Raw genomic sequence first — 57,671 nt, 5'->3', positions numbered from 1 at the left:
GCCCGGCAGGCGATCCGGGAGCAAGATGAAGTGATCATCATGGAAGGATATATGGATGTGATGGCCGCCGTTCAGCATGGGATCCAAAATGTCGTTGCCACGTTGGGGACGACGCTGACTCCCGAGCATGCGCGCATCTTGCGGCGCCATGCAGAAAAGGTGATCCTCTGCTATGATGCGGACCGTGCTGGGCAGGAAGCCTCCTTGCGCGGGATTGATGTGTTGCGGGAGGCCGGTTGCATCGTCAGGGTCGCTGAAATCCCGCAAGGCAAGGATCCGGATCAGTATATCCGGGAAAACGGACGGGAAGCGTTTCTTTACAACGTGCTCGGCAATGCGTTGCCTGTGGTGCAGTACCGCCTGAAGCAGCTCCGTCGCCGATTTGACCTCTCCGATGAAGAGTCGCGCCTGCGTTACGTGCAGGCGGCGTTAGAGGTGATCACCGAACTGCCTTTTGCGATTGAACGCGATCACTATTTGCGGGAGCTCGCGGCCGAATTCCATCTTTCGTTGGATGCGTTGAAGATGGAACAGCGGCGGATATACCATCGGCGGAAGAGGGAAGCAGCCAAACGGGACATTTGGGATAAAGTGGATGGCGCAGGAAATACTAGTACAAAAACTGGCACAAAACATCTGATCGCATCCGCGAAACGGGTTCCTGCCTACTATGCGGCAGAACGAAAATTGCTGGCCTGGATGATGAGGGACGAACAGGTCGTCCAGTTCGCCCAACAGGAGATCGGAAGCCAGTTCAACGAAGAGGAACATGCTGTGCTGGCGGCATATTTGTATGCCTATTATGAACGTACCCGGGAGATGGATGTCAGCCGGTTTATCCATACGCTAACCGATGTGCGGCTGGTGGAGCTGGCCAGTGAATTGGCCATGATGGAAATGGAAGGGGACGCCTCGCCCCAAGAGCTTATCGATTATGTAAAAGAGATCAAAAGCTATCCGAAATGGATCGAATTTGAAGAGAAGAGAGAAGAGATCCAGAAAGCAGAGCGATTGGGTGACACGAAGCGGGCGCTGGAATTGGCTCAACAGTTGATCCAACTGAAAAAAGAATTGAGCGGTCAACGCCCCGCAGTCCGCCATACGACCATGTGAACGATCGAATGATGCGAGTGGCCGAGTAGATGGAAGGAGGGTTTTACGTGGAGAAGACGAAAGAACAGACAAAAGATGAGCAAAATCAAGAAATGACCCTTGAACAGGCGAAAGCGCAACTGCTGGAAACCGCCAAGAAGCGCGGGATGATCACCTATCAGGAAATCATGGAGCGCCTGTCCCCCTTTGACCAAGAGCCGGAACAGATTGATGAGTTTTTTGAGCAGCTCAGTGAACAGGGGATTGAGGTGCTCAACGAATCAGACGAAGATTTGGACGTGCCGGAATTGGATCCGGATCTTGACGCGGATGTGGATCATCATGAAGACTACATGGTTGACGATGACTTGCTCATTCCGCCTGGCGTGAAAATCAATGACCCTGTCCGGATGTACTTGAAAGAGATTGGCCGCGTGCCGCTGTTGTCCGCCGAAGAAGAGATCGAACTGGCCAAACGGATTGAGCAAGGCGATCAAGAAGCCAAAAAGCGGCTGGCAGAGGCGAACCTCAGATTGGTTGTCAGCATCGCCAAAAGATATGTGGGTCGCGGGATGTTGTTTCTCGACCTGATTCAAGAAGGAAACATGGGGCTGCTGAAAGCGGTCGAGAAATTTGATTACCGGAAAGGCTACAAATTCAGCACCTACGCAACCTGGTGGATCCGTCAAGCGATTACGCGGGCCATCGCCGATCAGGCACGGACCATCCGCATCCCGGTCCACATGGTGGAGACCATCAACAAGCTGATTCGCGTGTCCCGGCAGCTGTTGCAGGAACTGGGACGTGAACCGACGGCCGAAGAGATCGCCAAGGAAATGGATCTGACCCCGGAAAAGGTGCGGGAAATCATCAAAATTGCTCAGGAACCTGTTTCCCTCGAGACGCCGATTGGCGAAGAGGACGATTCCCACCTTGGCGATTTTATTGAGGATCAGGATGCCTTGGCGCCATCCGATGCTGCCGCTTATGAGCTGCTCAAGGAGCAGCTGAAGGATGTTCTGGATACGTTGACGGAACGAGAAGAAAATGTCTTGCGCTTGCGTTTTGGTCTGGATGACGGCCGGACCAGAACCTTGGAGGAGGTTGGCCAGGTTTTCGGCGTGACGCGTGAGCGGATCCGCCAGATTGAAGCCAAGGCATTGCGCAAGCTGCGTCACCCAAGCCGGAGCAAGCGGTTAAAAGACTTTTTGGAGTAAGGAGAACTCACGGTCAGTGAGTTCTTTTCTTTGCTATCATTTTACATGCTCCTGAAACCAAATGCAAACACATTTCAGGACGTGTATGCGAACATTTGAAAAAATTCAGGTGAAAGCGCCTGTTTTCACCTGAATTTCACCTGAATTCTTCAATGGAATGGTGAAAATGAAAATCAAAATCCATCAGGAGCGAAAACACCCGCTGCTCTCCCGCCGCCTGTGCCGGATTGCCACCCAGATTCCGACGGGTGTGCCTTTTGCCGATGTGGGTACCGATCATGCTTACTTGCCCATTTCCTTGGTGCAAAGCGGACATTGTCCTCAAGCCGTCGCGGTCGAAGTGAGAGAAGGTCCGTATCAACGTGCCCTTCAGGCTGTACAGGAAGCCGGCCTGTCGGATCGCATCGCGGTGCGGCTGGGAGACGGTCTTGAGCCGCTGGCTGCCGGCGAGGTGCACAGCGTCGTTCTTGCCGGGATGGGCGGGGATCTGATCCGGCGCCTCCTGACCGCCGATCCGGAGAAGACCGTTTCCTTTCAGCGGCTCATTCTGCAGCCGAACATGGCCTCGCATCTCGTGCGAAAGGCGCTCCTTGATCAAGGTTGGAAACTCTGCGAGGAGCAGCTCGTCTTGGATGGGGATCATCTCTATGAGATCCTCACATACGAACAGGGAACGGAAGACAGCTATCAGGCCGCTGTGCAATCTTTGTGCCACATGCGCGATTTGGCTTTTTTGAAGGAGGATTGGTTCCTCCTGTATCTTCTCGGGCCCAGGCTGTTGATGAAGGAATGTCTGCAGGAGACGCGCAAGCTACAGCGAGGGTCACTCGTCTTTCGCCGGATTGCGTATGAGACCGACAAGCGGCGGCGGATTCTCCAAGGATTGAGTCAAGCCCGCACGTTCCAGCAGGAAAAGGTGAGCCGGGTGAAGGAAGAACTCAGACAATTGGAGGTGCTGTCCAGGTGTATGCACATGCTCAGACAGTGATCCAGCTGGTGGAAAAGCTGGCGCCCAAATCCTTGGCGATGGAAGGGGACGAAAAGCGCATAGGATTGCAGGTCGGGACGCTTCAGAAAGAAGCCAGGCGGGTCATGGTGGCGCTGGATGTGCTGGAATCTGTCGTTGATGAGGCGATTGCGAAGAAGGTGGACCTGATCATCGCTCATCATGCGGTGATCTTCCGGCCGTTGCGCCACCTGAGGACAGACCTGCCGCAAGGGCGGCTGCTTGAAAAGTGCCTCAAACACGACATCAGCATCTACGTAGCGCACACCAATCTGGATCTGGCGGACGGCGGTCTGAACGACTGGCTGGCTTCCTCGTTGGAATTACAGGATACGGAAGTTCTCATCCCCTTGGCAAGTGAACGGCTGAAGAAGATTGTGGTATTCATTCCGGAAGATCATGTCGAGCCGGTCATGCAGGCGATGTCTGAAGCCGGGGCCGGATGGATCGGCAATTACAGCCACTGCACGTTCCAAATCCCGGGTACGGGAACCTTTATGCCGCGTGAAGGGACCAATCCTTTTATCGGACAGCAAGGGACGTTGGAACGGGTCGCTGAGGTGCGCCTCGAGACGATTGTGCCGGAATCGATTCAGTCTTCGGTCATCCGGGCGATGCTTGACGCTCACCCTTATGAGGAAGTGGCCTACGATGTGTATCCGCTGGAACAACCAGGAAAAACGCGGGGACTTGGGCGCAAGGGACGGCTGGCGGCGCCGATGTCCCTGCGGGATTTTGCCCGTTTTGTGAAAGAAAAGTGGTCTCTGCCCGGCCTGCGCTATGTCGGACCGCCTGATTGCCTGATTGAAAAGGTCGGGGTGATTGGGGGAGACGGCAATTCCTTTGTTTCCCAGGCAGCCGGCCGGGGGATTGATGTCCTGGTTACCGGCGACATTTATTATCATACGGCGCATGATGCCCTTGCGATGGGCCTGTGTCTGGTGGATCCGGGGCATCATGTGGAACAGGTCATGAAGGGCCGTCTGGCCGAGTATTTGAAAAATCAGTTGTCCGGGAAATATCCGGATACCGAAATCCTGGTTTCAGAAATCAACACCGATCCGTTTGCTTATCTTTAGTCCCTTTTTCGTCTCTTGTTATGTCTGACACAATTCCTGTCAAGCGCCGGTGAGAATGCCATTTGAAAATGTCAAGCCACATTCGTCAAAGCATCGTTGGCGCTCATGGATGATGGGAGGCGGGCTTGTAAGGTATTCTTACAACGCCCGCCTTTTTGCTATGCACGATACCTGCCTAAATCCTTTCCTGGTCACTGAGCAATCAAATCAAGAATAAATGTTTGCTGACATCAAGTTGTCATATTGTCATTATTAAAATAAATACCAGAAAAAATCCGTTTGTCTTCGATAGGATACAAATATTGAGGAGCGAAAGTGATGAAGTCATCGGTTTTTGTTGCAGTGACAGGGACCAAGTATTATTTTGGAACGGAATTTATCAGGCCTGGCCAGCTCATACGTTTTCGGAAAGAACCTGATAATCCCCATGATCAGGAGGCAATCAAGGCGGAGATGATGCCTGTCGGAAAGATCGGATATGTTGCGAATAGTCCGCAAACCGTTCCTAAAGGATGCCGAAGTGCCGGGCGTATTTACGACACATTCGATGAGCATGTGTTCGGCGTTGTTCGTTTTGTTGTCAAAGATACGGTCATCGTGGAACTGGTTCATCATATCGAAGCGATCTGCGTAGTGAACATGGGTTTGAATGATCAATTCACATTTGGTTCCATGTCGCAAGAGATTTCTTGACCCACGCCAAGGATGACGTTTGTTTGATCAGTGGTTAGCAATATGTTATAATATTATGCGTCGTTTTGACAGGGGCAAGTGGTCCGGGCAACCGCCGGCTTAGGCAGGTCTGACAGACTGGCCGATGCCGGAGGAAAGTCCGAGCTCCACAGGGCAGGGTGCTGGTTAACAGCCAGTCGGCGCGAGCCGAAGGAAAGTGCCACAGAAATGGACCGCCGATGGGTACCTTCTGGTACCACAGGCAAGGGTGGAACCGTGAGGTAAGAGCTCACGAGAGAATATGGCGACATATTCTCTGGTAAACCCCACCCGGAGCAAGACCAGATAGGGGATCGAGACGCCTGTCGCGTCTAACCGTGGCCCGCGGTGATCCCGGGTTGGTCGCTTGAGGTGTGCAGCAATGCACATCCCAGATAGATGGTTGCCGCTCCAGACGTGCGAGGGATGATCGCTCATCCCGCTTGCAGCACTAGGAGTACAGAACTCGGCTTACAGGACCACTTGTCCAATACACATAGCGGCTTGACCAATACGTACTTCGATTCGATCAAAAGCGATCCGTCGTCCGGTATTGCGTGATCGTGAAAGGGAAGAAAAGCGCGCCGGCGGCGGATTTTTATTTCCAATCACTACATAGACATAAATGCAAACGACACAAAAATCACTACATAAATCGGTATTGTCCTCTTCGCGTTCAGAAAATATAATCAGGTACAAATTGATGCGCAGGATGTTTACCATGGCCATGGCGTTTGAAAAGAGAGGTGTGAGGTGAGAGCGATGGAAACCCTCGCGGCGATCAACCCCGCAACAGGCGAGACCCTGGATGAAATTCCCGTGACGCCGATTCAAGCCTGTGCCGGAATGGTGCAAGATGGCCGAAAGGCATTTGAAGCATGGCGCCAAGAACCGCTTTCCTCGCGAATTGAAGCGCTTCGGCGGTTGAGAGCGTATATAGTAGATCACCTGGACGAATTGGCGGATGTGATTGCCCGGGACACCGGCAAACCAAAAGTGGAAGCGCTGACAGCGGACATTCTGGTGGTGGCGGATGCGATTCATTATGTGGAAAAGCATGCCGCATCCATTCTCGCGCCGAAAAAGGTAAAGACCCCTCTGACCTTGATAGGTAAACGGTCCTATATTTCCTATCATCCGCGTGGGGTGGTGCTGGTCATCTCGCCGTGGAACTACCCGTTTCAGCTTGCGATGGTGCCGGTGATCAGCGCCTTGGCGGCCGGCAACAGTGTGATCCTCAAGCCGTCCGAAGTGACGCCGTTGGTGGGAAAAATGATCGAGGATCTGTTTCAAAAGGTGGATTTTCCGGATAAGGTGGTCCAGGTGGCCCACGGCGACGGACGGGTGGGGGCGGCGCTCGTCGCGACTGCGCCGGACTACATCTTTTTCACCGGCTCCGTGCGGACGGGAAAAATCATCCAGCAGGAGGCGGCCAAACGGCTGATTCCCACCACCTTGGAATTGGGCGGCAAGGACCCGATGATTGTGTTTGCCGATGCGCATTTGGAACGGGCCGCCAAGGGGGCGGTCTGGGGCGCCTTGACCAACAGCGGACAGGTGTGCATGTCGGTGGAGCGAATATACGTCGAAAAGCCGGTGTATGAGCGGTTCATTCATCTCTTGCGGCAGGAAGTGGAAGCCTTAAGCCAGGAGATGGACGCTGAGACGACCGATCTGGGTTCGATGACCTTTCCCAGACAGCTGGACATCGTCCGGGACCAGGTGGCGGAGGCGTTGTCCGGCGGCGCCCGGCTGGTCTGCGGACTGCCGCCCGAGCAGTGGAAGAAAGGCAAGGGGCTTCACGTCCAGCCAATGATCTTGACCGATCTTTCGCCTGAGATGAAGATCATGCGGGAGGAAACGTTCGGTCCCGTTCTCTGCGTCCTGCCCTTTGAGCGGGAAGAAGAGGTGATTCACTTGGCCAATGATTCCCCTTATGGACTGAATGCCAGCGTCTGGAGCGGCGACCTGGACAAAGCGCGGCGTGTGGCGGACGCCCTCGTATCCGGGGCCGTCGTCATCAACGATGTGATCGTCTCGGTTTCCAATCCCCATCTGCCCTTCGGAGGGGTCAAGGAAAGCGGAATCGGACGTTACCATGCCGAGATCGGGCTGCAGACGTTTTGCCATCAGAAGTCTATTGTTTTGGACAAGGGGAAAAGGAGATCAGAGGTTCATTGGTTTCCCTATCGCGGAAAGTGGGAGCCATTCCGTCAGTTGATCAAAAACCATTATGGAAGAAGAAAGAACTTGGCAGGGTTTGTCCGGGCATATCTTGATTTGCTCAAGCTGTCGAAATGAAACTGTATGCATCAAAGGTCATTCTTGGCAAGGAATGACCTTTTTCCCGTTCAACGATCGGCATAAAATGGAAGAAATCCACGGCCTATGATCTGATTCATGCGCGACAAGGAACGCTTGCTCAGCTTTGAGGAGCCGACCCGGTTCATTTTTTCCCATTCTGCCTTAAAGGAAGGCTGGGACAACCCGAACGTGTTCCAAATTTGTACCTTAAAACACAGCGATTCCACGATCAAGAAGCGGCAGGAGGTGGGAAGGGGATTACGGCTGTGCGTTAACCAACATGGTGAACGGATGGATGCGAGCGTGCCTGGTATCGATGTGCATGAGATCAACGTCCTGACCGTGATCGCCAGCGAGTCGTATGAACAGTTTGCCAGGCAACTGCAGAGTGAAATCGCCGAAACGCTGTCCGAACGTCCGCGGAAAGCCGACGTGGATTTCTTCTTGGATAAAGTTCTCACCAATGCCCGCGGGGAATCATTGCGCATTGACGAGAATTTGGCCAAAAAGCTCCACCGAACCTTTATCCGGCAGGGCTATGTGGATGACAATGACCAACTGACGGAGCAGTACTTTACGGCGGTGGAACAGCAACAAGTGGTGCTTCCCGAGGAATTGGACGTTATCAAGAGGCGTTGATCGAATTGGTGAAGACGATTTACGTCGCCGGAAAGGCCGGTTTGACAGAGGATGAACGGAGCAAAAATATTGAACAACTGAAGCCGAATCAAAACTTTTACAAGAAAGAGTTTCAGGATCTGTGGAACCAGATCAACAAAAAGACGGTGTACACGGTTCAGTTTGATTCGGAAGAACTCATCCGAAAATGCATTGATGCTTTGGATCAAAACTTGCACGTGCCATCCGTGCGTTACGCCATCAAGCATGGAGAATTGCATAAAATCGAGTCCAAGGAACAACTGGAACAGGGTGAAGCGTTTGTTACCCGGGAGACGCAGACGGAGTATGTTCACCAGGCCGCAACCTCGAAGATCAAGTACGAGCTGGTCGGCAAGCTGATGGACGAGACGCGATTGACACGAAAAACCATCGTAAAAATCCTAACCGGCATCAAATCGTCTACTTTTCACTTATTTCGGATTAACCCTGAAGAGTTTATCATTCGGGCCAAATTGCCACGCGGCTTCTTTATTCCCACACCGTTGGGAAATTACAACCCCGATTGGGCTATCGTGTTCAAAGAAGGGGAGGTCAAGACCATCTTTTTCATCGCCGAGACGAAAGGTTCGATGGAGTCATTGGAATTGCGTGAGGTAGAAAAGGCGAAGATCGAATGTGCCCGCAGGCATTTTGCAAAACTGAACACAGGCCGACTAAAATACGACGTTGTGAACAGCTACGAGAAGTTAATGGAGATTGTAAAATCCTCAATTCTTTAAACCATATTAAAAACAGGCGAGAATATGAAAGCGGATGATGTATAATAACCAATGAGGTGATTCGTGTGGCAAGAACATTTCCTGTTATCGTCGAACAGGATGAAAGTGGATATTTTACTGTAACATGCCCTGTCCTGTCAGGTTGTTACTCACAAGGAAAAACGCTTAAAGAAGCGATGGAAAATATAAAAGAGGCTATTGAGTTATGCCTGGAAGAACTCACTGAAGATGAGATTCCGGATACAAGCAACATACTTGTAAGCCAAGTGGTGGTATCTTGAGCCCGAGATTCCCTTTAGTTTCTGGTGCTAAGGATGATATCGAACTTCTGAAATCGTGATTGTGATACACTGGGAGAAAGAATGAACCATGGAGTGGGAACATGGCCGATCTGAAGCGTCCAATTACCGAGGCAAGCTATCTCACCGCCGAGAATGTGGAACGATACCGGGCGGTGATGCGCTTTTTTTACGAACAACACCAGCGCATGCGCTACCGGCTCACCCCGGAAGAGGTCGTTGAAGGGGTGAAGGCCAGCGGATACCTCACCGACTACACGCTTGAGCAGTGCCAGCAGGATTTGGAACAGTTGGAGGCGTGGAAAAACCTCACCGCCCAGCATGACGGGAGGCGCGTCAATACCATTGAAGAGTATCGCCGGAAGTCTTTTCGGTATCAGATGACCAAGTATGCGGTGGAAATTGAACGCATGGTGTCAGGCTTGGAGAACATTCGCGGCTTCGGCGGGTCGCTCGAGCCGACGCGACTGGAAAAGATCGCGGCGCTGCTCACCGAACTGAAAGAGGCGGCTGGGACTTTTCCACAGGGCAAGGCGCTGCCCCACTGGGAAGAGCTGTTGACGACATTTCGCCTGATGACGGAAAGTGCCGCTGACTACATCGCTCACTTGGAGAGCAGCCGCGTGGAAGAGTTGATGGCGACGGAATCGTTTCTCATTTACAAAGACTCGCTCACTCACTACTTGCGCAACTTTATGCAAGGACTGCAGCGGTATAGCCTTACCATTGAAGCGCTGCTCAAAGGCATGGATGCCACCGTCGTGGAGCGGTACATCCGGCAGGTCAGCCAGGAAGAGGCGGCCAAGCCCCAACTGGATGAACAAGAGTCGGCAGAGGAACGTCTTGAACGCTTGCGCGAGACGTGGGAATCGTTTGCCGGCTGGTTTTTGGGCAGGGGCAATCAGGAAAGTGAAGTGCGTGGCTTTGAACGGGCGACCAAAAATACGATTGCCAAAATCGTCCGGAGTGCGCTCCGCATCCAGGAGAGCAGGCGCTCCGGTGTCAGCCGCCAGCGGGAATTGGAGCATCTCGGGCGCTGGTTTTTTTCGCTCAAGGATATCGAGGAGGCGCACCAGTTGGCGGCGTATGCCTTCGGCTTGTACAAGACGCGCCACTTTCAAGGGAGCGACCCAGGCGAGACGGAATCACCCGACGCTTCGATGTGGGACGAGCCTCCGCAAGTGCGCGCGTTGACCTCGAAAAGCCGGCGCCGTCTGCGGGAAAATGCGACGTCCGCCGTCAGGAGCAGGCGGGGTGAGCAAGCGCAAAAACGGCTCGAGTGGTTGGAGCGGCGCCGTGAGGAAGAGCAGTTGATGAAGCAGTTTTTGGAACGGGGTGAAGTGGTGATGGAAGCATTGCCGCACCTTTCCCGCGTGGTATTTTCCCAGCTGCTCGTCTGGCTCGGACAATGTCTGGCCAGTCCAAGCCGGAGCATCCTGACCTCTGAAGGGATTCGCATTCAGCTTACCGTTCCGCCAGACAATGAACGGACTGTTGTCGTGACGGATGACGGCCAACTGGAGATGCCCAATTACCGGCTCCGTTTTTCACGTGGAATTGATGCTGACGAGCCAACTGCCGATAACGCAACAGAGAAGGTGGTCCTCCTTTGAACCGCAGCAAGCATGAAGAACGCATTCGGGAAGAACGCCGCACGTGCGCGCAAGCCCTTTTAAACCGGCCGTGGATTTCCAAACAACAGGATCCCGAATTGTTCCAACTGGTGAAAGCCCACTACGATTGGCTGCGCGATTGGTTTCAGGAATATGCGGGTTTTCCCCTTCTGTTGACGCGGACGTTTGTGAAGTTGGAAAAGGTGCCGGGGAAGGCGTACAACTGGATGGGGTTTGACACCTTTTCCCACCCGCGCGACTATGGCTTGTTCGTATATACGTTGTGGTACTTGGAGGGAAAGGGAGAGCACGAGCAGTTTCTGTTGAGTGAACTGGCCGAAACGTTGCGCGAAACCTTGCTGATGCAACAGGTTGAATTGGACTGGCGCATTTACCATCACCGCCTTTCGATGGCGCGGGCGTTGAAAAAACTGCGGGACTTGCAGGTGCTCATCGTCTTGGAAGGGGAGGAGAATGCGTGGGCCCAAAGCAGTGAACAAAACGTATTGTACGAATGTTCACCGCTTGCGCGGTATGTCGTGCGACGGTTTACGAATGACATCACGGCGCTGGAACGCCGGCCGGAAGCGCTGGGACAGGCGCAATATCCTGAAACAGAGGCCGGACGACGGGAACAACTGCGGCATCGCGTGTACCGCCGCCTGTTGCAGGAGCCGGTCGTGCTGGACAGAGAGTGGACTGAGGAAGAACGGGGTTACGTGTTGACACAACGGCGTTCGATCATGGACCATTTGCGCCAGATCGGATTGGAGGCGGTGCGGTACCGGGAAGGTCTGTATGTGACGTATCCAGAGGCGAGCGGTGATCTGACGCTTTTCCCGACGCCGCAAGGCATCTCCGATGTTTGCCTGTTGCTGGCCAGGGAAGTGCAGCGCCGACTTGTCGAGCCGGGCGATCCGCTGACGGTCCGCGAAGGGGGACGGGTGCCGCTCAGCTGGGCTGCGCTGGAACAGTTGCTGTACGATCTCAAAGAGCGCTTTGCTCCCTTTTGGAGCAAACAGCTGCGGGAGCAGACATCGAGCCAACTGGCCCGCCAAGTGGCTGAGCACTTGATCGAGTGGAAGCTGGCTGCCCCGCAGGAAGGTGGACTATGGCTTGAACCGGTGTTCGGACGTCTGTGCGGCGAGTATCCAGACGAAGCGAATGTTTCGGACGACAAGGATGATCGGGAGGGAACAGGATGACCCATCGCTGGCACCTTCATCGGGCAGGGGTCTTGAACTTTTGGTACTACGATGAAGCGGAGTTCTATTTTGCCGACGGACGCCTTATCTTGCGGGGCAGTAACGGTTCGGGCAAGTCTGTGACGATGCAAAGTTTTCTTCCACTCGTGCTGGACGGAGACAAGCGGCCGTGGCGGTTGGATCCGTTCGGGTCGCGCGACCGGAAAATCGAATATTACTTGCTGCTAGACGGTGAGCATCAGGAGCGGACCGCGTATTTGTGGCTGGAGTTTCGGTTGCCGGAGCCGGAACGCTTTCTCACTATCGGCATCGGGCTGAGGGCGCGCCAGACAGCGCACGCCGCGAGTTTTTGGGGATTTTCCGTGGAAGATAACCGGCGTATCGGTGTCGACTTGTTCCTCTATCGGCGCGACTACAGTGGCAGTGAAGAGGTGAAAGTGCCGCTGTCGCGATCTCAACTGGAGGAGGCGATCGGCGACGGCGGCCGTGTCGTGACGAGCACCGGAGAGTACAAGCGCTTGGTCAACCAATTGTTGTTTGGTTTTGAAGACGAGGCCGCTTATCAGGAACTGCTCGACTTGCTCATTCAGTTGCGCAGTCCGAAGTTATCCAAAGATTTTAAGCCGACCACGATTTACGACATCTTGACATCCGCTCTGCCAGCATTGGAAGAAAACGATCTGCGCCCGCTCTCAGAAGTGTTGGAGGATATGGACGAGATCAGTGACCGTCTGGATGAATTGCGCGTCCACCGCAAAGAGGCGCAAAAACTGGCTGAGGCATACCAAAAGTATAATGACTATCAGTTGTTTGTCGCAGCGCAAGCCGTGGAACAGGCACACAAGGTGTGGAAGAAAGAGGAGCTGGAGCGAGAGCAGCAAGAGGAGCGGCTTGTGGCGCTCGAACAACAGAAGGCCGAACTGGAGCAGGAGGAAGAACGGGAACGGATCCGGCTTCAGCAACTGGAGCGAGAACAGGATGTTCTCACCCACCATGAGGCGATTGGCAAGGAAAAAGAGCTGGAACGGTTAAAATCTGATTACGCGAGTAAAGAAGGCTTGCTGGCGCAAATCGAACGGCGGCGCGGGAATAACGAGAAGCACCTGGCAGAATGGACATCCTTGCAAGCACAGGCTGCACGGCAAAGCGAAGCTTTGGTTCTTGCACAAACGCAAGACATCGAAGAACTGAACGATTTGGCGCATGCGATCGCTTTTCCTTATAGCAGCAGTTACCATGACTTGTGGGAACAGGACATCCCGGAGCGAGAGCAGGTGAATTGGACGGCTTGGCGAAACGATCTCGAGGAACATGAACAGGAAGTCAAAGCGGCCTTGCGCCTCGCCCGCGAAGTGTCGCGACAGGAAGAAACGGTCAAGGAGTTGGAATACGAACTGGGTGAGACGAGCCGCAAGCGGGACGCACAGGAGCGGTTGGTGACGGAAAAAGAGCGGGAACTTTACGACAGCCTGGAAACCCAGCAGAACCGATTGTTTCAGTGGCGGGAACAGGTCAACGAATTGACGCTGACCGATCGTCAATTTCAGGAGATGTTGCATCGCTTAAGCCAATTTCCAGACGTTTCGTACGAACGCGTGCGCGAACCGCTGGCCGAAGCGTATGAACAGGCACTGCGCCGCCTCTTGCAAGAGGCGGCACAGCTGGAAGAGAACGAAAAGAGGCACCGGGAAAAATACGACGAATTGCAGGCGGAATGGCTCGATTGGCGAGATCGTAAAGAGCCGGAGCCGCCTGCGACGGAAGCCCGCCGCACGTCGCGCGCCCGGCGTCAAGCCGCAGGGGAAGGCGGAGCGCCGCTGTATGCGGTCTGCGCCTTTTATGACCATGTCGGGGAAGCGGAACGGGCGAGGCTGGAAGAATTGCTGGAACGCTCCGGCTTGCTCGATGCCTGGGTGTCGCCGGCGGGTACGTTGAGCGTGCGTGACGGCGAAGAAGATGTATGGCTCGTGCCGAACCCGCAATGGTTGGCGCACACGTTGGCCGATTGGCTGTATCCGACCCCGCCGGAGGACAGTCACCTGACGAGTGAACAGATTGACAACGTTTTGCGGACGATTGTCGTGGGGACGGAGGAGGTGCCTGAGACGGGTGTGGCTGTCGATCCGAGCGGGGCGTTTCGTCTGGGGCCGCTTTACGGAAAAGCCCGGAGCAAGGAACGGGCGGAATATATCGGCAAGGAAACGCGCGAGCAGACGCGGATGCGGGAGATGAAACGGCTCGAGGATGCGATGGCCGAGGAGCAAGAGGCGCTGCAAAAATGCCGGGAACAGATCGCCCGCTGCAAAGAGGCGCGGCAAAGGCTGGATGAGGAGCGCGAAGCGTTTCCGGCGGACGATGAACTGCAGGCCAAAGCGCTTGCGTGGCAAGATGCGCGGCGGGAACTGACATATGCGCAGGAACTCGTCAGGCGCGCTGACCAAAAATACCAGCAGGCAGCCGACGGCTTGCGGAAACTGCGCAGCGAGCTGCTTGAGAAGGTGCGAAAGCGTTCGCTGCCGGCGCGTGAGAACGAATTGGAGCGTGTCCATGAACAGGTGCGGCTTTATGAGCGTGTGCTCGGAAGTTTACAAAGGTCCTGGGAGGACTATTGGAACGAACAGGACAAATGGCGCCGAGCGGCCGATGAGGCGGAGCGGCTTCGCGTGCAATTGGAAGAAGACGAAGCAAACTGGCTTGAGGTGAAGGGGGAGCTGAACGTTCTCCGTCACGAAATCGGCACGGTGGAGCGGTTGTTGGACGAGTTGGGGTTGCTCGATATTCACAGGCGATTGGCTGAACTGCGTCAGTCCATTCAGCAGATACACGTTGCGAAAGAAAAGCGGGAAAGGGCCTTTCGCGAGTTGGCGCGGCAATTGGGCGAAGCGTCCAATCAGGCGCAGCAGCAACGGGAGCAGGCAGAAGCGGCCGCGCACCGATTAACCGTTGTGATTGCAAGCTATGTCAGGGAATGGAAGAGGGGGTTGGTCAGCGCCTTCCGGGAAGCGGATCTCCCGGCAGACGACCAGGAGGCGATCGTCGCCCATTGCCGCACGGTGACGCGTGCATTGCGGGATGCGTATGCCAATCTCACGCAAGAACAGTTGAGCAACCGGGTGTTGGAGGCCTTTAACAGCACACGCCAAGTGCTGCACGATTATGTACCGGAAGCCGAGCTTGGCGACCGGATCATCATCCAGTTTTGCCGCGACCGCCAGCATCCGCAATCACCCGAGTCGCTGCTTTTGGAACTGAGCGAACAGGAGCGCGAACAAGAGTTGCTGCTGAAGGAAAAAGACCGGGAGTTGTACGAGCAAGTGCTCATTCACAGCGTGGGGCGGGCCATCCGTGAGAAAATTTACCGCGCGGAAGCATGGGTAGAGCGGATGAACGACTTGATGAAACGCCGGAAAACGTCGAGCGGCCTGCGGTTGCGTTTGCGGTGGGAACCACGTCCGGCGCAAAATGAGGAGGAGATGGACACGGCCGAACTGGTCAAGTTGTTGCGCACCGATGCGGGCCTGTTGCGGGAAGAGCAGTTTGAACGGATGGTGACGCACTTTCGTTCGCGCGTCAATTGGGCGCGGCGGGAAGCGGAAGAGCGCGATACCCTCAGGGAGTGGATTTACCGCATTCTCGATTACCGCCATTGGTTCCGTTTTACGCTGTACTATGAAAAGGGAGGGCACAGTTGGAAAGAGTTGACCGATGCCCGCTTTAACGTCCTGAGCGGCGGTGAGAAGGCGATGGCGATGTATATCCCGCTGTTTGCCGCCACCTATTCCCGCTACATGAGTTCGCGTGAGCAATCCCCGAAAATCATCTGCCTTGACGAAGCGTTTGCCGGCGTTGATGAAGCCAATTTGCGTGACATGTTCGAGCTGTTGACGGATATGGGCTTTGACTACATGATGACGAGTCAAGTGTTGTGGGGATGTTACGACACGGTGCCGAATTTGTCGATTTACGAACTGCTTCGACCACAGGATGCCGATTTTGTCACCCTCATCCGCTTTCACTGGGATGGGAAACGACGTCGGATGATCGGCCAAGAAGACTGGAAAGAGGAGCTGCTCGAAGCGTGACGATGGCAGAGGAATGGCGTCGGTTGTTCGCCCACCCGGTGTATGAGCGGTTATTCCGGCGAGTGCGGGCGCGTTATGAACGACTGGAACGCGTGGGAGGAACGGTGCAACTCACCTTGCGGGACGAGGCGGAACGGGAAGTGCTGGCCGGTTTGCTGGGCCGTGATTTACGGGGGATGAAGACGGTCACTGTCTCTTTGGCTGAACTCGACCGCATTTTGCACAACAGCCGTGTCGGGCTGCGGTTGCCGGAGTTTTTGGAGCGTTATTTTGCAGAACCCCTCGTGCTCCGTTCCGAACAGGAGAGGGAACGGCAAGCGCGTTGGGAGGCTTGCTTTCGCGCGGTGCAACGGGCACTTGCCAGTGAGGAGCCGAGGATGTCTTGGCAGCGGAAGCGGCAGGTGGCCGCCTGGATTGACGGCTTGAAGTCTGGAACAGTCCCTGGCAGTCAGCTGTTCAGGCGTTTGTACAAGGAGGATGAGTGTAAAGCACTGAACACGTTGACGCTTGCCGTACAGGCCCTTGCGCGGTTGCCTGAGGACCCAGGCTCGGCACGGCGGACCCCGGTCTTTGCAGCGGAACTGACCGGCGACCCTCACGCGCTTGATGCTGGACAACCCCTGGCCAAGTTGTTTCAAGCCGGACTGAAAGCCATCTTGGAACAAGAACCTCCGCGACCGACAAGAGAGGAGGCGGAAAACGGACTGCGGGATGTGTCTGGGTCAGGCAGCAGAGTAGAAAAAGAATCCTCTACTCCGTTTCCTTTAGAGGTAGAGGAAACATTGGTGGAGGAAACATTAGTAGAGGGAACACTTTGTGACACCGATTCGGATGATGGCGCGGATGACGATGACTGGGAGAGGATCAGCGCCTCCTTATACCGCCGCTGCTTGTTTCGGCGGGTTGGGCTTTTGGACGACGACATTTCATCTATGGTGGCGACGTTTGGCCTTTCGTTACGGAAAATTGCGGATGATCAAACATCCGACGTTCATGAAGGGAAAACGGCGCAAGTATATGGCTATACAGCACGAGAATTTGGCCATCTTGTCGTGTTGACGTTGCGCCATTTAGAGCAAGATTGGGAATGGGATTGCCGGAATCCGCTCTACGTGATGGAAAACCCGTCTGTTTTTAGCGCTATTATCGACGCCTGGGAGGTACACAGGACATTGCCCGTCCCACAACTGGTCTTACTGAGCGGCCAGCCCAGTGTGGCTGCGATCCGCTTCTTGGAACAGTGGGAAGAACAGGGGGGAATGTTTTATTACAATGGCGATTTTGATTGGAAAGGGTTGGAAATCGCTTGTCGCCTCCAGCGGATGTTTCCCCGTTCTTTTCGTCCATGGCGTTTCGATAGTGTAACGTATAGCCGGTACAGCGATGTGCAAAAATGCCCCGTTCCTTTGCCTCATCAACAATCGTTGCGTTCGCTCATCGTCCCATGGGATGAGAAACTGCCAGAGAAGATTGTGGATGGTGGTTGTTTGTATCAGGAGCAGATCGTGTCAGATTTGATCAGAGATGTGCTGCCGGAAAAACGTTAATATTTCAACACATTCGTTCCAGAATTTCAATCCGCTTCTCAATCGGCGGGTGAGTGGCAAAGAGGCTGCTTAATGGATTGTGGATGTAAAATCCGATTATCTCATTGCCAATTCGTGAACTTTTCGCGTAGCCGCAGATGCTCACAGCGCCAGCGTCTGTATGTATTCCCGCTTGCGGCTGATCGACATGTGGATGAGAAGGGAGATGAGACCAGAAAACGCTGCGATCACTGTGGATCTTTACCCAATAGGCTATCGACCATGGCAAATGGCATAACCTCTGAACATATTGGCAATCCTTGTTGAAAACGTCCATTATGACCCCTCCTTCATGATTTTTGAAGACACGGCATATGAGGTGATTAAATGTTTCCACCTCACAATTCAGGTGAGGTGGAATTCATTTCTTCCGACCAGCTCCACAAACGCACTTCTCCCAATACTGCCCTTCTGACCCATGGCTCTTCTTTCAGTTTCAACAGCTCTTTAGTCGGTCCGGTCACGACAACGCCGTAGATCCTTACCCCCTTTTCCTGAATGTATGCCAGCCGTTCGCTGAGATGTAAGTCATGGTATCGTGATACCCCTTTTGCAATGTTTTCATATTTGGTTAAAAGTTGCAGGGTTTTGATGAAATTTTCCTCCCGCACCTCGGCGCTGCCATAAGCCTCAATGGGAGGAGATCCTCGAGATTCAATAGTGACCGTGGAAAAGAAAGATTTTCTTTCTACTGTTAACTCATCAAGTTTCATGTCGTCGTGATGCCACATTGGAAAAAATGGAAATCCAAACGGTACATCGACGGGTCTGTAATCACCGGTTCTATATGGCTCCTCCATGCCCGTATCCACCGCAAACCACAAAGGTTGGAGGTTTTTTCCTTCCAGAAGAGACAGCACTTCTGCCGTTGAATAGAAGTGATCTAAGGACAGATATAACTCTGACACAGTGCCTTCCGGCAACTTCTCCAGGCTGTTCCATGTGGATTTAGTAAATGGATCGCCCAGGTTATCTTCCGGATGGTAAAAAAGGGGATAGTTTCGCGGTGTATAAATCAACCACTTTCTCTCAGGTGAAGACATTCTGTTGAAGAGAAAAGAGGAAGACATTTCACCCACCAGTTCGAGCTTGTCGCCGATTTGTTTTTCCAACTGAGCATTTATCCGCATGGTAAACCACGGGGTTGTATTCATGCCGCTGCTGCTGAATTGGATATTGGGTTCTGTGACGGCCACTGTGGAACGGATGACATCTTGATAAATTTCCATACGGTTAGGTTCACCCCATGAATAAAACGCCCCGGTGAGAATAGATCCGAATATCATGAGGAGAAAGAAAATGGCAAGCGCCGTGACCGTGTTTTGCAGCCGCGCTTTCCACTTTGCCCAGCGAAGGAGGGCGTTTGAAAGTTTCATGCTTGCGGGGTCGCTTTTTGCTGAAGACTTGCTATTGCGATGCGATTTTTTATTCAACTTTGCGTTTAGCCCTTTCTCCAATTCTTCCTCCAGAAATTCCTGATAAGCTTCCAGTTTTGCCAGTTCTTCCTCTACCTGTTCTTTTTCCTCATCCGTCAATCGGTCTTCAACATAGGCTCTCCACCTTTTTTTCCATTCCTCTGTCATATGCGGTTCACCCCTTGTGCAACTTTCGGATCTTCTGGCGTGCCCGGAATAACAGCACCTTGAAGTGAGAAAGGCTGACCCCCATGATTTCGGAGGATTCTTGATACGAGAATTGATGTACATCGTGCAGCAAGATGGCCTGCTTTTGCTTTTCCGGCAGGGCGGCGATGCTTTTCATCACTTGCTTTACTTCATCCTGAAGGAGGATCCTATCCTCGAGCCGTTCCGGGACGGGCGATTCTGAGAGGGTTTCATGAGGCACCGGCATTTGCCGCCGATGCTTGCGCCAGTGATCGATGTAAGCATGATGGGCGACGCGGAATAACCATGGCTTGAGTGATCCTGGCTGAATCTCCTCAAAGTGGAGGTAGGCGCGAAAAAAGGTTTCCTGTGTCAGATCTTCCGCCAGATGATGATCGTGACATAGAGAAAGCAAGTAACGGTAGATGTCTGGCAGGTAGTCGCAATACAAACGGTCCAACGAGGCGCGGGGCATGGATACTCTCCTTCAAAAACCTCTTCATGTAAATACACGGGTTAATGAGAAAAAAGTTACAGGCATCTTTAAAAAAATAAGTGGCAAGGAATGCGCGATAGCATGGGTGGTCTCAATCGGAGGCGCATTTGCTTGAGTCCAACTTATCAGGTCGGGGAAGGTTGGACAATCTAAAATTGGTTGCAATGTCCATTCTCGTTGTGTATAGTAATAATTAGTTGATAATAATTCTAAATAAGGGTGATACACCATGCCGAAGATTGTCTTGTACAGCAGCACCGGTTGTCCATATTGCGAAAAGATGAAAAAGGAATTTCAGGAGTGGGGTTTTACCTATGAAGAGCGCAATGTGACGGAGAACCCGGATTACTTCAATGACCTGCATGAAAAAGGGATCTTTTCTACACCCGTCGTTTTCATTGATGACAAACCGTTTATCGGTTACCGTCCCAACGCCATGAAACGGCACCTGGGGATTTCGGACAAGCCGGAAGAGGCGGCGCCTGACACCAAGGAACAGGACCAGCTGTTTGTCCCTGTCAATTCCGAGATTCTCTCGCAGATCTACGATCTGGTTTGCATCGGCGGGGGGCCGGCGGGCGCCTCGGCAGCCGTTTACGCTGCAAGAGCGAAACTGAACACGCTGGTGATTGACAAGGCACCCGCAGCAGGCACCTTGGCTCTGACGCATAAAATCGCCAACTATCCGGGCGTACCGGAGGCACTGACCGGCTACGAACTGCTCCTGCGGATGCAGAAACAGGCCAAAGCGTTTGGCGCCACCTTCGTCCGTTCTTCCGTGCAGAAGGTGAATTTCAGCGGCGAGATCAAAGAGATCATCCTGCCGGAGGGGGTAGTCAGGGCGAAAACCGTGTTTATCGCTGTCGGGGCGAAGGGGCGTACCAACAAGATCAAGGGGGAAGAGGAATTCCAGGGCCGTGGCGTCAGCTATTGCTCCACCTGCGACGCCGCCTTCTTTGAAGGAAAAACGGTGGCCGTGGTTGGTGACAATGAGGAGGCCGTGTACGAAGCGGAGACGTTGAGCCGTTTTGCCGACAAGGTTCTTTTCCTGATACCGGTGAAGGAGCTGAAAGGCGAAGCGACGCTGGATGAACTGAAAGAGAGGGAAAATGTGGAGATTTACTTTGAACATCGCGTGCGCGAGATTGTCGGCGGCCAGAGCGTGGAAGCGATCCGCGTGCGGGATGCGTCAGGATCGGAAAAGGTTGTGAATGTGGACGGCGTGTTTATTTACCTCTCCGGAACGCGTCCCAGTACCGACTTTTTGCGTGGGCAGGTGGAACTGGATGGAGAGGGATATGTCGTGGTGGATGAGTACCTCCGGACCAGTGTCGAGGGCGTATTTGCCGGCGGTGACGCACGTCGTACCCCGATCAAGCAAGCGGTCATCTCAGCCGCGGACGGCGCGATCGCAGCGATGGGAGCAGATAAAATCGTCAACCGCCGGAAGAAATTGGTTCCCCAGTACGATTGAGCGAAACCGGTGAAACGATTGACAGCCATCATCCAGTGGGGTGATGGCGTTATTCATGTTTGACGTTTGACAAATGAAAAGAAAGAGTTCATAATCGTAATGATTACGATTTATATTTTTCGCGATTAAATCGTAATGATTACGAATTAAAGGTCTGATACCATTGCCCACACATGTGGAAGGAGGAGAAGCGAGAGATGAAGCGCATGAAGAATTGGCATCGTCTGCTGTTTTTAGGTGCATGTCTCTTTTTTGTGTTGGTTTTGGCTGGTTGCGGAGCAGGGGATGAGGTGGTGTCCCAGAAGGAAGAGGAGATGCAGGGAGCGAACAACAATCGCCCTGGGAAACTGCGCGTGGTGGCCAGTTTTTATCCTGTTTATGATTTTGCGACACAGGTGGGTGGAGAGGATGCGGACGTTGAGGTGCTCATCCCGCAGGGAGTGGAGCCGCATGACTGGGAACCGGATCCGTCTGCCCTGAAAAAGATCAAAGAGGCGGACTTGTTCATCTATAACGGAGCTGGTTTTGAGCCATGGGTGGAGCAGATTCTTCAGGCTGTTGGGAATGATCACCTCACGGTTGTCAATGCCAGCAAAGACGTGCCGCTGATGAAAGGCGGTCATCATCACAACCATGGACATGCACCGGAAGCACATGCTGACGATGGACATGAGCACGAAAGTCATTCTCACCACGAAGATGCAGAAAATCCCCAAGTGGCAGAAAGTGAGCATGGGGATGCACTGGCTGATCCGCATATCTGGCTCGATCCGGTGCATGCCCAGCAGATGGTCAAAAATATTTTGCAGGGTTTTCAACAGGCCGATCCGGTCCATGGGGAGAAATACCGGCAGAGAGCAGAAGCTTATCTGCAGGAACTTGAGACCTTGCATCAAGAGTATGCGCAAGCGCTTGGCAAGCTCAAACGGCGCACGTTCATTACCTCGCATGCTGCCTTCGGGTACTTGGCGGCACGGTACAACCTTGAGCAAAAACCGATTCTCGGTTTGTCGCCTGAGGCGGAACCCACGCCTGAGGCGATGGCGGAGTTGGCCCGTTTTGCCCAGGAACACCAGGTGAAAGTAATCTTTTTTGAATCGTTGGTCAATCCAAAAGTGGCCGAGGTGTTGGCGAAGGAAGTGGGGGCCCAAACCCTGCCCCTGAATCCGATAGAAGGTCTGACGGAGGAAGAATCGAAAAAGGGGGAAACCTACCTTTCGTTGATGCGAAAAAATCTGCAGCACCTGCTCACGGCATTGAATGACTAGCACCGGCAGGAACATCGCATGTCCAAGATGCCGGATACGGATACAACGGGGGAGGGAGGACGAACATGATCCGGCTGCAAGATGTCTCCTATCGCTACCCTGGCCAGCCTGAACTTCTCCATCGGGTCAACATGACCATTGCACAAGGGCAATGGATTGGCATTCAGGGCGAAAACGGATCGGGGAAATCCACTCTCCTGAGGCTGATGCTCGGCCTTTTGGTCCCCACCTCGGGACAGGTACTGATCTGTGGAAAGCCGCTTCGCAAGCCGGGAGAATTCCTCCAGGCGGCCTTTTTGTCTCAACAGGCACGCCATTTCAACCGTCAATTTCCCGCAACGGTGGAAGAGGTGGTGCGAAGCGGCCTGAAACAACGGCATCTTTTTTGGGGGAGAGCGGAGCGGCGGCGGGCGGAAGAGAAGGTTCGCCACGCTTTGGAGCTGGTGGAAATGGAGGCGTTTGGGCAGTTTCGTCTGGGAGAGCTTTCCGGCGGGCAGCAACAGCGGGTTTTGCTGGCGCGGACATTGGCGGCTGAGCCGGCTGTCCTGGTGTTGGATGAACCGGCGGTGGGGCTGGATGGGCCGGCAAGAGAGCGTTTTTTTACTCACTTGAAGCGGCTGCACCACGAGGGGATGACGATTGTCTTGGTCGATCATGATAGCGCAATTCATCGCCGGATGGCCGATGCCATCTTTCAAGTCCACGCAGGAAGGGTGGAACTGATCGCCAAGGCTCCTGTGATCAGGAGGGAGAGCCATGTTTGATTGGTTGCAATACGGATTTATGGTGCGGGCATTGGTGGCCGGGGTGCTCCTTTCGGTATGCCTGCCGTGGTTAGGGACGTTTCTTGTGTTGCGCCGGCAGGCGCTGACCGCCGACACCTTGTCCCACGTTTCCATGGCCGGTGTGGCGGCGGGGCTCTTGCTCGGGTTTTCCCCGAGCTTTTTTGCATTGTTGTTTGCACTGATTGGCACGATGCTCATGGAGCGCTTGCGGCGCCTGTATTCAGGCTATCCTGAGCTGGGACTGTCTGTCCTGCTCTCCACCGGCCTGGCACTGGCGGTGGTGCTCATCGGATTGGGAAAAGGGTATCATCTGGACATCTTCAGTTATCTGTTCGGCAGCATTATCGTGACGGATGCCGCTGATGTCTGGTTGCTCGCAGGGCTCGCTGCGGCAACTGGCGTTTTTGTCGGCGTGTACTCTCCAGCTCTTTTTTCGATGGTGTTTGATGAGGAACATGCGAGACTGAATCAGGTGCCGGTCCGTCGCCTGAACCGCTTATTTGCCATTCTGACGGCGCTCGTCATTGCCGCATCCATCCGGATTGTCGGCGTCCTGCTCATCTCTTCCCTGCTTGTCTTGCCCGTGGCCATCAGCATGTATCTCGCACGCGGGTTTTGGCAAACGGCATGGCTTGCAACCGGCATTTCCCTTGTGGCCATGATGACCGGCTTGCTTCTTTCTTACTACCTGGGGCTTGCACCGGGCGGAAGCGTTGTCCTGTTGCTTGTATTCATGTTGGCTGTCGTGTCGGGCGCCAAGCGGCTTGCAGCCAGACGGTTTTCCTCGCCAACATGACCGTTTCGGATGCGTTGGGGGATGCTTTTGTCTATAATAAATGCAGGTACAGTGATTGATCATTTGAGCACACTTTTTATGAAAGGAACGGGAAAAGCTGTGGGTGGCATGACCGTAGAGATGGCGCTCCAGCGTCTGAAAAACAAGGGCTACAAATATACGGGCAAGCGAAAAGAGATGATCGAGCTTCTGGCCTCGGAAGACCGGTTTCTCTCTGCAAAGGAGATCATGGAACAACTGCAGGAGAACTATCCCGGGATCAGCTTTGACACCATCTATCGCAATTTGGCCCTGTTTAAGGAGCTGCACCTGGTGGAAGAGACGGAGATTAGAGGAGAGCGCTATTACCGTTTTTCCTGCTTCCGTACGGGCGAACACCATCATCACTTCATTTGCCTGGGTTGCGGCAAAACGGAACCGATTGAGGGATGCCCAGCGTTCGAAAACTTGTGTTTGCCGCCGGGGTATGAAGTAACCAGTCACAAATTTGAAGTCTACGGCAACTGTCAAGCGTGCGCGGAGGTTTCGGACAGCCGCTGAGCCTTTTTCTTTGCGGTGCTTTGCCGCTTTCGCGCTTGCCGTGAAGACCTTTGATAGGTGGGATGTTTCCTCTGATGGACAGAGAAAAAAGGGATTACCAGTTTCTTGCGGAAAAAGATATTGAAATTATTGCCCAGACCTTCAAGGTGCTCTCTGATCCGACCCGGATCAAAATCCTTCATTTGCTGTCCCAAGATGAATGTTCGGTGACGCATCTTGCTGAGGTGCTGGGGATGAGCCAGTCCGCCGTTTCGCATCAATTGCGGTTGCTGAAAAATTTGCGGCTGGTGAAGTTCAGAAGAGAGGGGCACACGGTCTACTATTCTTGCGATGATGACCATGTGATCATGCTCCTGAAACAAGCCGTCCAGCACATTACCCATGATTAAAAGTGGCATGAAAAGCGTCATACAAAGGCAAAAAGGCACCCTCTGCTGGGGTGCCGTTTTTGCGATTTACCAGGTCTGAATGGGGGGCATTCCTGGAGGTGCATTGACGAACAAGTTCCAGGTCGGAATCAGGTAGGCCACTGTGACCAGTCCGATCATCACCGGGATCCAGATACTCCACCGTTCGAGAATGGCCGGTGTGGACTGGATGTCTTCGACCGTTTCAGCGATCGGAAACTGGATCTTCTCTGTTGCCTTGGGTGCGAAGAAAAACAGGTTGGCCACGATGATGAGAAAAAGGATACCTCCAATAAACGCCAGGGTCCCGCCAATCGCCATCCAAATATGGTAGGGCGTCCATGCCTCCCGAACCGGGTGATCCATGTACGTGGTGAAACTGGTCCGGCGAGGTTCTCCTAAAATACCGCTAATATACATGGCGATGGACATCGTTATCATACCGCCTCCCCAGAACAAAGCCTGAAAGATGCCCAGTCGGTTCATGGTTGCCGTAAATACCCGGCCGGTCAAGGTGGGGATGAGATAGTATGAAGCGGCGAAAAATGTCAGAACGGTCGTGGTGGCGATTGCCAAGTGGAAATGTCCCGTGATGAACAAGGTATTGTGTACAAGCTGGTTTAATTGGAAGCTGCCATTGATGATGCCCGATGCGCCGACAGGGATGAACGCCAGCATCGCGATAAACATGGCGAGAAAACGGGCATCACCCCAGGGCAGTTTAGCCATCCAGGACAATAGCCCCCGCCCCCCTTTCTTCCTCCCTGCCTGTTCCAACGTTCCGACAACGGCAAACGCGGTCATCATGGAAGGAAATACTACGGCCATGGTCAAGGCGACCTGCAGGTACTTCCATCCTGCCGGTATTCCCGGTGCGGTCAGATCATGGTGGAATCCGACCGGCAAGGAAAAGATGATCAGCAAGATGAAGGCAAGCCTTGCCAGAGAATCGCTGAAGATATGACTGCCGATAATTTTCGGCAGGCTGATGTACCAGATGATGTATACCGGAAGCAGCCAGAAATAAACGAGCGGGTGACCAAAATACCAGAACAAAGCGCGGGAGAGCATCACATTGACTGTTTCGGTCCAGCCGAGCGCCCACGGGATCAGCAGAAAGACCACTTCCACAGCAACACCGATCGTCGCGACGATCCAAAGGACGAACGTAGCCACCGCCATAAAGGCAAACAGCGGCGAGCGCTGACCCGGGTGTTCACGCCGCCAACGGCCGTATTGAATGAAGATGGCGATGCCGCTTAACCAGCTGCCGACCACCAGCAAGGCCAATCCGATGTAAAAGGCGGCAGAAGCCCCCATTGGCGCATAAAAGGTGTAGAGTACCGTGCCGCGATTACTGATCACTTCCACCAGCGTGATGACGACACCAGCGGTCATCGTGTAAAATCCTGCCCACCCCCAATTTCTGGCCGCAGGAATCAGCCGGCCGCCCATTGTCTTGGCCACCCCGGCGAGCAGGTATCCGACAATGAAAAAGGTGGTAAACACAAGAGCCAGCACAATCCCATGTGCGGTTAGGAGTTGATAATAAATTACCGGACGGGGCAGGTTCAACAGACCAGTTCTGTCGAGCACCTGCAACAAACCGGCAATGACCCCGAGCAGCAACATGACATAACCGACCCACACATAAGCGCTGATCAGCAGCCGGTCTTGTGGCACAAAGTCATGCACCGAGGTATCCGGAGATGTACGGTTTCCGATGGTTGTGACATGTTGACGCATTCACTCCAACCTCCTTAGCGATTCCTCTCGTAACGTCAAGACACATGATCCTCAGGGTGAAGCCGCCAAGCCGCTTCATCCCGAAAGCTGTTCAGCCCCTCAAGCTGTTTTGTTGTCATTGACGGTGATGGTGGCAAACATTGCTTGGTGGCCGATCCCGCAATATTCATGGCATAAGATGAGATACTCTCCCGGCTTGTTGAAGGTGTGGGTGAAGCGGTTGACGTGTCCCGGGATCAACATCATGTTGATGTTGGTTTTCGGAATGTACAGTCCGTGCACCACATCCGGCGAGGTGACCAGAAAATGGACAGTGGCACCGAGCGGAATGGTCATCTTGTTGGGCGTATATCCAAAGGCAAATCCGAGCATCACCGCCTCGTACTCATTTGGGCCCACCTTGTACAAACCCGGCTTGTTAAAAGGCGGCGAGGTCCGAACGGTCTGGGCGTCCACCATTTCCATATGACTTGGTGGTGTCTTGCCGACGATAAAGGCATAGCTTCCCAAGATGATCAAAAAAGCGACCAAAATCAGGCCGCCGAGAACGAGCCAGATTCGTTCATACCTATGTATGTGCAAGGCGTCTCACCCCAAGGCAAAAAGTATCCGGTTCGGCCAATGCGAATACGGACCAGGTTACGAGCGTTGTACAAACGTATAGAACATATAGCCCCATGCAGTAACGATGAACAGCCCTAACAAGATCGAGAGCAACAAAGTACCGCGGTAAGAGATTGACTCTTCCTGCGGTTCTTGCTCCTCTTCTGTTTTTGGAAACGGTTCGGCCATCCTTATACCTCCTTTCGTATTTTCTTTTCTTTAGATTGATCCGTTTCTTTCGGGATTATCCAGGCACGGGAAAAAATTCTTTGAATGCGTCCGTGATACAGATGACACAAACAAAAAATCCGCCGCTTCCAGCGTGTTCACGAACATCGTGAACAACCGGAACAGGCGGATGCGGGTTCAGCCAATGCGAGCGTTCTATTGGTCAGGTGCCAATGTATTGAGCATATAACCGGCGGGCGGTCACCAGATCGTCCGTGCCTTGGATGAGAACCCGGCCGTCGCGAAAGAGGACGAGGGAGTGGTTTTTCAGGTGGAGACGGACCAGAAAGCGGTTTTGTTCGATTCTGCCGTGTGGGGCCAGGCGACGGGCCAGTTCGTCCAAGTCATAGTTTAGGGGTTGAGCCGGCCGAATTTGGATGGTGTTTCTGCCGCACAACACGGTTTCCAGGCTGGTCGCCTCTTGCTCTTCAAGAAACCGGAACCGGCGCTGGACGCAAACCGGGCAATCGGGCGCTGTTTTGTCAGCGATCTGCAACCGGATGAAGTGATTGTTCCACAAGTCCACATGGGTGAGTTGTCCGCTCAGCTGCTGGTGATCGCCGACCAGGTATTTCAGCGCTTCCGTCGCCTGGATGGCCGTGATCAGATGGATGATGGGGCCGATCACCCCTGCTGTGTCACAGGTTTCGGTGCTTCCGGGAAGAGGAGGATCTGGAAAAAGGCAGGCCAGACAGGGGGTTTTTCCGGGGATAAACAAGGCGCTTGTCCCGGCGGCGCCGATGATTCCCCCATAAGCGTAGGGAATGCCGTATTTGACACTGACATCGTTGATCAGGTAACGGATTGAAAAATTGTCCGTACCGTCCAGGATGAGATCCACGCCGGTCAGCAATTCTTCTGCATTCTGCCAGGTGATATCCGCCACGTGCGGCTCGATTTGCACGCTGGAGTTGATCGCGGTCAACTTTTCCGCTGCGGCGATGGCTTTCGGCGTCATCTTTTGTGCGTCTTCTTCGTCAAAAAGCATTTGCCGCTGCAGGTTGCTCATCTCGACAAAGTCGCGGTCGACGATTCGGACATAGCCAACACCGGCCCGCACCATGTGATTGGCCAAGGCGGACCCCAATGCGCCCGCTCCCACGATCGCGACGCGGGATTGGCGCAGTTTGAGCTGTCCCTCCTCACCGATGGGCGCAAAGCGTATTTGTCGTGAATATCGCATCTGCTCTTCTTCGGTCAAGCCCTCTCCCTGTTTCCTTATCACCAGAGATGCTCCTTTCCGCGGCGGTGTCATTTCACGCATCGATATGCAAGCATCATGATATTCAAGCATCATTATATCAGAATGCCGCTTTCGCTCCATCCTGTCATACTCTTGTCAAGTTTGATCGAAATGCTCTGGAGGGCTTGGGAAGGTTGGATTATGGTATAATAACTGCAGCCTCGAGATTCGTGATGGAACGGTGGCGTGTCTTTCAGGCCGAGCATTTGGATGAGGAGGACCGAACGTGCATCCTGTGGCCAGGAAATGGAAACGGTTTTTCGTATCAACGCGGGCGTCTCGATTGCTGCTTTTCCTTTTTTGCTTTCATCTTTTCTGGATGGCGGGGCATGTTTTCGTTCCCGTGAAAGCTGCGGCCAACCAAGAGCAACCCGTCACGCGGGAACAGGTGCTGGATGTGGCCAAGGAACTGGTGACGCCCGGCGGCTGCCCATCTTTGACGCTCGCGGAATGCACTTTGCCTACGGCATTCAAGATTCGTGAGGAAATCGCCCAGATGCTGGCGCAAGGGATGGAAAAGGAAGAGATCATCGATGCCCTGGTGGCCAAGTACGGCAAAGCCATTCTGGGCGCTCCCGAGCGGACGGGCTGGGGACTTGTGATCTGGTATCTGCCTTACACGTTGATGGGGTTGGTGGCCGTCCTGTTGGGATTTTGGTTGTTCCGGAAGGCCCGACCCATTACGGTTTCAGAAAAAACGCCACCCCAGGAAAATGATGCCGAGGAGAAAGATATTCAGGAGATTTTGAAAAAATACTTGTGACGTTGTCTTCTCCACTCCATTCATTCAAGAACCTCCCGACGCAGGATGGCGGCATACACGGTTCGAAAAGATTTACATTTTACCTTGTGGTTTTATGTTTTTTTGGTTCATAAGTCCTCCTCTTAGCTACCATTGACACAACAGTTATCAATGATTAAAATCTAAATACAATTAAGGATAAAATTTGAAGGTGCGTGGCTCGATGTATAGTTTTAACTTTTTAAATATTATAATAACCATTTTGTTTTTTGTCGGTTGTCTATATCTTATAGGAAAATTTTTAAGGTGGATCATTCATAAGTAAACAAAACTTCATTCATCAATCGGCAAATGAGCAAGCCGTAAAAGACATTTACCTCATAAAAAACGTTTTGGGAACGCCTGCACATCGTGCAGGCTTTTTGGTTGAATGGGTCACAATTGCTTTGAATCGGTCGCAATTGCTAAAAAGAGGCAGGTATGACATGTTTTCAACGTGCGATCCTACCTGTTAGCAAGAGCATTTTTACATGATCAAGAACAAGGTGGGATGCATGATGGCCGAAACAATGCAGCATTCAACACGCAGCCTCTCTTACATTCGTTCCGAACTGAACAGGATTCAGACCATCGCTGGAACGTTGTCCAGCATTGAGAACCAGCATTTTCAGGATTTGACCAACCTGGGGGATGACCGTTTGAATCAGATCGCCGTGGAAGAGCAGAGCGCAGCCCGGCAGCTGGGCGAGGTCAAGCAAATCTGCATCGCGCTGGCTCAACAGGTGGAACAACTGGAAAAGAGTTTCCAACAGGGCACCGGAAATTAGGTGAAAACGATGTGGAAATTCTTAGCCAATCTCACCCGGAGCCTGATGAACGAAGTGACGGACAAAGCGGTCGAACGGATGGCCCGTGACCAGTACACGGAAAACCTGTTTGAACTGGTGCCGGTGGCGCGGAAGGTGGGGCCGATCAACCTGATGGAAACGGTGATGCGGGCGCACCTGGGTCAGCCGCCGGGCCGGCCGCTTGGCAGTCACCATCGCTTTTCGCCGTGGGAGAAGTTTTTGTTCAATCCCGTTCATCTCCATCGGTTCCCTACGCCAGAAGATGTATCCATCGCCACCTCGGTGACCATCGGCAAGCGAGCCAGAAAACCGTTGACCATTTCCATCCCGCTCATGATTGCAGCGATGTCATTCGGAGGCGCATTGAGCAAAAGCGCGAAAATCGCCTTGGCAAAGGGCGCCACGATGATCGGCACCGCCACCAATACGGGGGAAGCAGGACTGCTGAAAGAAGAACGGGAAGCGGCCGCTCTGCTCATCGGCCAGTACAACCGCGGGGGATGGCTGAATGCGCCGGAGAAGTACCGCCAGCTGGACGCGATTGAGATTCAGTTGGGGCAAGGGGCGCAAGGCTCTACACCGCAGCGGACGGCGGCGAAAAATATCGGTCCCGATTTCAGGGAAGCGTTTGAGTTGCAAGAAGGCGCCGCCGCCCAGATCCGTTCCCGGCTTCCTGGCGTGGACACGAAGGAGCAGTTCGTCGCTCTGGTCCGGCAACTGCGGCAGGAAACCGGCGTGCCGGTCGGACTGAAGATTGCCGCCACGCATTTTTTGGAACAGGAGTTGCAAATCGCGCTAGAGGCCGGGGTGGATTTTATCACGGTGGATGGTGCCGAAGGCGGGACGCATGCGGCTGCCCCGACATTGGAGGATGATTTGGGGCTGCCCACCCTGTTTGCGGTGACGCGAGCCGCCAAATTTTTGTGGAAAAAGAAAGCCATCGGCGACGTCAGCCTGATCGCGACAGGAGGATTGACTTCGCCGGGAGATTGCTTGAAGGCGATGGCACTCGGTGCGGATGCTGTCTATTTGGGGACGCTGGCGGTGATGGCGCTGGTAGGGGATCAGATGGCCAAGACCCTGCCGTATGAAGCGCCGACCAGCCTGGTGGTGTATAACGCCAAAATGACGGACAAACTGGATATTGAACGCAGTGCCCGGAACTTGTTTCGGTTTTTGAATGCCATGGTCAGGGAGATGGAGATGGTCTGCGTCTCATTGGGAAAGACCAGTTTGCAGGACGTGACCCGGTCCGATCTTTGCACACTGGATCCCTTCCTGGCCAAAGCCACTGGCGTGGAACTGGCCTATGTTTCGCACGATGAACAGGAAGCGTACTACCGCCGCCTGTTTCAGCCGGCAGGCCGGATCTACCCCTATGAGAAGGAACCGTTTGCCAACCCGACGCCGCCCTCTGACGAAGTGGAACAGCCGCCATTTCACTGAACGGTTGAGGCGGTGTGGCGTCTTCGGCAAACGTTTGGCAGAGACATCGCCATCCATTGTTGTGGATGGCGATGTCTGTGTTCTCGCATGTGTTACGCCTGTTTTATTTGATGACCTCGGAGAGAACCTGTTCGATTTCCTTCAGGGACATCGGGCCCTGCTTTCGATAGGTGATCTGTCCCGTTTCGTCAAGGACAAAACTGGTCGGGATGCCGGTGATCTGATAATCCTTGGCGGCTTTGCCTTTATCGTCAAACAGGTTCAGATAAGTGACCCGGTATTGCTGAATAAAACGTTCCGCATCTTCCCGGCTATCTTGTTTCGTCAGATTGATCCCGACAAACTGGACTTGATTTCCAAACCGTTTTTCGGCTTCAACCAGATCCGGCATCTCGATTTGGCAAGGCCCGCACCAGGATGCCCAAAAGTTGAGGAGGAGAGGTTTCCCCTGCAACTGTTTCAGCGTCACGGTCTTTCCTTCTGTGCTGACGAGTTTGAACCCTGGAGCCAGATGACCTTCCAGCGGCAACCGTGATTGCGCATTGATCAGGCCATCTGAGAAGCTGAACTGGTAGAGCAGCACCCCGGCTCCGATCAGCAAGAGGAGCAGGATGAAGACACGTTGGCGGGTTTTCATGTTTGACGCACTCCTTTGACGCACTCCTTTGACGCATTCGCTCTAAAGTCAATTTATCATGGCGTGAATCCATTGTAAAATAAGGAGGAACGACAGTTTGGTGAACAGCCAGGAAACGGGCAGTTGAAGAAACGGGGTGGGGGAATGATCATCCGGCGCGAACCGGAAGGGCTATATCTCTTCGCACAGGACGACCATGCCAAGGTCTCGGGGGAAATGGCCTCCTTTTGGGGAAATGATGATTTTAAGCCGCTGTCAGACGAGTATCGTGAGGCCGTGATTTTGGCGGCGAGGATGCATGACTGCGGGTGGCGGCGGGCCGATCGGCAGATCCTGCTGAATCCCGCAGGTGAACCCTATGATTTCGTCGCGTATCCGCTGGCCGAGCGGTTGTCGGTCTACCGGCAAGGGGTGGACGAGGTGGAGCGTGAGCATGCCTATGCCGCCTTGTTGTGCAGTCTCCATTACGCACGCTTTATTCAGGCGATGCGTTCGTTGACAGGAAGGGAAAAGGAGCAGGCGCGGATGTATCTCCATTCGGAAGCGGAGCGCCGGCGCCGTCTTGTCATGCAACTGGCCCATTCATCGACGCCAGCCGCTTTCCGGCCTGACGGTCAAATGGACGAGTTGACCGAGTATCACTTTGCGCTTCTCAGATTGTGGGACTTGTTGTCGCTGCTCTTGTGCATGACAACGCCAGGAAGCCGGCCTGACACCTGGGGGGCGTGGTTTGCCCGGGGGGAGATCGGGATGCCGGCATCCCCCGGAGCGGAGCGGATAGTCCGGGTGCGATGGCACGGAAACGACCGCATCCTGCTGGAACCGTTTCCCTTTTCAGCGCCCTTTCAAGTCACCCTGCCCTTCCGGTTGCTGGATTGGAACGCCCTCCAGACGGCCGAACACGTTCATGAGGCATTTCGCAGTGCGGAACAGAGAGCAATGAAAATCTGGCTCTGTGATCGCCCTTAAGTTCATCAGTCTTTCATAAATGGCAGCTGTTTGCTATTGCAATGACCCAAGCGTTTCGATTAAAATACAAGTACAACAGCATCCTGCGATGCCCGTCAGTCTCACTTTGTTTCGAACCGTACCATGACACGAGGGAATCCTATATCAGGTTGCCTATGGCAGGCCTGCACGTCAGGACGTCAGAAGCAGCCTTGCGGATACCCACCTGCGAGAGCGGGTTCGTGAAACAACTGAGACGACGGCATGGTGGGAAGTACTCGCGAAGGAAGGCCTTCCTGCGAAGGAGGCTTTTTTTATTTGCTTTGCTGTCAAACCTTTCTACGCAATGGGAAAATCCTGAGGATTTATGTATAATGGACTTGTAACATAAGGGAATGGAGGAGCCAGGATGGAAGAAGTATTGATTGTATCAGGTGCACGGACCCCTTTCGGTACGTATGGAGGTTCATTGAAAGACGTGGATTCCACAGAATTGGGTGTGATAGCCAGCAAGGGGGCGATTGAGCGGGCCGGGATTCCCGTCGAGGAAATCGACAATGCCGTCTTTGGAAATGTCATTCAATCTTCGACCAACTCGCCGTATATTGCCCGTCACATCGCCTTGAAGGCGGGACTGCCCATTCATTCGGCGGCGTTGACTGTCAACCGGTTGTGCGGTTCGGGACTGCAGGCGGTTGTCTCGGCAGCCCAGAGCATCCGCCTTGGGGAATCGCATGTGAGCTTGGTCGGCGGAACCGAAAGCATGAGCCAGGCGCCCTATATGCTGCGCAATGTCCGGTTTGGCGGCGGCCCCAAGATGGACGATATGCTGACAGCGGCCCTTACCGATGAGTATTGCGGAACGGGAATGGGCGTCACGGCGGAAAATCTGGCCAAAAAGTACCAGATCAGCCGCGAAGAACAGGATCAGTTTGCCTACGAAAGCCATATGCGTGCAGCAAAGGCGCGGGAAAGCGGCAAACTGGCGGAAGAGATTGTTCCCGTCACCGTAAAGGGACGCAAGGGACAAGAGACGGTGGTCGCTGAAGATGAGCATATCCGCCCGGATACGACGTTGGATAAGCTTGCGCGCCTGAAGCCGGTCTTTTTGAGCGATGGGACGGTGACGGCAGGAAACTCCAGCGGGATCAACGATGGAGCGGCGGCACTGATTGTGGCCAGCGAGTCCTATGTCTCGAGGAAGGGATTAAAGCCCTTGGCCCGTCTGGTTTCCTGGGCAGTGGCGGGGGTGGAGCCCTCGATCATGGGCATCGGCCCGGTGGCCGCGTCAAAAATCGCTCTCGAGCGGGCAGGCCTGACCATTGACGACATGGACTTGGTGGAGATAAACGAAGCTTTTGCCGCCCAGTACCTGTCTGTAGAAAAAGAATTGGGCCTGGACCGGAACAAGACCAACGTCAACGGCGGGGCCATCGCCTTGGGCCACCCTGTGGGAGCCAGCGGGGCACGCATCCTGTTGACCTTGATCTATGAACTCAAACGCCGGCAGGCGAAGCGTGGTCTGGCTTCGCTGTGCATCGGCGGCGGGCAAGGGATTACGGCCATCGTCGAAATGCTTTAATGCTGCCGCAAGCTGGATTCATGTGGCCGCCGGAGCTGAGGCATACTGAAGATAGATGTCCTTGATGGTTTGAAGGGCTTCGTTGAAGTTTTCGGCTGACACCGGCTGAAACGAGACCGGATATTGTTTCATGGAATGCTGGTAACGGGGATCGTAGTAGTGATGCAGGCAGAGTTCCACCACTTTCGAATAGGCCCGTTTTTCCAATGCCTCGTAAAGTTCGGCCCGCACGGCCGGTGTCAGCCTTTTTTCAATCCGTGAAACGGCTTGTTTCACTTCGCGGTGAAACTGTTCCAAATCGGTCGCCGCCTGGGTGTACATGTGGAGGATCCGCTGCACCCGTACCGGAATGCTGGCATACAAAAGCAGGTGGGTTCCGCGGATTTGGGCTTCCATCATCGCCTCCGGGATGACAACCTTGCCAATCCGTTTTCCCTCTCCTTCGATAATACACAGCGGAGAGCCGCTCAGACCTCTCAACGCTTGAAACAAGAAGGCATCAAAAGTCCGCTGATTTCGCGGATTCAGGTTGCCGATCGTGCCAAAGGCAGAGCCGCGATGCTGGGCCAGATCTTCCAGGTCGATGACAGGGTAGCCCTCTTCCCTTAATCGCTGGATGAGCATGGTCTTGCCGACGCCTGTCATCCCGTGAAGGACGAGAAAATGGGGGTATGTGGCGGATTCTTCCAAGGTCTGTACGACCAGATTCCGGTAAGCGCGATAGCCTCCTTCCAGACGGCAGACGGGGATGCCGACCAGGTCAAGAAAGGTGGCCACCGCCTTGCTTCGCATTCCCCCGCGCCAGCAGAAGATGAGCGGTTCTTCATGCGGTTGGAGATGGGATTGAATGGTTTGAATGAGCTGCGGGATTTTCGGGGAGACAATTTCAACCCCTTTTCGAATGGCCGCTTCCTGTCCTTGGCGGGCATAGGTCAGACCGACGACAGCGCGTTCCTCGTCATCAAAAAGGGGCACATTTTGCGCAAAGGGAACGGGGCTTTCCTGAACTTCTTGCGGAGAACGGACGTCAATCCAGCGCAGATGGGGTTGTGCGAGTGCTTCAGCGGGTGTGATTTCTCGGATCATCTGTCAATTCACCTGTTTTGTATAAACTAGCTATTTGAGAATAAACCAACCAAATGATGTTTTGGCCGAAAGGAAAAAGCCGGAAGAGCTCCCGGCTTTTTTCCACATCCTCCTTCATGGAGTGGTTCATTAGCGGTTTTTGAAAAAGTCGGCGTTCTTTTGGATAAATTCTTTTTCCTCTTCGGGGACAAAGTCCTCCATGTAAATGGCGTTTACGGGGCATTCCACTTCACAGGCACCACAGTCGATGCAGACGTCCGGGTCAATATAATACTGATCCTCTCCTTCATGAATGGCGTCAACCGGACATACCTGTACGCAGGAGGCATCTTTCACCCCGATACATGCTGATGTAATGACAAAAGCCATGAATAATTTCCCCCTTTGATTTTCTCACATATACTACATATTCGTTGCCCTAGAAGAAAATCCTTCTATAGTATTGTAGGTCTGGCCAATTTCTTTATCTTCATACTATAGAAAACCGACATAAACTGTCAAGGTTCGTCTCTTCGAATCATTTTCTCCAGGAAATCTGCGGATTATGCGTTCCCCGGTTCCCCTGGCATATTTCATCACCAATAAAGCGGCGGCTTTCTTCTCATACTAAGGACGGGTCAGAAAGAAAAAAGGCCCGTCGAAAGAAGGGGGGCTTTCTAGTGACAGATCAGGTCGAGTCGGAGCAGGAACGAATTACCAGTAACCTGAATGAACCGGTTCAGGCGGATGAGCCCGTCCAGACAAATGAAATGGATCACCCTTTGGAAGTGGTTACAAATGAAGTCGGCGGGGAAGAGAACCGGTTTAAACCGGATATGGAGGCTGCCAACGAAATCTCCCCCGCATTGCCTGATACGGCATTAGGCCGGGAGCGAAACGGGGAACCGGAACCCGCGCGCAACGCTCGCCGTGGGGAACATCAGGAACGGGACGGGGAAGGAATCAGCGGACAAGGCTTGGGCTGGACAGGACTGGTATTGTCGATTCTGGCTTTTTTTATCTTCCCGATACTGTTTGGGATTGCCGGCGTGGCCTTCGGGTTCTTCGGGTACCGGCAGGGTGCCCAGACGCTGGGAATTTGGGCAATGGTTTTAGGCGGTTTGGCCGTTTTGGGGTCGATTCTCTTTTCGCCTTATTTTGTCAGGTGACCAATCAAAAGACCACTTCCCTCTGCAGCGGTTAAGGGAAGTGGTTTTTTTGCGGATGGCGGGTTTTCATAAACCCATGATTTCCTATGGGCGGTGAGACGGATGAACGACACGAGATTTGTCTGACTGTTGGAGGGTGATTTTTTGATCGTCCCATTTTTCTAGAAGCGGGATGAGATATTTTCGCGAGAGTGGGAACAGGTCCTTGATATCCTGAACGGTGAAAGGGGCTCCTCCCGCATAGGTTTGGATTAATCGCCGGGTGGCGGATTGATAGGCTTCCCTGTGCATGGAGAACTTCTCGGTGATTTTGATCAGTTCTCCCGTCTCCTCCAGGTAACTGCGCAGCTCTTCTTTCAAAGAACTGGGAACATGCAATTCCTGGCACAACTTGTCCCAGTCTTCTGGCATTAACCCCTGTTCCCTGAGCCGTTCCAACAGCTGTTGGACGATCGGTTGCAGTTTTGGGGCCAGCTGGGGCCGAAAAGCGAAAAGGCGGATCAATTGGCCCTGAGTTTCAATGACGTGCCGATTTTCCATCTCTTGAAGAAACGCCTGCACCGCTTTTTGCTTCCATTTCGGGAGGAGTTTTTGCACGGTCTCCATTTTGGGAGCGCCGCTGCGCAACGGATAGCTGTTGTGATATTGCTCCAGGTAGGCTCGCAATTCTTTTTCCAGAGCCGTCAAATGTCCGGCAGTAATAAAGAAGGTTTCATCATCCGATACAAGGCCCTGGATTTGTCCGCTTGCGAGCAATTGTTGAAGCGGTTCGTCCAATTCCGGCTTGGGAATTTGCAATTGCCGGCTCAATTCATCGGACGTTGCGATGCGCAGGCTGTCCAGTTGCTGCAGTACCAGTTCCGATGTGCTTCCTTTGCTCTTCTGTTCCAGAAGGCGAACCGTTTCGATGCGGTGTTTATGGCGCGGGGGATGGGGGTCCAAGATCCAGCCGCCACCAATGGTGGTGGCTGGCGTGGCACGGCGAAGGATGAATCGCTGTTTCCTGCTGGCTACGATGGGCTCCTCCAGGACAAGCTGGCAGAGCACCGTATCGCCAGGTTGAACGGTTTTTCGATCATAAAGAACCAACCGGGCCATCACTTCGCTGGTGCCGATGTGGAGCTTGACAGGACTGTTTTGTTTCAGCGCAAAATCGAGCTCTTTCAGATAGTGCAGCTCGATGTCCAGCCGTTCCGTCGGCTCCCACTTCCCCGGGGTGACCAGTGTGTCTCCCCGCTGGACTTCCTCCAGCTCAACCCCGGTGATGTTCAGCGCTGCGCGTTGGCCGGCGACGGCCCGTTTCACAGAGTGGCCGTGTACCTGGATGCTGCGTACCCGCACTTTTTTCCGTTTGGGCATCAGTTCCAGCTCATCACCGACCGATATCGCACCGGAGTAGATGGTCCCTGTGACGACGGTGCCGATTCCTTTCAAGGTGAAGACGCGATCAAGCGGATGAAAGGTATAGCCTGTGACCGGCCGCGGCGTCACCTTCTTCAGTTCCTGTTCAATGAGGTGTTTCAGTTCCTCTACTCCCGCCCCGGTGACGCTGGAGACAGGCTGGATGGGCGCATCCGCAAACAGGGTTCCTTGCAGATTTTCCCGAACGTCCTCGCATACCAGTTCCAGCAATTCTTCGTCGACCAGATCCACTTTGCTGATCACGATGATTCCGTGTTGCACCCCGAGCAATTCGACGATTTGAACGTGTTCCCTGGTTTGCGGCATGATTCCTTCATCCGCTGCGATGACCAAGAGCACCAGATCCATTCCGCCGACTCCGGAAACCATGTGGCGGATAAACCGTTCATGCCCGGGGACGTCCACAATGGATACCTGTTGGCCGCCGGGGAGAAGTAAAGGGGCAAACCCCAATTCAATCGAGATGGACCTTTCTTTTTCTTCCTTGAGGCGGTCCGTGTTGACTCCCGTTAAGGCTTGAGTCAGTGTCGTCTTTCCGTGATCAATATGGCCGGCTGTTCCGATGACATAATGAGGCAAACCCGTGTGATCCAACCCACTTCCCCCCGTTCTTTCATACCCACTTGGATTATAGACGAGGCGGGCAGGGGTTTCAATCACAGAAGGTCAGACGCGAATCTGGACGCGGTAATGGCGGAGCCAAAAGTCGACCTGGATGAGATAGGCGAACAGTTGAGGGATGTTCATCAGTTGGCCGAACCAGGGGAGATGGAGCTGTTCCGCGCGAGCGGCAAGTTCCCGGACGACGGCTGGCTGAATGAGCGGCAGCAAGGGTGAGCCGGAATCGTCCAGTATCTCCAGCAGGCGTTGGCGCACCGCATGCAAATAGTCGGGATGGTAGGTCTTTGGGAATGGGCTTTTCCGACGGTATAATACATCCTCCGGCAGGTATCCTTTCATGAGGCGACGAAGGATGCCTTTTGCATATCCGTCCACTTTTTTGAATTCCCAAGGGATGTTCCATACATATTCGACCAGCTGGTGATCGGCAAAGGGCGTGCGGATTTCAATGCCGGCTGCTGTCCCCATTCGATCCTGGCGGTCGATTAGCACCGGCATCCACCGGGTCAGGGTCAAGTAGGATAATTCCCGCGAGCGCGCTTCTTCGCCCGTTTCTCCTTCTAATCGCGGCACTTCACGGAGTGCCTCTTCATACCGGTGACGCAGATAATCTTCGGGCTGAATCAGTTTTTTCAATTCGGGGGAAAGAAGATGCAGCCTTTCCGCCACTTTCAGTGACCAGGGAAACGTAGTGGCTTTGCGGGCATGTTCCCAGAAGAACCAGGGGTATCCGCCAAACACTTCGTCGGCGCATTCCCCCGAAAGCACAATCGCGGCGTCGCGTTTGATTTCCCGGCAGAACAGGTACAGGGAGGTGTCGATGTCTGCCATACCGGGCAAATCGCGCAGGATCACCCCTTGATCCAGCGTTTCCGCCAGCGCAACCGGGTCGAGGAGGACGGAGCGGTGTTGGGTATCCAATGCCGAAACCATGCGGGGGATCCAGGCGGCATCCGGTTCCGGCTGATATTCATTGGCCGTAAAATACTGAGCGTTATCCCGGTAATCGACAGAATAGGTGACCAGCTTATGGCCGGAGGTTTGCTGATAGTGCCGTGCCGCAATCGCCGCGAGGCTGCTGGAATCCAGGCCGCCGGAGAGCATGCTGCCTACCGGTTGTTCTGCCGCAAGTTGCCGTTTTACTGCCGCAAAAAACAGGTGGCGGAGATGCTCGACCGTCGCTTCCAGATTTTCCTGGTGCGGTTGGCTCTGCAGTGACCAGTAGGCTGACGTGCGCAGTCCCTGGCGATTGTAGAGGAGGGCGTGTCCGGGCTTGAGTTCCTTTATCTGCCGGAAGATGCCGTTTCCCGGCGTTCGGTTGGGGCCGATGACGAAGATTTCAGCCAGTCCTTCTGCATCGACCACCGGCTGTATCTCCGGGTGCGCCAAGATCGCCTTGATTTCCGACCCGAAGGCAAAACCTGTGCCATGAAGCGCGTAAAACAACGGTTTGACGCCAAGGCGATCGCGCGCGAGAAACAGTTGCTCATTTCCCTCGTCCCAAATGGCAAAGGCAAAAACCCCGTTGAACCGTTCCAGGCAGGCGGCTCCCCATTGGATGTAGGAACGGAGAATGACTTCAGGCGTGTTGGTTCCTTGGGTGTTTCCCGTACCGGTTTTCCCCGCGTGAGTAAAGGGGTGCCCCAATTCCAAGAGGTCTTTTTGCAGCTGCTTGGCGTTATACAATGTCCCGTTGCAGACGATGACATAGCGCTGATGGCCGTGTTGAATGACAAGGGGCTGCATGACATCGTCCTCTGAAATCCGCAGATGGCAGTATACCAAGCTGGCATGCCCGGAAAACCACCAGCCGCGATCGTCGGGGCCGCGCTGACTTAATGCTTCACCCATGGCATGAATCACGTTTTGCTGTATCGATGATGCCATGTTCCAGTCAATCCATCCCGCTATCCCACTCATGTCGATTCCTCCCGATGATCAGGATGACCCCTCCGGAGAATCCGGAAGGGGATCTTCCCTACACACTATGCCTGCAGACTGGAACATGTGCGCTGGCCTAATCTTGCTCAAAGTGATACGAAATCGCGGCAAGCCCGTACAATGATGCCGTTTCGGTGCGCAAGATGCGCCTTCCGAGCGAGACGGCTTTCATCCCGCAGGTCACGCTTCTTTGCACTTCCTCTAGCTCGAACCCCCCCTCTGGGCCGATGGCCAGGAAAATCTTTCCTCCCGGGGGGCAAGCGGGAAGGACTTGGCTTAAGGGGACGGTTCCTTCTCCTTCGTATGCGATCATCGCCAGATCCGCTTCGCGGCTTTTGGCGATCAGTTCGTTCCAGTTCATCGGTGTTGTGATCACTGGAATAAAACTGCGTTGCGCCTGTTCGGCCGCCTCTTTGGCAATGCGTTGCCAGCGGCTGAGCCGTTTGCGGATTTTTTGCTCATTCCATTGCACGATCGTCCGCGCCGAGGAAAAAGGAATGATGCATCCGGCGCCCAGCTCCGTGCATTTTTGTATGATCCAATCCATCTTATCTCCTTTGGGGAGGCTTTGGGCGATCGTGACGTGAACCGGAAGTTCCCGGCGGATGGGCAACTCCTCGAGGATCTTGGCAAACACTGCCTGTTCTTGATGCGAATCGATTTCCGCAAGCACATCCCGTCCCTGCCCGTTGCTGCAGATGATGCGATCGCCCTTGCGCATGCGTATGACACGGATGAGATGGGCCGCGTCATCTCCCTCAATCACGACCGTATGGCTGGACATTTGCTCCGGCTTGACAAAATATCGTTGCATGTTTCCTCCTTGTTTTGTACTGGTTTGATTGTTTATTAGTACCACCTTGCGTCATTTTTGACAATAGCGGGTATAAAACGCTCGCAAGAAGTGCAATTTAATCCATGTTGGGTTGTCCCCGACAAGAACGAACAGGAGGAGGCATCGCAAGGTGAGCAACGTGCAACAGCAACTACAGCAGGTCAAGGCTGCGGCGCAACAGGCACAACAAGCCGTGCAGCAGGCCCAGGCGATGAACAATCCGCAACAGCTTCAACAAGCGCAGCAGCAATTACAGCAAGCGCAACAACAATTGCAGCAGGCGCAGCAGCAGTTGCAGCAAATTGAAAACCAGGTGGATGCGCAGGAGCTACTGCAAGCACAGGCACAATTGCAACAGGCACAACAACAATTGCAGCAGGCGCAACAATATATCCAATGAGCGGATGCAGGGAAGAGACGGCGAATCTCTTCCCTGTTCCATTTTCTGTGCTCCATTTTTGTGATTGACAGAGTTCCGAAAAAAATGATATGTAATGTATATCAATGTGAGAGAAACGAAGAAATGATAAGCTAGATTGAGATAATTTATAAAAATTGAATTGAAAACGCTTTCTTACTACATGCAATTTTCTAACATGAATTGCCGGACGATTGGAAAGAGGGGGGCAAGCATGACAGAGGAAAGGTTGCGTGAATTTATCAAAGCCTGCAAGGAGCAACTGGCCAACGGAAATGAAAAAGAATTGACAGCCATTTCGTTGCTCGTCAACCCGACCAGTAAAATGACCTATTGGGACATTGCCAGAGTATGTGGATTGCCGGTGGAAGTGGTGTTTGAGCTGCAAGAAGCGATTGACCATCGAAAAGGAAAATATTCTCATTTAGTGGAATTGTATCGGATGAGATATTCTTTGTAATATTTTTAAAATTATGGAGGTATGAGAGTGGCGGAAGAACAGAAGGGAATGTGGAGCAAAGAGCAAGTGGTACAGCTGGCCGGACGGGCATGGGAGAACGCCGCGTTGCAACCAGAAAGCGTCTTTATGTTTCGTTTTCTGCAATTTCAGTTTTCGTACGACGATGCCCGCAGGGAATGCCGGATTGAATGTCCTGTGACGCCTGCCATGTATAATCCGTTCGGGATTGTACATGGCGGGATTTATACGTTTATCGCCGATACGGCCATTGGGCATTTAAATTTCCGGTACAAGGATGCGCCTTACGTTTCGCTCGAGCTGAAGACCTCGTACCTCAAGTCGACGCAAACGGGAAAGCTGATCGCGACGGCAAGGTATGTACGGGAAGGGAACCGGGTGCTGTTTGCCGAAGCGACGGTGGAAGATGAATACGGAGAACGATTGAGTGTGACGACAGGCACATTTTATCGCGTCGGCGATGATTCAAGGACAAAAAAATAAATCCCTGAGAGCCCGGTATTTGCGGTTGGCGGGAGCGTGTGGGAATCGAACCCACCGGACGGCACCTGCCGTCCCGATCGGTTTTGAAGACCGCGGAGGACACCAGACCCTCATCCGCCCCCAATTCCACGAAACGATTATAGGACGATTTGGCTGAAAGATCAAATCATTCTCCGACGTCGTTGCCCATTCCCTTTATGCGAAAGTGCGCGGCATCGATGAACAGTCATCGATCAGAGTATAGGGACCGCCTCCTCGATTCATACTATCTTTGGATTCATCCGCATCAGGATTTATCCGGGAACGTTGCTACGAGGAGGCGAATTTCTTTGGCGAAAAAAGTGGCAGGTCTTGTCATCATGGCGGCTTTGGTCTGGATGTTGCTTCCGGGATGCGCTCCTGCACAAAGGCCCGCTGATGGCGATCAATGGCCCGATCGCACCTATTCCCCGAATGACATGTACGATCCCCGGCGGACCGGAAACCGATGGAATGACTGGATGGGTAGAGATCGGGTGAATCCGATGGATGTGGACAACGACGGAATCATGGATAACAACATCGGACGGAATAAACAGGGCGATTTGCAGCGGTTTGGCGGCGCTTATCGGGACGAGCCGCCGGTGAATGATGACAATGACGGTGTCTTGGGAGATTCGGTTGAACGCCGTCCGCCTGGTACCACGAGATGAACCGAAACAAGGGGCGTCCCCTAGTCGGAGGACCGATGGGACAGCCCCTTGTCTTTTTGCAACGCCTGTTTGAGACTGTCTGCGCAATCTGCGATTTCATCCGCTTCAATCGTTCGCATGTCCAGCCAAAACCTTTCCCGCCACAGGCGGCCAATGACAGGCGGCTGTCCGGTGCGCAAAGACTTCTCCAGTTCAGGCAAACTCATCGCGCGGGGTTTGATCCACACCAGCCACGTGGGCAAGGTGACACCTGGAAGAGAACCGCCGCCCACTTCTGAGTTGCCTTTTTCAATCCCGATCTCGGCCAGACCGGCCAATGGTTCCAGCAGTCTTTGCAGGGATTCCGCCTTTTCGCGCAACACCTCGAGGGGCGTGAGGATCATGTGCAATGTGGGAATGGCCTGTTTCGCCTGTTCGGGGAACAAGTACAAGCGGAGCGTCGCTTCGAGGGCGGCCAGCGTGAACTTGTCGACGCGCAGGGCTCGGTTCAGCTGGTTTTTTTTCAGTCGATCGATGAGCGGTTTCCGTCCCACAATGATTCCTGCCTGAGGCCCTCCGAGAAGCTTGTCCCCGCTGAAGCTCACCAAATCGACCCCCTTGCTGACCACTTCCTGTACGGTTGGCTCATCGCCGATGCCGTAAAGCCTCAGATCAAACATCACGCCGCTGCCAAGGTCGAGATAGACAGGAATCTGATGTTCCCTGCCCATTTGGACCAGTTCTGCAGCATCTACTTCGGCGGTAAAACCAATCGTCTTGAAGTTGCTCTGGTGAACCTTCATCAGGAGCGCCGTTTCCGCAGTGATATGCTTGAGGTAATCCTCTGGATGGGTTTTGTTGGTTGTCCCGACCTCGACCAGGCGCGCTCCGCTTTCCAACATGATCTCAGAGATCCGGAAAGAGCCGCCGATTTCAACCAATTCCCCGCGCGAGACGATCACTTCTTTGCCGCGGGCAAGCTCGCGGAGCACGAGGAACACCGCGGCGGCGTTATTGTTGACAACCAGGGCTGCCTCTGCCCCCGTCAGCTGACAGAGCAATGCCTCTACATGCTCATACCGTGATCCCCGTCTGCCTTCTTCCAGGTTGTATTCCAGGTTATTGAAGTGCTTCGCCACCTCAAGCATGGCCCGGCAGGCCGCCTCCGCGATCCGGGCACGTCCCAGGTTGGTGTGGAGCACCACGCCGGTGCCGTTAATGACGCGGCGAAAGTTGGCGCGGCTGCGCTTTTTGAGATCCCGGATAATCTCTTCGATCAACTGATCTTCTGAAGGAATCGCGATCGCCTGCCCCTCCAGCAGTTGACGGCGAAGGTTGTCCAGGTATTGGCTGACCCCGTCCGAAACCCAGCGGGGAGAAGTCATTTCACTCCATTGTCGCAGACGTTCATCTTGCAGCAGCCGGTGGACCGACGGCAGCTGCCGGAGTCGCTGTTTCTGCTCGCCAGACAGCATCTGATTCACGTCCCCATGTTGGATTTTCACCTGATATCTTACCATCTTCTGCCTTTCAACACCAATCCACAGGGTTCGGAGGCGGCATCCCCATGCGCAATGCATGCGCAATGTGCCGTCCGTTGAGAAAGATTAGAGATGAGCCGTTGCCGTATGATATGATAAACATCAAGAACTGGAAAAGTAGGCGAGGGGTAGCGAATGATCTATCTGGACAACAGTGCGACCACCAAACCGTACCCGGAAGTGATCCAAACGGTTCAAGAAGTCATGGAAAGATATTTTGCCAATCCTTCCGCATTGCATGCCAAGGGGGAGGAAGCGCGCCGCCTGTTGGAGGAGGCCCGCAGAGCGGCTTCGCGCATCTTGCATGTGGAAGCCGATGAGGTCATTTTTACATCCTCGGCGACGGAAAGTAACAATCTGGCGATCAAGGGTGCCGCTTTTCAATATGCCCACCGTGGAAAACATCTGGTTACGACCACGGTAGAACACCCTTCTGTGGAACAACCCCTGGCTCAGCTCGTGGACTTCGGCTTTGAAGTGACCCGCATCCCGGTCGATCGAAACGGGGTCATCCGCGTCGAGGATCTGAGGCGCGCGCTCCGGGATGATACGATTCTCGTAAGCGTCATTTGGGTCAACAACGAGACCGGTTCGGTGCAGCCGCTTGCGGAGATCGGCAGGCTCCTGAAAGAGCGGCGCAAAGTGATTTTCCACGTGGACGCGGTTCAGGGATTTGGCAAGTTGCCGCTTGATCCGAAAGCCTGCGGGATTGACATGCTCAGCTTGTCGGCGCACAAGTTTCATGGTCCGCGCGGCGCCGGGCTGTTGTACCTGCGCCGGGGACTTGCCCTGTCTCCGCTTTTGGCAGGCGGCGGCCAGGAGGGCGGGGCAAGATCCGGCACCGAAAATCTGCCAGGCATTGTCGGCATGGTCCAGGCCATGCGCCTGACGGAACAACAACGAACAGAAAAGCAGGGCTATCTTGAGCGGTTGCGGCGCATTCTGCTGGACGGCATCCGCGACATCCCGGAAGCCATGCTGAACAGCCCGCCGGACGGGGCGCCGCATATTTTGAATGTCTCCTTCCACGGGATCAAACCGGAAGTGCTGATCCATGCCCTGGAAGAGAAAGGGGTCTACGTGTCGACGCTTTCGGCCTGTTCTGCGCGCCGGCAAAAACTGAGCCGCGTCCTTTTGGCGATGGGAATGGACGAAGAACGTGCCGGGAGCTCGATCCGGTTCAGCCTCACCTATTCAAACACCGCAGAAGAAATGAAAGAGGCGGTGCGGATCTTGCAGGAGACGGTCAAGCAACTGAGGGAATGGACGGAGGTGAAACGGTGAGAAAGCGAATCATGATCCGGTTTGGGGAACTGGCGCTGAAAGGGAAAAATCGTGGCGATTTCGAGCGGCAACTGGTCCAAAACATCAAGGACGCCTTGTCGGATCTCCGGGAGACGGAAATCCAGAAAGCGTATGGCCGGCTTTATGTCTTGGTGCCGACGGATCTGTCGGAGGAGGCGGCGGATCGCCTCAAATGCATTTTCGGCATCTCATCGTTCAGCTTTGTGGAGGAGGCAAAACCAGACCTTGCCGACATTCAACAGACGGCTTTAAAGCTGGTGATGCGCAAGTTGGAGCGGGGCAAACCCGGTTCGCAGCCGGAAAGCGGCGCGCCGGAAGGCCAAACGCTACTGACGTACAAGGTGGAGACGCGGCGTGTGGACAAATCTTTTCCGCTCACCTCGATGGAGGTCAGCCGCAAAGTGGGAGGCTTTTTAAAGGCCCATGCGCCGCTCAAAGTGGATCTTTACGAACCGGATCTTCCCATTCACATTGAAATCCGGCAGGAAGGGGCCTTTCTGTTTTCCGATGCCATTCCGGCAGCCGGTGGCCTGCCGGTGGGAAGCAGCGGGAAAGTGCTCCTGATGCTTTCCGGCGGCATCGACAGCCCGGTCGCCGGATGGCTGACGATGAAACGGGGGGTCCAGCTGGAGGCGGTCCATTTTCACAGCTATCCGTTTACAAGCGAACAGTCACGCAAAAAAGTGGAGGATTTGGTCCAAATTCTTACACGATATGGCGGCAAGATCCGGTTGCACGTGGTTCCTTTTACCGAAATTCAGACCGAAATACGAAAAAATTGTCCCGAGTCTCTGGGTATCACCATCATGCGCCGGATGATGCTGCGGATCGCCGAAAAGCTGGCGGTGAAATACCGGGCTTTGGCCATTGCGACGGGTGAAAGCCTTGGCCAGGTGGCCAGCCAGACGTTGGAAAGCATGTTGACGATCAATCAGGTCACCCGCCTGCCGGTGCTCAGGCCTGTCATTGCCTATGATAAACAGGAAATCATAGCCCTTGCGAAACAAATCGGCACGTACGACATTTCCATCCTTCCTTATGAAGATTGTTGCACCATTTTTACGCCGAAGTCTCCAAAGACGCGGCCCAGGCCGGAGATGGCTGAACGGGCGGAGCAAGCCCTGGACGTGGATGTTCTCGTTCAGCGGGCCGTTGCGCAGGTGGAGTCGGTCTGGTTTTACCCTGGCCAGAACAAGAAGGAATTCCAGTATTTTTGATTCGAGTATGAAGCTCCTTTCTCAGGAGGATACTGAATTTGAGAAGTGTGAGATGAGAACGGAATGAGGAAGGAGCGTGATTGGTCTTGAATGCCGCATTGTTGCAAGTTTGGCAAACGTTTGACCAATGGTATCAACAGATGATGAAACTTCAGCCTGTCAACCCGGCGGAAGAAAACTTGTTTCGCGTGCAAATTCTCCGTTATTCGGGACAACCTTTGCAAACTTCGGATGGCGGTGTCATTGAAGAAGGTGACCTGATTTGCAAAATCCATCTGCATAATTGTCTTCTCATGCAAAAGTTAAAGGGGATTACCCACCAGAACCGGCTTGGCCTGTATACGTTGAAAGAAATACGGCGTTCGCTGCCCGGGTTGGCCCGCTTTGTGCGAACGCATCCTGACGAAGCGCTGATCAAGGGGATTGTGGGAACAACCATCCTCTACCGTGGCGCCTCCCAGTTGGGTTTTTCGATTGCGGAAATGCCCCCCAATTTCTACAATCAAATGAAAAATGGCTACTTGCTGTGGATGCTGTGGTTGTGCCATCCCGAAGGGAGGCGCCGTTTGCAGCGCAATCCGGAAAAATTGAGAGTCAAGCAATTGTTCATGACCAAAGAGCAATTGTACCAAAAATACGGGGGTCAACAGGAGGACAGCTATGCGACGAAAAGTGTTGCTCGTCACTGAGACCATCGCCGGTCACGGACATCTTCGTGCGGCAGAGGCGATTCAGCAGGCGATGCAGTTAGTCGCACCCAATATCGAGACAAAATTGGTCACAACCATGCCGTTTGTCAGTTCGGCGCTGGAAAGGACCGTTCGCAAGGTTTATCTGAACACGCTCAAAGTGGCGCCCAAAATGTGGGGATGGGCCTATGAGAGCGAGCGGGTGACCAGTTCGTTTTTAAAAGAAGGGCTGGCTCGGACGGTGGCGGTGAAATTGGAAGCGTTGCTGGATGAAGAACAGCCGGATGTGGTGGTATGCACCCATGCCTTTTCGGTAGGTGCCTTTGGTTTTCTCAAACAGAAAAGACCTTCCTTTGTCCTCGGGGCCGTGATCACCGATTTTGACCTCAATGGATTCTGGGTTCATGAAGGCGTGGACTTTTACCTCGTCAGCAATGAACAGCTAAAACGGAAGTTGGTTGAACGTTTTGACATTCCAGCGTACAGAATCCACGTCACCGGTATACCGATCGACCTGAAGTTTGCCCCCATTCTCCGAACCCAAAACAGGGAAAAGTTGCGACAGCGGCTGGGAATCGCCCGAGAAGAGTTCTTTTTGCTGGTTACTGGGGGCGGAACAGGGTACGGGCCCTTGGATCAGGTGGTGGAAGTGCTGGATGGCCTGGATGGACCGCTGGTCATCGCGGTGATTACGGGGCAGAATACGGAAATGTACGTCAAGCTGATGGACATTGCGGCGAAAAGCCGGCATCGTGTCCGCTTGTACGGGTATGTGGACAATATGGAGGAGTTTATGCTCGCAGCCGACCTGATGATTTCCAAGCCGGGGGGGCTGAGTGTTTCGGAGGCCCTGGCGATCGGACTTCCCCTTTTGATTGTTCAGCCGATTCCAGGCCAAGAAGAGCGGAACAGCCGCTATCTTGTCAAACAGCGGGTTGCCTTCAAGGCGGAGGAGCTGGATGAAGTGGCGGAGATTGTCAAGCAAGTCATGCATCGTCCTGAGGTTTTGGATGTGATGAGGGAAGCCGCAGAGAGGCTGGGAAAACCCTATGCCTCCCTGCAGGCTTCCGGAATCATCCTGGATTACTTGAACCTTCCGGTTCTTGAAACGCCGATCCCGACCAAATGATGGAACGTGATCTCCGGCCGGGAACGAAGGCGAATATTAATCCCTGTCTGTCCCAGCCCTTCGCTGATATAAAAGGGCCTGTTGCGATAATAATGCAACCCTTTGATGATGTTCAGTTGAGGCAAAGGGCCCATTTTGCTCAGATGATACGGACGTGGCCAGTGAATCTGCCCGCCATGGAAGTGGCCTGAAAGGAGATAATCGTAGGGGTAGGACTCCATTTTCAGCACGACATGCGGATCATGGCTCAGCACGAGGCAGATATCCTGCGGGTCTACCCCCTCGAACGCCTGTTCCACGTCATCGTGGCCGGTGTATGCATCATCAATGCCGATGACGGACAACACCTTGTCCCCGCAAACGATCCGCCTGTTCTCGTTTCGCAGGAGAACAACGCCCATCTCCTCAAACACCGTGAGCAACTTTGCAAAATCCTCACCCTGAAGGACGTAATCATGATTCCCCAAGACGGCATAAATGCCCAGGGAAGGCTTAAGGTCCTGCAACACCTTTAAATAGCCGCGCAATTTCGCGATGGATTCGACGCGATCCAGGAAGTCCCCGGTCATGGCGATCATGTCCACCGGACGATCCTGGATTTGTTTTTTGAGCCTTTCCGGAGATATGGAAATCCGTTCCATATGCAGGTCGGTCAAATGCAGGATACGCAATCTATTTTCATGAAAATCGGGCATGTCCTGTTTTTTGGTTACCGGTATCGTCAACTGTTTGACATGTGGCCGGTATGTGGCCCGATGCGCGTACAAATAGACGAGCAGGCCAGCGAGCAAGAGGGTCCCGATGATCCCGAAAACCACAAACACATCTCCTCCCCTAAAATCTTCACAGATATCTCTACTATACTGAAAATCTTGTGCTGTCGGCTAGAGGCGATAATTGGAAAATGGTTGCCAAAATTTAGCTGAAAGGCTTTTCCTTTGACGAACAAAGCCCTTCTTTTGACGAACAAAGAAGGAATTTTTATGAAAATGTCGAAAAAAATCTATATGTAAACTTATCAAAGCAAAAAAATGAGGAGGGACCTGATTGCTCGAGCGGGAGCCGGTAGGTTACGTCGATCGCCTGTTGCAGCAGGGCCTCGAACTTGGCGCCAGTGATTTGCATCTGGAGCCCCTTGAAAAGGGATACCAGGTGCGGGCCAGGGTGGATGGATTGCTTCGAACGCTTGAAGTGGCGGAGGACAAAGGGTTTTTCCTGACGGTCGCCTCACGCTTGAAACTGTTGGCAGGGTTGGACATCGGACAGCAGCGCCTGCCGCAAGACGGTTCATTTGTGTGGAGCAACACGGATCAGGGGCGGAAGGTGAATATCCGTTTATCGACGCTGCCGATTACGAATGGTGAAAAACTGGTTCTGCGGATACTGGCGGGACATCAATTTTCCCATTTTTCAGATCTAGGCATGAATTCGGGCATGGAAGCCCGCTTTCGCCAAGCGTTGGAGAACCCGGGATTGGTTCTGGTGACTGGCGCGGCTGGTGCCGGAAAAACAACAACCCTGTATACGGTGTTGAAACAGTTCGATCGAAGGCGACTGAATGTGGTCACCCTGGAAGAACCGGTAGAGTATCGCCTGGAGGGTGTCCAGCAGGTTCAAATCAACCGTTTGTCCGGACTGGATTTTGCCAATGGATTACGGGCCATTTTGCGTCAGGATCCGAATGTGATCCTGGTTGGCGAGATCCGCGATGCGGAAACCGCCAAATTGTCCTTGCGGGCGGCTCTGACTGGCCACCTTGTGCTGTCGACGTTACATACGACGGATGCTTGCCAAGCCCCTGTCCGCCTGATTGAAATGGGCGTTGAACCCTACCTGGTCGCTTCCGGGCTGAATGCGGTGCTGGCGCAGAAGCTGGTCCGCAAAATCTGTGCCGGCTGCCAGGGACTGGAGCGGCATTGCAGGCAGTGTGGCGGAACCGGATTTGACGGACGCACCGGGGCATTTCAACTGCTCCTCTTCGACGCGGCGTTACGTGAATCGCTGATGGATTTTCCGTCATCGACGCGCATCCGTGAAAAGGCACTGGAGAACAAGCTGTTGTATACATCGAAGCGTTTCGACCGGCAACCGGTCTTTTTCTTGCAGTCTGCAGCAGGTCCAGGGAAAGGAGCGGCAACATTTTGAAACAGGAGCGCTTGCGAAGGATGAAGGCGGACCAGTGGGCCTGGTTTGCGGAGCAGACAGCTGAATTGTTGCGTTGCGGCGTTCCTTTGCGGGAGACGTTGACATTGCTGAGCGAGAGCAAAGGGATCCCGCGGGCGCAGATAAAGCGGGTCCTAAGTTATCTGGAACAGGGGGTTCCTTTTTCCCATGCTCTGGAGCGGGCTGGTTTTTCCGCCTTGTTTGTGGCGCTTATCGCTGCGGCAGAAGTCTATGGCGGATATGTGCACGCGTTACAAGAACTGGCACGCCATTACCGGCAGCAGGCACTCTTGACGGCGCGTCTGAAGCAAGCGTCCACGTATCCGCTGCTCGTGTTGCTGTTGACGCTGATCGCTTTTTTCTTTCTTCTTTACTTTGTATTGCCTCAATTCCGCCTCTTGTACGAGGCGATGCAAGTGGAGCTGCCATGGTGGACATGGCTGCTGCTCCGTTTCGGTCAGCTGGTCCAGGGTTACGGCTGGCTTTTTCCGGTGCTGATATCCGGGATCTTGCTTTTTGGCTGGCTGATAGTCCGGACACGGCATGGGATCCCCCTGCTGCAGACGGTCATCTATCGCTTGCCGGGAATCGGGCGTTGGCTGAAGCTGAGAAACAGTCATTACCTGGTGCAGCAACTGGGATTGATGCTGAAAAACGGCGTTTCCCTGGACACAGCCTGTGCCATCTTGGCCAGGAGCGGTCCATCGGCGCGCATCCGCCAGGTATTTGAAGGGTTAAAGTGGGAATTGGAACGGGGATGCATGTTCAGTCAATCGTTGGCCATCTACAGGCAATATTTTGATCCGTTGCTGCCTGAGATTCTGATGATTGCCGAAAAATCAGGCAGGCTGGCGGCGACGCTGGAACTGTTGCGTGACAGGTTTGCGCAACAGATCGTTTACGGCAACCAGCTGCTTGTCAAGTTGTTCGGGCCCGTCCTGATTTTTTTCGTGGGCAGTGTCATGGGTTTCATGATGGTTTCACTGCTCATACCCATGTTCCACTTGGGAACAAAATAGGTTTTGCGGGGTGAAGAAGTCCATGTACCAGCGAAAATTTTTTCGGGAGTCCGGCTTTACCTTGGTGGAAATGATTGTCGTCCTTTTTGTGATCAGCGTGGTTCTGATGATCGCTTTGCCGGATTTGAGACAATCCGGGGTAAAGGCACAGGAAACCACTTGTGAAGCCAACCAGCGGCTGATCCGGTCGCAGCTGGAAAATTATTATCTGGATCATCGCTATCAGTACCCCCTGGAGGGCAAGGTTCCACCGGCTTCCTCCCAAGAAGTGTTGAATCAACTCCGGAGCGAGAAATACCTGCAGACGATCCCGGCTTGTCCTTCTGGCGGCGACTACATGTTGACCTTTGAACCGGCGGGCGGTTCTGACCGCACTGCCCATGTGACGTGCAGTGTTCATGGCGAACTGGGTTTGTGAGCCGGCTTTGAAAAGAAGGGAAGGATGTGGCCATGAATGGAGGGCGGAACAGGTTGACCGGCTTCCGGGCTTCCTTTTCTATGCCCGCGCCGGATGCCGGTTTTACGTTGGTTGAAGTGACGATCTGTCTCTTGATCCTACTTGTCCTGTTTTCCCTGGGGCTTCCCACAGTGGAATACAGTCTGGAAAGAAGAGCGCTTGAGGACTTGGTTTCGCAATATCTTGCAGATTATATGTATGCCCAATCGCTGGCGATTGCCCAGAGTACATTCACCAGCATTCAGTTCGCGCCTGATTCGCATGTTTACACGATCCGGCGCGGCCAAACCGTGTTGAAGCGGGTGTCATACGATACACGGATCCGGGTCGGCAGCAATTATGGGATGCCCCGGCCGCATGAGGTGAGATTTGATTCCAGGGGGTATGTACAGGCCGGCGGAGAGTTTTTTCTCTCTGGAAAGTACCAGTCAAAACGATTGATCATCCAGGTGACTTCCGGGCGTATCCGGGTGGAGGATGGGTGAGGAGTGGGGAACGGTTGAAGGCAGATCATCGGTGCAAACACTCGGGTTTTACCTTTCTGGAGATGCTGTTGGCCACCTTGCTCCTGGCCGTTTTTTGCGGCGGTCTCATGGCCGCCTGGGAGCAGTTGGCCGCAAACCGGCAAGAGAGGATGATTCAGATGGAGGCGCTGATGTTGGCACAAAATCGCATGGAAGGGATGCGAGCCGATTTTTGCCGGCCCTCGAGCGAGCAGGTAGTGGGGAAACACGGTACCTATCTTTTGAGGCAGCAGGCGACCGATGTGGAACCGGGTTTGATTTGGTGTCAGATTGAAGTGGAGTGGCGGGAAGGGACCGGTGGTGCGCTGTCCGCCGTACAGCTGGGCAAGCTGTTTCAAAAGGGTGTCGTTCCGGAAGGGGGTTCCGGTAATGGGGCAGCCGGCCTCCAAGAAGGGGTTTACCCTGGTTGAGACGTTGGTTGTTTTGTTGTTATTCGGGGTTTCCCTGGTTGTCATTACCAGCGTGATCACCCCTTTGTTTCGGCAGGAAGCGCGCTTACAGAATGAATGGTACCTGCAGTCGGAAAGCCTGCTCTTCTTCCACGATCTCGCCAGAGAACTCCGGGCAGCCCGGGAGATTGAGATTCGTCAAGGGATGCTCTTCGCAACGGTGCCGCAGCCAAAAGTGAATCCGCCTCTTCAGGAGGAATTGTTTACATATCAGTATTACCTCGATCAGGAAGGGCGTTTCATTCGCCGTGTTCGCCAGGGGGGCAGCTATGTCGGGTATACCATCCTCTTGCAACATGTCCAGACCCTGCAATTAAACGTAGAGGAAACGGGTGTCCTGCGAATAACCGGAACCATGAGACGGGACGGCGCAGAGCATTCGTTTGAATGGTCGGTCCTGCCTAGGCCGGGGTGAGGAAACCGATGGACAAGGGCCGAACGCAGCGAGGTGCCGTGCTCATGATCACCCTGGTTTTCTTTACATTGGCTTTTTTGTTGATTGGCGGCCTTCTGACCAGCGCTCTCGTCCATGAACGGACGTTGGCATTGCACCGAGGGCATGTCCAGTGCGTCTACCTTGTGGATTCCGGACTGGCATGGGCTCGCTTGCATCTTGCGCAGGATCCCGATTGGCCAGGAGGGGTCATGGAAGTGCCTCTGGGCGCCATCGAAGTCGAGATCTCGGTTCAAGCAAGCGGGCGGCGGGAACTTTTCATCCGGGGCCGGACAGAATCGGCGAAAAGCCAGGTCAGGGTCTGGTTGGATGAGGAAGGACGCGTGTTGTTGTGGCAGGAGGTGGCCGCGAGTCATTGAACCTTTTCAAAATCTGAAATGGGTGCCTGTCGGATGACCATCTGTCATGGAACCACATATTCTGCTTCTAAATGGGCTTGAAGCCAATCTATCCATGACGAATGGCGAATGGAGGTTCAGCATGACATGGAACCGGAAATCCGGATAGGCAAACCCGTGTTTCTCCAGCAGGCATCGGGTGCTTGGGCACGCCGTCATCAGGACAAGAAGGACGATCACTTGCGCCCGGTACCGATCGGCAAACACCAGCTTCCACCGCTGCCCTATGAATACGGGGCTTTGGAGCCTTATATCGCCAAAGAAATCATGGTCTTGCATCACACCAAACATCATCAAAGCTATGTGGACGGTCTCAACCAGGCGGAAAAAAAGATGCTTGAGGCACGCCAGACCGGTGATTTTTCGTTGCTTAAGCATTGGGAAAGGGAGGCTGCTTTTCACGGGGCCGGCCATTATCTGCACACCATCTTCTGGTCAAACATGTCGCCCCAAGGCGGCGGGGAACCTGAAGGGTTATTGGCCAGACAGATCGTTGAGACCTTCGGCAGTTTTAAATCGTTTAAAAGGCATTTTACCGAAGCGGCCAATCGGGTGGAGGGAGTGGGCTGGGCGGTGTTGGTCTGGGCTCCCCGAGCCCATCGTCTGGAGGTTTTACAGGCAGAAAAACATCAAATGAACAGTCAGTGGGACGTGATTCCCTTGTTGGTGCTGGATGTATGGGAACATGCCTATTATCTGCAATACCGTAACGAACGGGCCGACTACGTGAATGCCTGGTGGAACGTTGTCCATTGGGATGACGTTTCGTCGCGCCTGGATCAAGCCATCCAAGTTCGCTGGAAACCTTATTGATTGACACGGTGTCCCGACGGCAGATGACATCTGCCAGGGGACATCTTTTTTTATTCTCTAAATTACCTCATTTTTCCTTACATCCCATTCATTTACTAACCAAATCAACCACCGGTCATGTTAAGATCCAAACTGGACATGCCATCAAAAGGGAAGGTGATAGGGTGCGAGGAAAAAATGGGAAAAAAATGTTGATCTGGTTGATCAGTGCCGCATTTCTGGTGCAAGGACTGTTTTTGGCGTTGTCCGTTCCGACCGCCGATGCGGCGGCCGCAACCAGCAATGCTGCCAGCCGGAGTGCTGTGGCCGACCGAATTATTGCTACGGGCATGAAATATATAGGAACGCCGTACTATTTTGGCGCAAGGTCGGGTGATACCCGCAGATTTGATTGTTCCTCCTTTACGCAGTATGTCTATGGAGTCAACGGCATCAAATTGCCGCGAACGTCCCGTCAACAAGCCCAGGTCGGGACGTATGTCCCCAGGAGCCAAGTACAAAAAGGGGATCTGGTCTTTTTCTCCACAAAACGCAATGGCAGGATTGACCATGTGGCGATTTATATGGGGGACAGCAAGCTGTTGCATGCCATTACCCGTCCCGGCGTGACCGTGAGCAAAGTCACTTCGTATTGGTCGAACACGTATGTTGGTGCGCGTCGCGTCATTCAATAGACGGGAAAAAGAAGGATCCGGTTTCGCAGAAACCGGATCTTTTTTTGTGCGCCCGGCATGGGTGTTGGCTATAGGGTGAAAGTCCCGAACGGGGGCTGGCGAGCGCCTACCGTTAGCCGAGAGCAAGGGTGTCCACCGCGAGGTGGAATCTGGAGGAAGCTTAAGGCAAACGCTTGACCTGAGGTACACGAACCCAATCTGAGGCTGGGTTAGCCGGATGAGTCTGCGAAACAAGACGAAGTCCTAAGCCGCCAAGGGCTAGCTCCAGTATATTGGGCAGGTACATGAGCGGAAAGTCCACACCCTTACCCGGGGAGGTCTGTACGGAACGCCATCTGCAGATGGTAACCGGTGTCGAAAGGCACCGCTGAACGTACAGAAGTCAGCAGAGGCCATAGTACCTTCACAGGGACGCCTGGAAGGGAAGGGCCGAACGTCAACTCAAGGATGAAACAGACTCTTTCGAGATTCGATGTGTAGAACGCAGAATTCCGGAAGGAACTGCTTGGGGGAAGTACGGGTGAAGCCCGGAGGGACCCCAAGAGGGCGGAGCATCGACCGGCAAGACCTGACACTCATCCTGCGAAGGGAGAAATATCGGATGGCCTTGATGGAACAGATTCTGTCACGGGAAAACATGCTGCAAGCCCTGCGCCGGGTGGAAGCAAACAAAGGTGCGGCAGGGATTGACGGAGTCACAACCCGACAACTCCGGGCCACCATTGTCCAACACTGGGAAGCCACCAAAG

55 protein-coding genes, 2 other RNA genes and 1 pseudogene (1 of these 58 running past the window's edge) are annotated in these 57,671 nt (G+C 53.8%); 44 read left to right on the top strand and 14 right to left on the bottom strand.

What is annotated here, in order from left to right; translation table 11 throughout:
• The 14 genes from BAA01_12720 to BAA01_12655 form a co-directional block, all read left to right on the top strand.
• Positions 1-1,113: the 3' portion of a DNA primase gene (locus BAA01_12720; protein OUM87460.1), read on the top strand. Its footprint begins 756 nt before the window's first position; the window shows 1,113 of its 1,869 coding nt (coding positions 757-1,869); its start codon lies off the left edge, out of view; the stop codon is at positions 1,111-1,113.
• Positions 1,114-1,205: 92 nt separating this feature from the next.
• Positions 1,206-2,309 (top strand): RNA polymerase sigma factor RpoD, encoded by a 1,104-nt coding sequence (locus BAA01_12715; GenBank protein ID OUM87494.1) that lies wholly within the window; start codon positions 1,206-1,208, stop codon positions 2,307-2,309.
• A 166-nt stretch (positions 2,310-2,475) separates the two neighbouring features.
• The gene (locus tag BAA01_12710) at positions 2,476-3,297 is read left to right on the top strand and encodes a hypothetical protein (protein OUM87459.1); all 822 of its coding nucleotides are present in this window, start codon (positions 2,476-2,478) and stop codon (positions 3,295-3,297) included.
• The gene (locus tag BAA01_12705; GenBank protein ID OUM87458.1) at positions 3,273-4,394 is read left to right on the top strand and encodes a Nif3-like dinuclear metal center hexameric protein; all 1,122 of its coding nucleotides are present in this window, start codon (positions 3,273-3,275) and stop codon (positions 4,392-4,394) included. Before BAA01_12710 ends, BAA01_12705 begins: the two co-directional genes overlap by 25 nt.
• A gap of 318 nt (positions 4,395-4,712) precedes the next feature.
• A complete protein-coding gene (locus BAA01_12700) occupies positions 4,713-5,087 on the top strand; it encodes a DNA-binding protein (GenBank protein ID OUM87457.1) in 375 nt (124 codons plus the stop codon).
• Positions 5,088-5,162: 75 nt separating this feature from the next.
• Positions 5,163-5,595, top strand: an RNA gene (rnpB, locus tag BAA01_12695) — RNase P RNA component class A.
• Positions 5,596-5,867: 272 nt separating this feature from the next.
• A complete protein-coding gene (locus BAA01_12690) occupies positions 5,868-7,406 on the top strand; it encodes an aldehyde dehydrogenase (GenBank protein OUM87456.1) in 1,539 nt (512 codons plus the stop codon).
• 99 nt (positions 7,407-7,505) lie between these two features.
• Positions 7,506-8,048 (top strand): hypothetical protein, encoded by a 543-nt coding sequence (locus BAA01_12685; GenBank protein OUM87455.1) that lies wholly within the window; start codon positions 7,506-7,508, stop codon positions 8,046-8,048.
• Positions 8,045-8,809, top strand: a complete 765-nt coding sequence (locus tag BAA01_12680) for a hypothetical protein (GenBank protein OUM87454.1) — start codon at positions 8,045-8,047, stop codon at positions 8,807-8,809. Before BAA01_12685 ends, BAA01_12680 begins: the two co-directional genes overlap by 4 nt.
• Positions 8,810-8,868: 59 nt before the next feature.
• On the top strand, positions 8,869-9,090 hold the full coding sequence (locus tag BAA01_12675; protein OUM87493.1) for a hypothetical protein: 222 nt from the start codon (positions 8,869-8,871) through the stop codon (positions 9,088-9,090).
• A gap of 101 nt (positions 9,091-9,191) precedes the next feature.
• Positions 9,192-10,721: a TIGR02677 family protein gene (locus tag BAA01_12670; GenBank protein ID OUM87453.1), complete on the top strand. Its 1,530-nt coding sequence runs from the start codon at positions 9,192-9,194 to the stop codon at positions 10,719-10,721.
• A 23-nt stretch (positions 10,722-10,744) separates the two neighbouring features.
• Entirely contained in the window at positions 10,745-11,926 is a 1,182-nt protein-coding gene (locus BAA01_12665; GenBank protein OUM87492.1) for a TIGR02678 family protein, read from the top strand.
• Positions 11,923-16,008, top strand: a complete 4,086-nt coding sequence (locus BAA01_12660; GenBank protein ID OUM87452.1) for a TIGR02680 family protein — start codon at positions 11,923-11,925, stop codon at positions 16,006-16,008. The genes BAA01_12665 and BAA01_12660 overlap by 4 nt, the downstream gene beginning before the upstream one ends.
• Positions 16,005-17,555 carry a TIGR02679 family protein gene (locus BAA01_12655; protein OUM87451.1) on the top strand — a complete coding sequence of 517 codons (1,551 nt, stop codon included), beginning with the start codon at positions 16,005-16,007 and terminating at the stop codon, positions 17,553-17,555. The genes BAA01_12660 and BAA01_12655 overlap by 4 nt, the downstream gene beginning before the upstream one ends.
• Positions 17,556-17,559: 4 nt before the next feature.
• Here BAA01_12655 and BAA01_12650 read toward each other — a convergent pair whose 3' ends face one another.
• The 3 genes from BAA01_12650 to BAA01_12640 all read right to left on the bottom strand — a co-directional run bounded on the left by BAA01_12650 (position 17,560) and on the right by BAA01_12640 (position 19,673).
• Positions 17,560-17,871: a hypothetical protein gene (locus tag BAA01_12650; protein ID OUM87450.1), complete on the bottom strand. Its 312-nt coding sequence runs from the start codon at positions 17,869-17,871 to the stop codon at positions 17,560-17,562.
• 61 nt (positions 17,872-17,932) lie between these two features.
• On the bottom strand, positions 17,933-19,177 hold the full coding sequence (locus BAA01_12645) for a hypothetical protein (GenBank protein OUM87449.1): 1,245 nt from the start codon (positions 19,175-19,177) through the stop codon (positions 17,933-17,935).
• A gap of 7 nt (positions 19,178-19,184) precedes the next feature.
• Positions 19,185-19,673, bottom strand: a complete 489-nt coding sequence (locus tag BAA01_12640) for a hypothetical protein (protein OUM87448.1) — start codon at positions 19,671-19,673, stop codon at positions 19,185-19,187.
• Positions 19,674-20,235: 562 nt separating this feature from the next.
• Here BAA01_12640 and BAA01_12635 point away from each other — a divergent pair.
• The 6 genes from BAA01_12635 (at position 20,236) to BAA01_12610 (ending at position 24,946) form a co-directional block, all read left to right on the top strand.
• Complete coding sequence (locus tag BAA01_12635; GenBank protein OUM87491.1) at positions 20,236-21,168, top strand: hypothetical protein; 933 nt, start codon at positions 20,236-20,238, stop codon at positions 21,166-21,168.
• 206 nt (positions 21,169-21,374) lie between these two features.
• Positions 21,375-22,436, top strand: a complete 1,062-nt coding sequence (locus BAA01_12630) for a hypothetical protein (GenBank protein OUM87490.1) — start codon at positions 21,375-21,377, stop codon at positions 22,434-22,436.
• 65 nt (positions 22,437-22,501) lie between these two features.
• A complete protein-coding gene (locus BAA01_12625; protein OUM87447.1) occupies positions 22,502-23,200 on the top strand; it encodes a hypothetical protein in 699 nt (232 codons plus the stop codon).
• On the top strand, positions 23,193-24,017 hold the full coding sequence (locus BAA01_12620; protein OUM87446.1) for a metal ABC transporter permease: 825 nt from the start codon (positions 23,193-23,195) through the stop codon (positions 24,015-24,017). The genes BAA01_12625 and BAA01_12620 overlap by 8 nt, the downstream gene beginning before the upstream one ends.
• A gap of 108 nt (positions 24,018-24,125) precedes the next feature.
• On the top strand, positions 24,126-24,557 hold the full coding sequence (locus BAA01_12615) for a transcriptional repressor (protein OUM87489.1): 432 nt from the start codon (positions 24,126-24,128) through the stop codon (positions 24,555-24,557).
• Between the two features lie 74 nt (positions 24,558-24,631).
• The gene (locus tag BAA01_12610; GenBank protein OUM87488.1) at positions 24,632-24,946 is read left to right on the top strand and encodes a transcriptional regulator; all 315 of its coding nucleotides are present in this window, start codon (positions 24,632-24,634) and stop codon (positions 24,944-24,946) included.
• Positions 24,947-25,012: 66 nt separating this feature from the next.
• Here the strand turns inward: BAA01_12610 and BAA01_12605 are convergent, their stop codons facing one another.
• From BAA01_12605 to BAA01_12595, 3 genes are all read right to left on the bottom strand, one after another.
• Positions 25,013-26,659, bottom strand: coding sequence for a cytochrome C (locus BAA01_12605; GenBank protein OUM87487.1), 1,647 nt, complete (start codon positions 26,657-26,659; stop codon positions 25,013-25,015).
• A 150-nt stretch (positions 26,660-26,809) separates the two neighbouring features.
• Positions 26,810-27,292 (bottom strand): cytochrome C oxidase subunit II, encoded by a 483-nt coding sequence (locus tag BAA01_12600; GenBank protein ID OUM87445.1) that lies wholly within the window; start codon positions 27,290-27,292, stop codon positions 26,810-26,812.
• A gap of 412 nt (positions 27,293-27,704) precedes the next feature.
• The gene (locus BAA01_12595; GenBank protein ID OUM87486.1) at positions 27,705-28,724 is read right to left on the bottom strand and encodes a thiamine biosynthesis protein ThiF; all 1,020 of its coding nucleotides are present in this window, start codon (positions 28,722-28,724) and stop codon (positions 27,705-27,707) included.
• Between the two features lie 286 nt (positions 28,725-29,010).
• Here BAA01_12595 and BAA01_12590 point away from each other — a divergent pair, with 286 nt between their 5' ends.
• The 3 genes from BAA01_12590 (at position 29,011) to BAA01_12580 (ending at position 31,820) form a co-directional block, all read left to right on the top strand.
• A complete protein-coding gene (locus tag BAA01_12590; GenBank protein ID OUM87444.1) occupies positions 29,011-29,547 on the top strand; it encodes a hypothetical protein in 537 nt (178 codons plus the stop codon).
• Positions 29,548-30,083: 536 nt separating this feature from the next.
• Positions 30,084-30,353 (top strand): hypothetical protein, encoded by a 270-nt coding sequence (locus tag BAA01_12585; GenBank protein OUM87443.1) that lies wholly within the window; start codon positions 30,084-30,086, stop codon positions 30,351-30,353.
• Positions 30,354-30,362: 9 nt separating this feature from the next.
• Positions 30,363-31,820 (top strand): glutamate synthase, encoded by a 1,458-nt coding sequence (locus tag BAA01_12580; GenBank protein OUM87442.1) that lies wholly within the window; start codon positions 30,363-30,365, stop codon positions 31,818-31,820.
• A gap of 103 nt (positions 31,821-31,923) precedes the next feature.
• Here BAA01_12580 and BAA01_12575 read toward each other — a convergent pair whose 3' ends face one another.
• On the bottom strand, positions 31,924-32,457 hold the full coding sequence (locus tag BAA01_12575) for a hypothetical protein (protein OUM87441.1): 534 nt from the start codon (positions 32,455-32,457) through the stop codon (positions 31,924-31,926).
• Between the two features lie 144 nt (positions 32,458-32,601).
• On the opposite strand from BAA01_12575, the gene BAA01_12570 reads away from it, so the two are divergent.
• From BAA01_12570 to BAA01_12560, 3 genes are all read left to right on the top strand, one after another.
• Positions 32,602-33,426 carry a hypothetical protein gene (locus BAA01_12570; GenBank protein OUM87440.1) on the top strand — a complete coding sequence of 275 codons (825 nt, stop codon included), beginning with the start codon at positions 32,602-32,604 and terminating at the stop codon, positions 33,424-33,426.
• Between the two features lie 77 nt (positions 33,427-33,503).
• A non-coding RNA gene (ssrS, locus tag BAA01_12565) (6S RNA) lies at positions 33,504-33,683 on the top strand.
• Between the two features lie 131 nt (positions 33,684-33,814).
• Positions 33,815-34,987: a beta-ketoadipyl CoA thiolase gene (locus BAA01_12560; protein ID OUM87439.1), complete on the top strand. Its 1,173-nt coding sequence runs from the start codon at positions 33,815-33,817 to the stop codon at positions 34,985-34,987.
• An 18-nt stretch (positions 34,988-35,005) separates the two neighbouring features.
• Here BAA01_12560 and BAA01_12555 read toward each other — a convergent pair whose 3' ends face one another.
• Both BAA01_12555 and BAA01_12550 read right to left on the bottom strand, forming a co-directional pair.
• Positions 35,006-36,070, bottom strand: coding sequence for a tRNA 2-selenouridine(34) synthase MnmH (locus tag BAA01_12555; protein OUM87485.1), 1,065 nt, complete (start codon positions 36,068-36,070; stop codon positions 35,006-35,008).
• A gap of 132 nt (positions 36,071-36,202) precedes the next feature.
• Positions 36,203-36,442, bottom strand: a complete 240-nt coding sequence (locus BAA01_12550; protein OUM87438.1) for a 4Fe-4S ferredoxin — start codon at positions 36,440-36,442, stop codon at positions 36,203-36,205.
• Between the two features lie 290 nt (positions 36,443-36,732).
• Here BAA01_12550 and BAA01_12545 point away from each other — a divergent pair, with 290 nt between their 5' ends.
• Positions 36,733-37,221: a hypothetical protein gene (locus tag BAA01_12545; GenBank protein ID OUM87437.1), complete on the top strand. Its 489-nt coding sequence runs from the start codon at positions 36,733-36,735 to the stop codon at positions 37,219-37,221.
• Positions 37,222-37,305: 84 nt separating this feature from the next.
• On the opposite strand, the gene BAA01_12540 is transcribed toward BAA01_12545, so the two are convergent.
• From BAA01_12540 to BAA01_12530, 3 genes are all read right to left on the bottom strand, one after another.
• Positions 37,306-39,222: a selenocysteine-specific translation elongation factor gene (locus BAA01_12540; protein OUM87484.1), complete on the bottom strand. Its 1,917-nt coding sequence runs from the start codon at positions 39,220-39,222 to the stop codon at positions 37,306-37,308.
• A gap of 87 nt (positions 39,223-39,309) precedes the next feature.
• Positions 39,310-41,184 carry an asparagine synthase (glutamine-hydrolyzing) gene (locus tag BAA01_12535; protein ID OUM87436.1) on the bottom strand — a complete coding sequence of 625 codons (1,875 nt, stop codon included), beginning with the start codon at positions 41,182-41,184 and terminating at the stop codon, positions 39,310-39,312.
• A gap of 97 nt (positions 41,185-41,281) precedes the next feature.
• Complete coding sequence (locus BAA01_12530) at positions 41,282-42,019, bottom strand: hypothetical protein (protein OUM87435.1); 738 nt, start codon at positions 42,017-42,019, stop codon at positions 41,282-41,284.
• Between the two features lie 151 nt (positions 42,020-42,170).
• Here BAA01_12530 and BAA01_12525 point away from each other — a divergent pair, with 151 nt between their 5' ends.
• From BAA01_12525 to BAA01_12510, 4 genes are all read left to right on the top strand, one after another.
• Entirely contained in the window at positions 42,171-42,440 is a 270-nt protein-coding gene (locus BAA01_12525) for a hypothetical protein (GenBank protein ID OUM87434.1), read from the top strand.
• A 232-nt stretch (positions 42,441-42,672) separates the two neighbouring features.
• Positions 42,673-42,918, top strand: a complete 246-nt coding sequence (locus BAA01_12520) for a hypothetical protein (GenBank protein OUM87433.1) — start codon at positions 42,673-42,675, stop codon at positions 42,916-42,918.
• 48 nt (positions 42,919-42,966) lie between these two features.
• Positions 42,967-43,419 carry a hypothetical protein gene (locus BAA01_12515; GenBank protein OUM87483.1) on the top strand — a complete coding sequence of 151 codons (453 nt, stop codon included), beginning with the start codon at positions 42,967-42,969 and terminating at the stop codon, positions 43,417-43,419.
• A 329-nt stretch (positions 43,420-43,748) separates the two neighbouring features.
• A complete protein-coding gene (locus BAA01_12510; protein ID OUM87432.1) occupies positions 43,749-44,111 on the top strand; it encodes a hypothetical protein in 363 nt (120 codons plus the stop codon).
• Between the two features lie 20 nt (positions 44,112-44,131).
• Here the strand turns inward: BAA01_12510 and BAA01_12505 are convergent, their stop codons facing one another.
• On the bottom strand, positions 44,132-45,529 hold the full coding sequence (locus BAA01_12505; GenBank protein ID OUM87482.1) for an L-seryl-tRNA(Sec) selenium transferase: 1,398 nt from the start codon (positions 45,527-45,529) through the stop codon (positions 44,132-44,134).
• Between the two features lie 237 nt (positions 45,530-45,766).
• On the opposite strand from BAA01_12505, the gene BAA01_12500 reads away from it, so the two are divergent.
• From BAA01_12500 to BAA01_12485, 4 genes are all read left to right on the top strand, one after another.
• Positions 45,767-46,915 carry a cysteine desulfurase gene (locus BAA01_12500; protein OUM87431.1) on the top strand — a complete coding sequence of 383 codons (1,149 nt, stop codon included), beginning with the start codon at positions 45,767-45,769 and terminating at the stop codon, positions 46,913-46,915.
• Positions 46,894-48,153, top strand: coding sequence for a tRNA 4-thiouridine(8) synthase ThiI (locus BAA01_12495; protein ID OUM87430.1), 1,260 nt, complete (start codon positions 46,894-46,896; stop codon positions 48,151-48,153). The genes BAA01_12500 and BAA01_12495 overlap by 22 nt, the downstream gene beginning before the upstream one ends.
• Positions 48,154-48,239: 86 nt before the next feature.
• Positions 48,240-48,842 carry a hypothetical protein gene (locus BAA01_12490; protein OUM87481.1) on the top strand — a complete coding sequence of 201 codons (603 nt, stop codon included), beginning with the start codon at positions 48,240-48,242 and terminating at the stop codon, positions 48,840-48,842.
• Positions 48,814-49,971 (top strand): hypothetical protein, encoded by a 1,158-nt coding sequence (locus BAA01_12485; protein OUM87429.1) that lies wholly within the window; start codon positions 48,814-48,816, stop codon positions 49,969-49,971. The genes BAA01_12490 and BAA01_12485 overlap by 29 nt, the downstream gene beginning before the upstream one ends.
• Here the strand turns inward: BAA01_12485 and BAA01_12480 are convergent.
• Positions 49,926-50,789 carry a hypothetical protein gene (locus tag BAA01_12480; protein OUM87428.1) on the bottom strand — a complete coding sequence of 288 codons (864 nt, stop codon included), beginning with the start codon at positions 50,787-50,789 and terminating at the stop codon, positions 49,926-49,928. The genes BAA01_12485 and BAA01_12480 overlap by 46 nt on opposite strands.
• Before the next feature lie 229 nt (positions 50,790-51,018).
• Between BAA01_12480 and BAA01_12475 the strand changes: the two genes are divergently transcribed.
• The 9 genes and pseudogenes from BAA01_12475 to BAA01_12435 all read left to right on the top strand — a co-directional run bounded on the left by BAA01_12475 (position 51,019) and on the right by BAA01_12435 (position 56,922).
• Entirely contained in the window at positions 51,019-52,116 is a 1,098-nt protein-coding gene (locus tag BAA01_12475) for a hypothetical protein (GenBank protein ID OUM87427.1), read from the top strand.
• Entirely contained in the window at positions 52,113-53,153 is a 1,041-nt protein-coding gene (locus tag BAA01_12470; GenBank protein OUM87426.1) for a hypothetical protein, read from the top strand. The genes BAA01_12475 and BAA01_12470 overlap by 4 nt, the downstream gene beginning before the upstream one ends.
• Positions 53,154-53,175: 22 nt before the next feature.
• Complete coding sequence (locus BAA01_12465; GenBank protein ID OUM87425.1) at positions 53,176-53,571, top strand: hypothetical protein; 396 nt, start codon at positions 53,176-53,178, stop codon at positions 53,569-53,571.
• A 26-nt stretch (positions 53,572-53,597) separates the two neighbouring features.
• Complete coding sequence (locus BAA01_12460) at positions 53,598-54,095, top strand: hypothetical protein (GenBank protein OUM87424.1); 498 nt, start codon at positions 53,598-53,600, stop codon at positions 54,093-54,095.
• 14 nt (positions 54,096-54,109) lie between these two features.
• Complete coding sequence (locus tag BAA01_12455) at positions 54,110-54,544, top strand: hypothetical protein (protein ID OUM87423.1); 435 nt, start codon at positions 54,110-54,112, stop codon at positions 54,542-54,544.
• Complete coding sequence (locus BAA01_12450; GenBank protein ID OUM87422.1) at positions 54,504-54,998, top strand: hypothetical protein; 495 nt, start codon at positions 54,504-54,506, stop codon at positions 54,996-54,998. Before BAA01_12455 ends, BAA01_12450 begins: the two co-directional genes overlap by 41 nt.
• Positions 54,999-55,042: 44 nt before the next feature.
• Positions 55,043-55,396, top strand: coding sequence for a hypothetical protein (locus tag BAA01_12445; protein OUM87421.1), 354 nt, complete (start codon positions 55,043-55,045; stop codon positions 55,394-55,396).
• A gap of 222 nt (positions 55,397-55,618) precedes the next feature.
• Positions 55,619-56,248 (top strand): annotated as a pseudogene (locus BAA01_12440) (superoxide dismutase).
• A gap of 188 nt (positions 56,249-56,436) precedes the next feature.
• On the top strand, positions 56,437-56,922 hold the full coding sequence (locus tag BAA01_12435) for a hypothetical protein (GenBank protein ID OUM87480.1): 486 nt from the start codon (positions 56,437-56,439) through the stop codon (positions 56,920-56,922).
• Positions 56,923-57,671: the final 749 nt, after the last annotated feature.

Source organism: Bacillus thermozeamaize (genome assembly GCA_002159075.1).
Lineage (GTDB): Bacteria > Bacillota > Bacilli > ZCTH02-B2 > ZCTH02-B2 > Bacillus_BB > Bacillus_BB thermozeamaize.
The sequence above is the reverse complement of the archived record's forward strand: the minus strand, read 5'-3'. Positions and strand labels throughout refer to the sequence as shown.

What these genes read in the sequence shown, in the direction of transcription:
- BAA01_12715 (OUM87494.1), top strand. Translation starts at nt 1,206, where the DNA reads ATGACCCTTGAACAGGCGAAAGCGCAACTGCTGGAAACCGCCAAGAAG.
- BAA01_12710 (OUM87459.1), top strand. Translation starts at nt 2,476, where the DNA reads ATGAAAATCAAAATCCATCAGGAGCGAAAACACCCGCTGCTCTCCCGC.
- BAA01_12700 (OUM87457.1), top strand. Translation starts at nt 4,713, where the DNA reads ATGAAGTCATCGGTTTTTGTTGCAGTGACAGGGACCAAGTATTATTTT.
- BAA01_12690 (OUM87456.1), top strand. Translation starts at nt 5,868, where the DNA reads ATGGAAACCCTCGCGGCGATCAACCCCGCAACAGGCGAGACCCTGGAT.
- BAA01_12685 (OUM87455.1), top strand. Translation starts at nt 7,506, where the DNA reads ATGCGCGACAAGGAACGCTTGCTCAGCTTTGAGGAGCCGACCCGGTTC.
- BAA01_12670 (OUM87453.1), top strand. Translation starts at nt 9,192, where the DNA reads ATGGCCGATCTGAAGCGTCCAATTACCGAGGCAAGCTATCTCACCGCC.
- BAA01_12660 (OUM87452.1), top strand. Translation starts at nt 11,923, where the DNA reads ATGACCCATCGCTGGCACCTTCATCGGGCAGGGGTCTTGAACTTTTGG.
- BAA01_12650 (OUM87450.1), bottom strand. Translation starts at nt 17,871, where the DNA reads ATGGACGTTTTCAACAAGGATTGCCAATATGTTCAGAGGTTATGCCAT.
- BAA01_12645 (OUM87449.1), bottom strand. Translation starts at nt 19,177, where the DNA reads ATGACAGAGGAATGGAAAAAAAGGTGGAGAGCCTATGTTGAAGACCGA.
- BAA01_12640 (OUM87448.1), bottom strand. Translation starts at nt 19,673, where the DNA reads ATGCCCCGCGCCTCGTTGGACCGTTTGTATTGCGACTACCTGCCAGAC.
- BAA01_12630 (OUM87490.1), top strand. Translation starts at nt 21,375, where the DNA reads ATGAAGAATTGGCATCGTCTGCTGTTTTTAGGTGCATGTCTCTTTTTT.
- BAA01_12625 (OUM87447.1), top strand. Translation starts at nt 22,502, where the DNA reads ATGATCCGGCTGCAAGATGTCTCCTATCGCTACCCTGGCCAGCCTGAA.
- BAA01_12620 (OUM87446.1), top strand. Translation starts at nt 23,193, where the DNA reads ATGTTTGATTGGTTGCAATACGGATTTATGGTGCGGGCATTGGTGGCC.
- BAA01_12615 (OUM87489.1), top strand. Translation starts at nt 24,126, where the DNA reads ATGACCGTAGAGATGGCGCTCCAGCGTCTGAAAAACAAGGGCTACAAA.
- BAA01_12610 (OUM87488.1), top strand. Translation starts at nt 24,632, where the DNA reads ATGGACAGAGAAAAAAGGGATTACCAGTTTCTTGCGGAAAAAGATATT.
- BAA01_12595 (OUM87486.1), bottom strand. Translation starts at nt 28,724, where the DNA reads ATGCGATATTCACGACAAATACGCTTTGCGCCCATCGGTGAGGAGGGA.
- BAA01_12585 (OUM87443.1), top strand. Translation starts at nt 30,084, where the DNA reads ATGGCCGAAACAATGCAGCATTCAACACGCAGCCTCTCTTACATTCGT.
- BAA01_12580 (OUM87442.1), top strand. Translation starts at nt 30,363, where the DNA reads ATGTGGAAATTCTTAGCCAATCTCACCCGGAGCCTGATGAACGAAGTG.
- BAA01_12575 (OUM87441.1), bottom strand. Translation starts at nt 32,457, where the DNA reads ATGAAAACCCGCCAACGTGTCTTCATCCTGCTCCTCTTGCTGATCGGA.
- BAA01_12570 (OUM87440.1), top strand. Translation starts at nt 32,602, where the DNA reads ATGATCATCCGGCGCGAACCGGAAGGGCTATATCTCTTCGCACAGGAC.
- BAA01_12560 (OUM87439.1), top strand. Translation starts at nt 33,815, where the DNA reads ATGGAAGAAGTATTGATTGTATCAGGTGCACGGACCCCTTTCGGTACG.
- BAA01_12550 (OUM87438.1), bottom strand. Translation starts at nt 36,442, where the DNA reads ATGGCTTTTGTCATTACATCAGCATGTATCGGGGTGAAAGATGCCTCC.
- BAA01_12535 (OUM87436.1), bottom strand. Translation starts at nt 41,184, where the DNA reads ATGAGTGGGATAGCGGGATGGATTGACTGGAACATGGCATCATCGATA.
- BAA01_12530 (OUM87435.1), bottom strand. Translation starts at nt 42,019, where the DNA reads ATGCAACGATATTTTGTCAAGCCGGAGCAAATGTCCAGCCATACGGTC.
- BAA01_12520 (OUM87433.1), top strand. Translation starts at nt 42,673, where the DNA reads ATGACAGAGGAAAGGTTGCGTGAATTTATCAAAGCCTGCAAGGAGCAA.
- BAA01_12515 (OUM87483.1), top strand. Translation starts at nt 42,967, where the DNA reads ATGTGGAGCAAAGAGCAAGTGGTACAGCTGGCCGGACGGGCATGGGAG.
- BAA01_12500 (OUM87431.1), top strand. Translation starts at nt 45,767, where the DNA reads ATGATCTATCTGGACAACAGTGCGACCACCAAACCGTACCCGGAAGTG.
- BAA01_12495 (OUM87430.1), top strand. Translation starts at nt 46,894, where the DNA reads ATGGACGGAGGTGAAACGGTGAGAAAGCGAATCATGATCCGGTTTGGG.
- BAA01_12485 (OUM87429.1), top strand. Translation starts at nt 48,814, where the DNA reads ATGCGACGAAAAGTGTTGCTCGTCACTGAGACCATCGCCGGTCACGGA.
- BAA01_12465 (OUM87425.1), top strand. Translation starts at nt 53,176, where the DNA reads ATGTACCAGCGAAAATTTTTTCGGGAGTCCGGCTTTACCTTGGTGGAA.
- BAA01_12450 (OUM87422.1), top strand. Translation starts at nt 54,504, where the DNA reads ATGGGGCAGCCGGCCTCCAAGAAGGGGTTTACCCTGGTTGAGACGTTG.
- BAA01_12445 (OUM87421.1), top strand. Translation starts at nt 55,043, where the DNA reads ATGATCACCCTGGTTTTCTTTACATTGGCTTTTTTGTTGATTGGCGGC.
- BAA01_12435 (OUM87480.1), top strand. Translation starts at nt 56,437, where the DNA reads ATGTTGATCTGGTTGATCAGTGCCGCATTTCTGGTGCAAGGACTGTTT.